Genomic DNA, 57,671 nt, shown 5'->3' with positions numbered 1-57,671 from the left:
TGTGCGGCTTCCACTCCCACCAGCCGCTTGTCCCCTTGCGCGGGTGTTCAAAATCGGCAGAGCGTACAGGACCGTTTTCCTGAATATGCGCGATGAGCTGCTCTATTTCAGCCGCATGTTCCTGCATCCAGGCCTGTCGGTATTTCCAGCCCATCTTTTCCGGCGCAAGCATACGGTGACGCACCAGGGCAAAATCGCTGCGAGGAAGGAAGCAGGCTTCATGCGCCCAGTACTCCATCAACTCCCCCTTGCTGAGCGCCTCATCCAGCCACTGGGAAGGATAACTCCCCAGGCGGCTAAACAGCACCAGGTAAGGGCTGCGGGCCACAATATTAATGGTGTCGATCTGGAGTAGCGACATGCGTTGTACGGTAGAGAGAATATCGGCAGGCTGCGCGCGGCGTCGGGGCTTTTTGAGCAGCCCCTGCGCGGCCAGGTGGAGATTACGTGCGGCTGAAAGCGAGAGTTGCGGTAGAGACATGCGTTTTCCTGTCAGTCAAAGCGTCACCAGAACCGCGTAAGCCTTTAGTGCACCAACGCAATCAGTTCCTTGAGCAAATGTTCCGGCTGCTCACCGCTGAGTTCGGCGTCAACCGGCAGATACCACCAGTTATCTTTCGCAAAGGCGCGGCATTTCACCGCATCTTTTTCGGTCATGATCAGCGACTGCCCGGGTGCGGTCAAGGCGTCTACCTGCCCTTCCACCAGCGCCTGATGGTCGGCCAGCGGAACGCGTTTTTCCAGCCGGGCACCACACTGTTCCAGCGTCGCGAAGAAGCGCGGCGGATGACCAATGCCCGCCATCGCTACCAGTGAAGGCAACTCTGAAACCGACCGGCGTTCCCCCGTCACCAGGTTGATTGCCAGACCCGGCTGCAGGTGCATCGGGATTTCACCCGTTTTCGCCTCACCCCCGTTCACGATCACCGCATCAACGGATTTCAGACGCGAAGCGCGTTCGCGCATGGGGCCGGCAGGTAACCACCAGCCGTTACCAAAACGGCGAACGCCGTCGATGACCACAATCTCTTTATCACGCGCCAGGGCGTAATGCTGCAGACCATCGTCAGTGATGATGATTTGTACCGCGTGTTCGGCAAGCAGTGCCTGTACGGCATCGCTGCGCACCGGGGAAACCGCGACCGGTACGCCGGTACGCTGGAAAATCAATACTGGTTCATCACCCGCTTCAGCCGTCGTGGTTTCCGCCGTCAGCAACAGCGGGTAATGCGCCGCTTGACCACCATATCCGCGCGATACCACACCCGGGCGTATACCGCGTTTTTGTAGCTGCTCCACCAGCCAGATCACCACCGGCGTTTTGCCGTTGCCGCCCGCCGTAAGATTTCCGACAACCACAACCGGCACCGGCGCGCGCCAGGCCCGCTTCACCCCGAGACGATAAAGCAGGCGGATGATGCCGCTCACCAGGCCGTAGAGCCATGAGAGCGGCAAAAGCAGCAGCCACAGCGGGGACTCCCCGGACCAGATGCGTGCAATCATTCGCCGAACTGCATCTTATGAAGCTGAGCGTAAACGCCGCGGTGTTCCAGCAGGTCAGCATGGCTTCCACGCTCAACAATGATACCGTCCTCAACCACGACGATTTCATCAGCCTGCTCGATAGTCGACAGACGGTGCGCAATCACCAGCGAGGTACGGTTCTTTTGCAGCTCATCCAGCGCGGACTGAATCGCGCGTTCAGATTCCGTATCCAGCGCAGAGGTCGCTTCGTCCAGGATCAGGATCGGGCTGTCGCGCAGCAGCGCACGGGCAATGGCGATACGCTGACGCTGCCCACCGGAGAGCAGTACGCCGTTCTCACCGATGATGGTATCCAGACCGTTATCCATCTTGTTGATAAAGTCCATCGCGTAAGCCATACGCGCGGCGTTCTCAATCTGCTCGCGGCTGTACTCTTCAGTACGCGCATAGGCAATATTGTTTGCCACGGTATCGTTGAACAGGTGCACGTTCTGAGAGACCAGCGCTACCTGATTACGCAGCGACTGCAGGGTATACTCCCGCAGGTCGTGGCCGTCTAACAGAATTTCACCTTCGTCAATGTCGTAGAAACGGGTGATCAGACTGGCAATGGTCGATTTACCCGAGCCAGAACGGCCTACCAGCGCAACGGTTTTCCCCGCTGGAATGGTCAGGTTGATATTGCGCAGAGCCGGTGTTTCGCGGCCAGGATAGGTAAAGGTCACATTGCGGAACTCAACGTCGCCGTTCGCGCGCTCAATGACGCGTTTACCTTCATCTTTTTCCTGTTCGGAATCCAGAATGCTGAACAGGGTCTGGCAGGCGGCCATCCCACGCTGGAACTGGGCGTTTACGTTCGTCAGTGACTTTAGCGGACGCATCAGGGCAATCATTGAGGAGAAGACCACGGTAATGGTACCCGCCGTCAGCGTCTCCATGACGCTCGGGAAGCTTGCTGCATACAGGACGAACGCCAGTGCCAGCGAAGCAATCAGCTGAATAATCGGGTCAGAGATGGAAGAGGCCGAGACCATTTTCATCCCCTGCAGACGCATTTTGTTGCTGACTTTATCAAAGCGTTTGGTTTCGACGTCCTGACCACCAAAAATCAGCACTTCTTTATGCCCTTTCAGCATCTGCTCTGCGCTGGTGGTCACCTGCCCCATCGTGTTCTGCATATTCTTACTGATATTGCGGAAGCGCTTTGACACGACGCGGATAGCAATGGAAACCACCGGTGCCAGAACGATAAGGATAAGCGACAGCTGCCAGCTGTAGTAGAACATCATCACGAACAGGCCGATGATCGACGCGCCCTCGCGCACAACGGTGATCAGTGCGCTGGAAGAGGAAGAAGCAACCTGCTCGGAGTCGTAGGTAATACGCGACAGCAGCGTCCCGGTTGACTGCTTATCAAAGAACGCAACCGGCATGCCCATCATGTGACTGAACAGTCGACGGCGCATGGTCATCACCACTTTCCCGGATACCCAGGAAATGCAGTAGCTTGAGATATAGCTGGTGATACCGCGTAAGATCATCAGTCCGATAACCACCAGAGGCATCCATAGCAGCACTGAGCGATCCGTTTTACCAAAACCGTCATCCAGTAACGGTTTAAGAAGCGATAGCATAAAAGTATCGCTGGCTGCGTTGAGGATTAACGCTACACCCGCCACGATCAAGCCTGCTTTAAAAGGGGCAATCATCGGCCAGAGTCGGCGGAACGTTTGCCACGTGGAGAGATCTTTGTCGTTATGCATTCAAAAAACCAGCATTGTTGAAATAGCCGCATATTCTACCCGTTATCGACGGGCGCGCCAAACCACTGATGATACCAACGTGGTAAAATTTGCTCTCGCAAGCGCCGGATTTGCCAGTGATGTTGCGAGAATGTCACCGATATTTGTCCTGAGTGAGGGGTATCGTGCCAGATATACCCCTCTTTTCGATAGCGTCGGACAACTTTTGCTGACGGGAAATGCCATGCGTTATAGCGGGCCGCGGAATCCAGGGCAATCTGTCCTCCCACCCGCTGTACCAGCGGCAATGAAGACGAGGTATTGCTGCCATGATGGGGCACCTGTATCAACGTGGACGTCATATAGCGCCAGTAATGGCTAAGCATAGCCTGTTCCGCTTGCGCTTCAATATCTCCTGTTAACAGAACACTTTGCTCCCCGTCGTCCACCTTTACCACGCAGGAACGGTTATTCCCCTGGGCCGGGTAATTTTCAGGGGGCCAGTGTACGGTGAAGGTTAACCCCTGCCATTCCCATTTCTGCCCACGAAAGCAGGGGCGGTGTCCCGTCCTGCGCAACGGGCTTCTTATCCATATATCCGGCCATGCTTTTTGCAACGAAACGAGGCCTCCTGCATGGTCGAGGTGTTCATGACTGAGAATCACCCCGTCTGGCCGTAGGTGATGCCAGCGAAGCCAGGGAATAATTAACCGCTGCGCGCTGTCTCCGTCCGGCCAGGCGAGCCCGGTATCATAAAGAATGGCTTTTCCCTGCCTTTCAATGACCATGGCCAACCCCTGCCCCACGTCCAGCATATGCAGCGTCCAGCTCTCGCTTTTTGCCGCTCGCCAGAGGGGAAATGTCAGTAAGACACTGCCTGCAAGACAAACGGCAGGAACGGTTTTCCAGGCACGAAAACGCCAGGCAATGATGATCAACCACGGCAGTAATGCCATGGTTTGCCAGCGTTGATCGACACTCTGCCAGCCATCAGGCAGGCGCATCAGTAGCCAGAAGAGTCCCGCAAGCGACTTATCGGCAGCAAACCAGATGGCACTTTCAACCGCCGCCAGCGGTAGCAGATGGAGCAGCATACCGAGCAGGATCAGCGGGACGGAGACAAACGTTACCAGGGGCACGGCAAAGAGATTCGCGACCAGGGATGAGAGGCTGAAGCCATGGAAAATCAGAACCTGTAACGGCATGAGCAGAAGCAACATGCCGACCTGCAAATAAATCAGGTTCACTAGCGGCCGTATACGTCGCGTCCACTGCCAGTCAGGAAGCGGCAGCCACTGAAACCAGAAAATCAGCGCGGCGACGGCAAAGGCTGACAAAGCCAGACTCTGCGAAAGTACGGCTAACGGATCGTTTAACAGTATCGCCGCGATACAGCACCCCCATACCTGCCAGGGAGACCATTGACGGCCAGCGATTCGCAACATAGCAAGCACAGCAAGTGCGATGACCGTCCGCAGCGCAGGCGGTTGCAGGCCGGTAAGCCAGGCGTAGAAAGCAGCAAAGATTAACCCGGCAAGGAGAGGCATTTGCCAGTGGACCCGATGGCTGGGTAATAAAAACTGGAGTCCACGTGCAAGTAACCAGACGAGAGAGGCTGCCAGCGCGATATGCAGACCCGAAATCGCCATCAAATGCAGCGTGCCGGTTTCCCGCATCAGATCTTTTATTTCCCGTGGTACATCCAGGCGTTCCCCCATCCCAAGACCCAGGACAACCGCTCCCCATGGATAAGCAGAAAGTCGGTTTTGCAGCGACAGCAGATATTGGGCTCGCAGGCTGCAGCGCCCGTCGACGAGTTCCGCACGGGTTAAGCGCCCGCTCAACGTTTGATGTCGGGCAAAAGCGCTGCGCTGAGCATCATAACCGCCATCGTTTAGTTCGCCGTGTGCAGGCCTGAGCCTGAGCGTCATGGTCCAGCGCTGACCGGCACAGGCTTTCTGCGGCAGATAATTGCCATACAGCGTTACGCCGGTGGAGGCCCACCAGCGCTTGCCATCGACGCTGCGAATGTTTCCCTGATGCAGAGTGGTGCCGTCGGTCGCGGTGAGCTCTACCTCAGCCTGCACGGCCCCCGTTGTTAAATGCTGCATCGGCCAGACGCTCTCTTGCGCGGCCAGAATGCCCCACGCACAAAATAACAGCGTGATACCAGCATACTTCACTCGACGGTTTTGCCATGCAGCAAGCACTATCCCGCCAGCCACCATGGTCCACACAGTGTAAGGTGACGGCAATTCAGGTAACCAGAGTAACGGAACTATCGCCAGCATGGCGCAGACACTAAGCGCGGGAATTCCCATTGCTACCTCCCTGTTTCAGGGTGGCAGTATGCAAGCAGGTTGAGCGGGTCGTCAGGTGTGAAGGATGCGATTTACAGCAAGCGCAGCAAGGTATTTTACGGGTTGCAGAAAACGAAACGGAAAATGCGGGGCACCTTCAGAAAGAAAGCGACAGGTACAAAAAAAGCACCCGCAGGTGCTTTCTTTCGAACCCAGTTTAACCGGCTGGCTAAACTCAGTTGCCGTAAATATTGGCGCGATCGCGCAGTTCTTTACCCGGCTTAAAGTGTGGAACGTACTTACCTTCCAGCTCGACTTTATCGCCAGTTTTCGGGTTACGCCCGGTACGTGGAGCACGATAGTGCAGAGAAAAACTACCGAAACCGCGGATTTCAATGCGCTCGCCCTGGGCAAGAGTGGAGGCCATATGCTCCAGCATCTCTTTTACGGCATCTTCCACTGCTTTGGCAGGGATATGCGGTTGCTGACTGGCAAGTCTTTCAATCAATTCTGACTTGGTCATGATTCCTCCGGTTCCTTTCAAACCAATTAGCTGAACAGCTCATTAAACAAGGGCGGCCGTAGCCGCCCTTTGTTATTGATTACAGGACGAATCCTGTAATCTGTCAAGTTTGCTCCTCATCCTTCGCGCTGTAAATGCATTACAGCGCACATGATGCTGAGAACCTGATATTACTCGCCTTTAGCTGCTTTGAAAGCTTCAGCCATTGCGTTGTTAGAGAAGTTTGCATCTTCCTGTTTGTTAACAGTTGCGATTGCATCTTTCTCATCAGCTTCGTCTTTAGCACGAACAGACAGGCTGATTGCACGGTTCTTACGGTCAACACCGGTGAACTTAGCTTCAACGTCGTCGCCTACGTTCAGAACCAGAGTGGCATCTTCAACGCGGTCACGGGAAGCTTCAGAAGCGCGCAGGTAACCTTCAACGCCGTCAGCCAGTTCTACGGTTGCGCCTTTAGCGTCAACTGCAGTCACTTTACCGTTTACGATTGCGCCTTTCTTGTTCAGTGCAACCCAGTTGTTGAACGGATCTTCTGCGAGCTGTTTAACACCCAGGGAGATACGCTCACGCTCTGCGTCAACCTGCAGAACAACTGCAGCGATTTCGTCGCCTTTTTTGTATTCACGAACTGCTTCTTCGCCTGCAACGTTCCAGGAGATGTCAGACAGGTGAACCAGGCCATCGATGCCGCCGTCCAGGCCGATGAAGATACCGAAGTCAGTGATAGACTTGATTTTACCTTCAACACGGTCACCCTTGTTGTGGGTTTCCGCGAACTGCTGCCATGGGTTGTTTTTGCACTGCTTCAGGCCCAGGGAGATACGACGACGTTCTTCGTCGATATCCAGAACCATCACTTCCACTACATCACCAACGTTAACAACTTTGGATGGGTGGATGTTTTTGTTGGTCCAGTCCATTTCGGAAACGTGCACCAGACCTTCAACGCCTTCTTCGATTTCAACGAAGCAGCCGTAGTCAGTCAGGTTGGTTACGCGACCAGTCAGTTTAGTACCTTCTGGGTAACGCTTAGCGATAGCTACCCATGGATCTTCGCCCAGCTGTTTCAGGCCGAGGGATACACGAGTACGCTCGCGGTCGAACTTCAGCACTTTAACAGTGATTTCGTCGCCCACGTTCACGATTTCGCTTGGGTGCTTAACGCGTTTCCACGCCATGTCGGTGATGTGCAGCAGGCCATCAACGCCGCCCAGGTCAACGAATGCGCCGTAGTCAGTGAGGTTCTTAACGATACCTTTGACTTCCATGCCTTCCTGCAGGTTTTCCAGCAGCTGATCGCGTTCTGCGCTGTTTTCGGATTCGATAACGGCACGACGGGAAACAACAACGTTGTTACGCTTCTGGTCCAGCTTGATTACTTTGAACTCAAGCTCTTTACCTTCCAGGTGCAGGGTGTCACGAACTGGACGAACGTCTACCAGAGAACCTGGCAGGAACGCACGAATACCATTCAGCTCAACAGTGAAGCCACCTTTAACTTTGCCGTTGATAACACCGACCACAGTTTCAGCTTCTTCGTAAGCTTTTTCCAGCGTGATCCATGCTTCGTGACGTTTCGCTTTCTCACGAGAAAGCAGGGTTTCACCGAAGCCGTCTTCTACTGCGTCCAGAGCAACGTCAACTTCGTCGCCAACCTGGATTTCCAGCTCGCCCTGGGCGTTTTTGAACTGCTCTGCCGGAATGGCGGACTCAGATTTCAGACCGGCGTCAACCAGTACTACGTCTTTGTCGATAGCAACAACAACACCGCGAACGATGGAACCCGGGCGGGTTTCGATTTCTTTTAAGGATTCTTCAAACAGTTGAGCAAAAGATTCAGTCATGTTTAATCTTCAGGTTAATATTAACGTCCACCTGGCTCCGTGCCGGATGGGGTTGTTTCACATACCCGCCGTCAATCCCTTGCAGCGGGGGTACTGCTAAATCGGTCGCGATTACGCGAGTGCCAGTTTTTGGCGCGCATATTGTAGCGCTTTTTCAATCACTTGCTCAATAGTTAAACTGGTTGAATCCAGAACTAATGCATCTTCTGCTGGAACAAGTGGGGCGACGGCGCGGTTACGATCGCGGTCATCGCGCTCTTTTATCTCGGATAAAAGGCGATCAAAGTTAACACTAAACCCCTTTTCCTGCAACTGAAGCATGCGGCGTTGAGCACGTTCTTCCGAAGAGGCGTCAAGGAAAATTTTCACAGGTGCATCAGGGAATACCACGGTTCCCATATCGCGTCCGTCTGCGATCAAGCCCGGGGCTTCACGAAACGCGCGCTGACGACGTAACAGCGCCTCACGAACGCGCGGGAAGGCCGCTACCTGAGAGGCCGCATTCGCCACTTCCTGGGTACGAATTTCCCCGCTCACGTCTTCCCCTTCAAGGATGACTTCTAGGTTGCCATTGGTCGATACGAAACGCACATCAAGATGCGCAGCCAGCGGTACCAGCGCTTCTTCTGACGCCACGTCCACATGATGATGCAGCGCAGCCAGAGCCAGCACGCGATAGATTGCTCCCGAATCTAAAAGATGCCATTGCAACGCTTCCGCCATCGCTTTGCACAGAGTCCCTTTCCCTGCGCCACTCGGCCCATCAATGGTGATTACCGGGGCAATTGCCGTCATCTTTTTCTCCTTAAATAAGGCATACCGTTTACATGAACGCCGCGCATTATACGCGTCAACGTGCGCAACTGTTACCTTTGCGTGCAAATTACGGATTGATTGAAGCAGAGTGTAGAAGAAATGAACGGAAGTGTTCGTCAGGAAGCGTAAGGAAATGCCGCATCGGGTGATGCGGCAGGCGTTATCAGGCCAGCGTGCTAATGCGTGCCAGCTGTTCGAAGTAGTCCGGGAACGTTTTCGCCGTACATTTTGGATCAAGAATGGTGACAGGCGTGTCTGACAATGCCACCAGCGAGAAGCACATCGCCATACGGTGATCGTTGTAGGTTCCGATCTCGGCAACCTGCAGTTTTGCAGGAGGCGTGACGCGAATGTAGTCTTCGCCCTCTTCCACCTCAGCGCCGACCTTACGCAGCTCAGTCGCCATCGCGAACAGTCGGTCGGTTTCTTTTACGCGCCAGTTGTAGATATTACGCAGCGTGGTGGTGCCTTTTGCAAACAGCGCCGCTGTGGCAATGGTCATCGCCGCATCCGGAATATGGTTCATGTCCATGTCGATGGCCTTCAGCTCGCCGCGGGTACAGGAGATGAAATCATCGCCCCAGGTCACAACCGCGCCCATTTTCTCCAGCACGTCCGCAAAACGGATATCGCCCTGCACGCTGTTGCGGCCAATACCGGTCACCTTCACGGTACCGCCTTTGATCGCGCCCGCCGCCAGGAAGTAAGAAGCCGACGAGGCGTCGCCTTCAACAAGATAGCTGCCCGGCGACTGGTACTGCTGCGCCCCACGTACCACAAAGCGCTGATAAGACTGGTTTTCCACCTCGACGCCGAAGGTTTTCATCAGGTGCAGCGTGATATCGATATACGGTTTGGAGACCAGCTCGCCTTTAATCGTAATTACCGTATCCTGCGGTGCCAGCGGCGCGGTCATCAGCAGCGCGGTCAGGAACTGGCTGGAAACGCTGCCGTCAACCTCGACGTGACCGCCGGTAAAGCCCCCGCGCAGACGCAGTGGCGGATAATTTTCCTGCTCCAGATACTCAATCTGCGCGCCGCCCTGACGCAGGGCATCCACCAGATGGCCAATCGGACGCTCTTTCATGCGCGGCTCACCGGTCAGCACAATGTTGTTGCGCCCAAGACACAGAGCCGCCGCCAGCGGACGCATCGCGGTACCCGCGTTGCCCAGAAACAGCTCAAGCTCTTCACCCGTCTGCAGCGCGCCGCCGTTGCCGGTCACTTCGCAGCGGGTGCGATCGTCGGAGAGAGTGTAATGAACGCCCAACGCTTTCAGCGCATTGAGCATATGGCGCACGTCATCGCTGTCCAGCAGGTTTGTAAGGACGGTGGTGCCGTTTGCCAGTGCTGCCAGCAGCAGAGCGCGGTTCGAGACACTTTTTGAACCAGGCAGATTAATGGTGCCATCTACCCGCGCGATAGGTTGTAACGTCAGGGATTCCATGAAAACTTAACTCTCAACTCAACATAATAAAAACCCCGCAGCAGGGCTACGGGGGTGAAAACAGCGCAATTAACCGTGGCGACGTTCGAAGTCGATCATGAAATCGGTCAGAGCCTTAACGCCTTCCAGCGGCATCGCGTTATAGATGGAGGCACGCATGCCGCCCACGACACGGTGACCTTTGAGCGCGTGCAGGCCTGCCGCGAAGGACTCTTCCAGGAACACTTTATCCAGGTTGCTGTCCGCCAGCTGGAACGGCACGTTCATGCGGGAACGGTTAGCTTTCGCCACATCGTTGCGGTAGAAATCGCTCTTGTCGATCACGCCATACAGCAGTTCAGCTTTCTGCTGATTCACTTTGTCCATTTGCGCCACGCCGCCGTTTTGCTTCAGCCATTTGAAGACCAGGCCGGAGAGGTACCAGGCAAACGTCGGTGGGGTGTTGAACATAGAATCGTTGTCGTTCAGCACGGTATAATCAAGAATCGACGGGCAGGATGTATGCGCTTTACCCAGCAGGTCTTCACGCACGATAACAATCGTCAGGCCTGCAGGGCCGATATTTTTCTGTGCGCCCGCGTAGATCACGCCATAACGGCTGACGTCAATTGGCGCAGACAGAATGGTGGAGGAGAAGTCAGCGGCAACCACGACATCGCTGCCGAAGTTTGGCGTCTCGTCGATGGCAATGCCGTCAATGGTTTCATTCGGGCAGTAGTGCAAATACGCGGCGTTATCAGAAAGCTGCCACTCGCTCATTGGCTTCACGGCGCGCAGGCCGTCAACGGTCACTTTGGCGTCGATCACATTCGGCGTGCAGTATTTGTGCGCTTCTTTCACCGCACTGGCCGCCCAGTAGCCTGCGTCAACGTAGTCTGCCGTCGTTTTATCGCCCAGGATGTTCAGCGGTACGCCCGCAAACTGGCCGCGCCCGCCGCCGTGACAGAACAATACTTTGTAGTTCGAGGGAATATTCAGCAGATCGCGAAAATCCTTTTCTGCCTCTTCCGCCACCTGAATAAACTCTTTACCCCGGTGGCTGATTTCCATCACCGACGTTCCCAGACCGTTCCAGTCACAAAGTTCCTGTTGAGCCTGTTTAAGCACGTCTGCCGGTAACATTGCCGGACCTGAACTGAAATTAAAGACTTGAGCCATTTCCCCTCACCACGCTAAAAGCCATAAGTTATAACTGTGGATATCGGTTTTATCATTCAGTGACACGCGCCGCAATGTCTAAAACTTATGACCCGTGAAATGTGCCCCACGTCACACAAAACAATCTGCCGCCTCGCCAGGACAAAACCGACAAAATGGCTGTCAGGTGATGCGTTTAGCCCGGCTAACCTTCGTCCATTCCGGATTTGCACAGCGGGGGCATAATTGACGATCCCCCGGCTGCATCGCGACGACATGGCTACATCTCACGCAGGCATACTCGCCTGACTCAGGTACGGTTCTGAAACGCTCGATCAGCATATCCGGCAGGATGCACAGTCCCGGCCTCACCTCATCGTCAGAATAGTAATAGACGCTAATCTGCCCGTTGGTTTCCATGATCGCCAGACGCACCTGCCCGAGCTGTTCCACGCTGTTGAGGCGTAGCTCCATAAAGAACTCAAACTCGGTCATATTGGCGCTCTGAACGTTTTCCCAGGCCAACTGACCGTCCTCGACGATAACGACCGGCTTCCCTTCAAGCAGATCTTCCAGCTTTTCACTTTTCGACATCAGCCACATGACAAGCCGGTAAAGCAGCGCCAGGGAGACAAAAACGATGAAGACCGGCACCATCGGCACATCATCATAGAAGGCGACATCCCCCGCCGCGGAACCCAGCGTCAGGATAATCAATACTTCAAAGAGCGACATCTGCCTTACGCCACGGCGGCCCGTGATTTTGAGAAACAGGAACACGAGGACGAAGGTATACAGGCTGCGAAGCGCGACTTCGCCTAAAAACTCTGGAGGGACTTTATCAAACGCCATCCGCTGGAGATCAAACGCTTTCATTTTTCTATGCCTTAACAGTAGGTTACTGAGTGTAAGCATAGCTCAGGCATTTATTTTCGCCGAAGATAGCACCCGTCACGCAAAACCCGTATCATTGCGCGCTTTACGTACGATAAAAGTGAACGCCATGACTCAAACGTTTATCCCCGGCAAAGACGCCGCTCTGGAAGATTCCATCGCTCGCTTCCAGCAGAAACTGACCGACCTGGGTTTTAACATCGAAGAAGCCTCCTGGCTCAATCCGGTGCCTCATGTCTGGTCCGTGCATATTCGCGATAAAGACTGTGCCCTGTGCTTTACCAACGGTAAAGGCGCGACGAAAAAAGCGGCACTGGCCTCCGCGCTGGGTGAGTATTTTGAGCGTCTGTCCACCAACTATTTCTTCGCTGACTTCTGGCTGGGCGAAACCATCGCCAACGGCCCGTTCGTTCACTATCCGAACGAAAAATGGTTCCCACTGACGGAAGACGACGAACTGCCGGAAGGTATTCTCGACGCGCGTCTGCGCGCTTTCTACGATCCGGAAAACGAACTGACCGCCAGCATGCTGATCGATCTGCAGTCCGGAAACGACGATCGCGGTATTTGCGCCCTGCCCTTTACCCGTCAGTCTGACGAGCAGACCGTCTATATCCCGATGAACATCGTCGGCAACCTGTATGTGTCTAACGGCATGTCCGCCGGTAACACCCGCAATGAAGCGCGCGTGCAGGGTCTGTCTGAAGTCTTCGAGCGTCACATCAAAAACCGCATTATTGCCGAATCCATCAGCCTGCCTGAAATTCCGGCAGACGTGCTGGCGCGCTACCCGGGCGTGGTGGAATCCATCGCCAAACTGGAAGCAGAAGGTTTCCCAATCTTCGCGTATGACGGCTCGCTGGGCGGCAAGTATCCGGTGATCTGCGTCGTGCTGTTTAACCCGACCAACGGTACCTGCTTCGCCTCCTTCGGCGCGCACCCGGACTTCGGCGTGGCGCTGGAGCGTACCGTCACTGAGCTGCTGCAGGGCCGTAGCCTGAAAGATCTCGACGTGTTTACGCCGCCAACGTTTGACGATGAAGAAGTGGCCGAGCATACCAACCTCGAAACCCACTTCATCGATTCCAGCGGCTTAATTTCCTGGGATATGTTCAAGCAGGACGCGGACTATCCGTTCGTGGACTGGAGCTTCGCCGGTACCACGGAAGAAGAGTTCGCCACGCTGATGGCGATCTTCAACACGGAAGACCAGGAAGTGTACATTGCCGATTACGAGCACCTGGGCGTTTACGCGTGCCGCATCATCGTGCCTGGCATGTCTGATATCTATCCAGCGGAAGACCTGTGGCTGGCAAACAACAGCATGGGCGCCCATCTGCGCGAAACGCTGCTGGCTCTGCCGGGCAGTGAATGGGAGAAAGAAGATTACCTGAACCTGATCGCCCAACTGGACGAAGAAGGCCACGATGACTTCACCCGCGTACGCGAACTCCTGGGTCTGGCGACCGGTAAAGATAACGGCTGGTATACCCTGCGTATCGGTGAACTGAAAGCAATGCTGGCTCTGGCGGGTGGCGATCTGGATCAGGCCCTGGCCTGGACCGAGTGGACCATGGAGTTCAACCAGTCGGTCTTCTCTGCCGAGCGCACCAATTATTACCGTTGCCTGCAAACCCTGCTGCTGCTTGCACAGGAAGAGGATCGCGAACCGCTGCAATACCTGAATGCTTTCGTGCGTATGTACGGCGCTGAGGCCGTTGAAGCAGCCAGCGCGGCCCTGAGCGGCGAAGCGCCGTTCTATGGCCTGCAGACTGTTGATAGCGATCTTAAAGCCTTCCCGGCGCATCAGTCACTGCTGAAGGCCTACGAAAAGCTGCAGAAAGCAAAAGCCGCTTACTGGTCAAAATAAGCGCACATAACATTACCAGCAGTAGGCGTATTCAATCGTCTGGGCTATATTACGGGGCAATTTCATTGCCCCGTTTTTTATTTTATTCGGCAATGATTGTTGATTGTAATAATAAAGTTAAACACGGGTAAATATAATAATATTGATCTGGGCTTTACTGTTACTTTTTATGGTTAATACTCCATATTAATTAACTGATAAAGAGGTGGCTGAACGAAAAAATTCAACTCTTTTCATAACTTTTAAAATTTATTTTTATACGGATAATCAAATACTTACTCCGCATTTGCTGTAAAACCATACACACTGCGGGCCTATAAGCCAGGCGAGATATGATCTATATCAATTTCTCTTCTATAATGCTTTGTTAGTATCTCGTCGCCGACTTAATAAAGAGAGAGTTAGTGTGAAAGCTGACAACCCTTTTGATCTTTTACTCCCTGCTGCGATGGCCAAAGTTGCCGAAGAAGCAGGTGTCTATAAAGCAACGAAACACCCGATGAAGACGTTCTATCTGGCGATCACGGCTGGTGTGTTCATCTCTATCGCTTTCGTCTTCTACATCACCGCCACCACCGGTACTGCCGGAATGCCTTTCGGCATGGCCAAACTGATTGGCGGCATTTGTTTCTCACTGGGTCTGATTCTTTGCGTCATTTGCGGCGCCGACCTCTTCACCTCAACGGTGCTGATTGTCGTGGCAAAGGCCAGCGGAAGAATTACCTGGGGTCAGCTGGCACGTAACTGGCTTAATGTTTACGTGGGTAACCTGGTTGGCTGTCTGCTCTTTGTTTTGTTGATGTGGCTTTCTGGCGAGTACATGACCGCCAACGGTGGCTGGGGCCTTAACGTCCTGCAAACCGCCGACCACAAAATGCACCACACATTTATCGAAGCCGTTGCTCTCGGCATCCTCGCTAACCTGATGGTCTGCCTGGCTGTATGGATGAGCTACTCGGGTCGTAGCCTGATGGACAAAGCCTTAATTATGGTTCTGCCGGTTGCGATGTTCGTTGCCAGCGGCTTTGAGCACAGTATCGCGAATATGTTCATGATCCCAATGGGCATTGTTATCCGCGACTTTGCGAGCCCGGAGTTCTGGACCGCAGTTGGTTCATCCCCGGAAAGTTTCTCTCACCTGACTATTATGAATTTCATTACTGATAACCTGATCCCTGTCACTATCGGGAACATTATCGGTGGGGGTCTGTTAGTTGGGTTGACATACTGGGTCATTTACCTGCGTGGCGACGATCATCATTGATGGTTTTCTCAGGCAGTAAATAAAAAATCCACTTAAGAAGGTAGGTGTTACATGTCCGAGCTTAATGAAAAGTTAGCCACAGCCTGGGAAGGTTTTGCGAAAGGTGACTGGCAGAATGAAGTAAACGTACGTGACTTCATTCAGAAAAACTATACCCCGTATGAAGGTGACGAATCCTTCCTGGCTGGCGCAACTGACGCGACCACCAAGCTGTGGGACAGCGTAATGGAAGGCGTTAAACTGGAAAACCGCACTCACGCGCCAGTTGATTTTGACACCTCCGTTGCTTCCACCATCACTTCTCACGATGCTGGCTATATCAACAAAGCCCTTGAGAAAATCGTTGGTCTGCAGACTGAAGCACCACTGAAACGCGCAATCATCCCGTTCGGTGGTATTAAAATGGTTGAAGGTTCCTGCAAAGCGTATAACCGCGAGCTGGACCCAATGCTGAAAAAAATCTTCACCGAATACCGCAAAACCCACAACCAGGGCGTATTCGATGTTTACACCAAAGACATTCTGAACTGCCGTAAATCTGGCGTTCTGACTGGTCTGCCAGATGCGTATGGCCGTGGCCGTATCATCGGTGACTACCGTCGCGTTGCGCTGTACGGTATCGACTTCCTGATGAAAGACAAGTACGCGCAGTTTGTTTCCCTGCAGTCCGATCTGGAAAACGGCGTAAACCTGGAAGCGACTATCCGTCTGCGTGAAGAGATCGCTGAACAGCACCGCGCGCTGGGTCAGATCAAAGAGATGGCGGCTAAATACGGCTGCGATATCTCTGGTCCGGCTACCAACGCTCAGGAAGCTATCCAGTGGACCTACTTCGGCTACCTGGCCGCAGTTAAGTCTCAGAACGGTGCAGCGATGTCCTTCGGTCGCGTATCCACCTTCCTGGATGCTTACATCGAACGTGACCTGAAAGCAGGCAAAATCACCGAGCAAGACGCTCAGGAAATGATTGACCACCTGGTCATGAAACTGCGTATGGTTCGCTTCCTGCGTACGCCTGAATACGATGAGCTGTTCTCCGGTGACCCAATCTGGGCAACTGAATCCATCGGCGGTATGGGCATTGACGGCCGTACTCTGGTGACCAAAAACAGCTTCCGCTTCCTGAACACCCTGTACACCATGGGTCCTTCTCCGGAGCCGAACATCACCGTTCTGTGGTCTGAAAAACTGCCTCTGAACTTCAAGAAATTCGCCGCTAAAGTGTCCATCGACACCTCTTCTCTGCAGTACGAGAACGATGACCTGATGCGTCCGGACTTCAACAACGACGATTACGCTATCGCTTGCTGCGTAAGCCCAATGGTTGTTGGTAAACAAATGCAGTTCTTCGGTGCGCGTGCAAACCTGGCGAAAACCATGCTGTACGCTATCAACGGCGGCGTTGATGAAAAACTGAAAATGCAGGTTGGTCCTAAGTCTGAGCCGATCAAAGGCGACGTTCTGAACTTCGACGAAGTGATGGACCGCATGGATCACTTCATGGACTGGCTGGCGAAACAGTACGTCACTGCGCTGAACGTTATCCACTACATGCACGACAAGTACAGCTACGAAGCTTCTCTGATGGCGCTGCACGACCGTGACGTTATCCGCACAATGGCGTGTGGTATCGCAGGTCTGTCCGTTGCTGCTGACTCCCTGTCTGCAATCAAATATGCGAAAGTTAAACCAATTCGTGACGAAGACGGTCTGGCTATCGACTTCGAAATCGAAGGCGAATATCCGCAGTTTGGTAACAACGATTCTCGCGTTGATGACATGGCGGTTGACCTGGTAGAACGTTTCATGAAGAAAATTCAGAAACTGACTACCTACCGTAACGCTATCCCGACTCAGTCTGTTCTGACCATCACCTCTAACGTTGTGTATGGTAAGAAAACCGGTAACACCCCAGACGGTCGTCGTGCTGGCGCGCCATTCGGCCCAGGTGCAAACCCAATGCACGGTCGTGACCAGAAAGGTGCGGTTGCCTCTCTGACTTCCGTTGCTAAACTGCCGTTTGCTTACGCGAAAGATGGTATCTCTTACACCTTCTCTATCGTGCCAAACGCGCTGGGTAAAGACGACGAAGTGCGTAAAACTAACCTCGCGGGTCTGATGGATGGTTACTTCCACCACGAAGCGTCCATCGAAGGTGGTCAGCACCTGAACGTGAACGTCATGAACCGTGAAATGCTGCTCGACGCGATGGAACATCCTGAGAAATATCCTCAGTTGACCATCCGCGTATCTGGCTACGCAGTACGTTTTAACTCCCTGACTAAAGAACAGCAGCAGGACGTTATCACCCGTACTTTCACTCAGTCCATGTAAGTGGAATTGACTGAAATCACGCGTTAACAAGCGTACAATAAAGGCTCCACGTCAGTGGGGCCTTTTTAGCACCCTCTCCACCTCAGTCTCTTTTGTCCGCTATCTATACTGAATGGATAACAGCCAAAACAGACTTAACACAGCCGGCTTTGAGCTGTGCATACACAGGCCCGGGACGGGCCGATGATGGAGATATCACCGCAATGTCAACTATTGGTCGTATTCACTCCTTTGAATCCTGTGGCACCGTCGATGGCCCGGGTATCCGCTTTATCACCTTTTTCCAGGGCTGCCTGATGCGCTGCCTGTACTGCCATAACCGCGACACCTGGGACACGCACGGCGGTAAAGAAGTCACCGTCAACGATCTGATGAAAGAGGTGGTGACCTATCGCCACTTTATGAACGCCTCCGGTGGCGGTGTGACCGCATCCGGCGGTGAAGCCATTCTTCAGGCTGAATTTGTCCGCGACTGGTTCCGCGCCTGCCACAAAGAAGGCATTCATACCTGCCTGGATACCAATGGCTTTGTACGTCGCTACGATCCGGTGATTGATGAACTGCTCGAAGTGACCGATCTGGTGATGCTCGATCTCAAACAGATGAACGATGAGATCCACCAGAACCTGGTGGGCGTCTCTAACCACCGCACGCTGGAGTTTGCCAAATACATTGCCGATAAAGGTATCAAAACCTGGATCCGCTACGTGGTGGTACCAGGCTGGTCAGATGACGACGACTCCGCGCACCGCCTGGGGGAATTCACCCGCGACATGGGCAACGTCGAGAAAATCGAGCTTCTGCCCTATCACGAACTGGGTAAACATAAATGGGTGGCCATGGGTGAAGAGTACAAGCTCGATGGCGTGAAGCCGCCGAAAAAAGAGACGATGGAACGCGTCAAAGGTATTCTTGAACAGTACGGTCACAAGGTGATGTATTAAAGAAAAGGCCCGGTAAAAACCGGGCCTTTTTATATTCTATTTAAAGACGCCGTTAATAACGGACGTCACAATGGCAGTACTCAGCGCAATTAAGACCAGGTCGTCACCCACTACGCGCCATTCATAGCCGGGATAGGAAGGAAGCTGGTCCAGCATTGAGGCCGGCACGGCCTTCTTCGCAATACCCGGAGGCAGTGGTTTACCGCGCGCCAGGTTTTTTGCGATCCCCGGAGGCAGAGACTTATAGCCCGTTAAGCCGTAATTCACGGCCAGATGGCGGGCATGATCGAAGCTCACGCGAGCATCAACGTCATTACCGACATCTTTGCTGTTTTTAACGCCCTTATCCGATTTACCAGGGTTATCCTGACCGTTATTTTGTTTATTACCATGGTTACCGGCGTTACCAGAATTCCCGTTACCATGATTGCCGCTGTTACCCTGTCCGCCTCCGTTTCCGTGACCATTGCCATTCCCGTTGCCAGGATTAGCCATGACCGGAGCCGTTGCGAACGTTAAAGACAACACTACGGCCAGTGCGGTAGTGGAAAAACGACGTATAGACATGGTTGCTGCCTTATTGTGGTAGGACTCACCTGAATTATCGTCCGGCGCAATAAACAAACAATAAGTAAAACTCTGAGTTGTGATGGGGACAAAAAAGCCTGTCATCGACAGGCTTTTAATTCATCAGGCATGTGCCACAGGCGTTGGATGTTCGCCGGCTTTACGCAGCAGCATTAACAGATAAATAAACGACACGCTGGCGATCATGATAAACAGTAAATTGTCGGAGTAATTCTGCATCAGCATCGCGGTAAACGTCGGCCCTAACAGGCTGCCGATGGTATAGCTCAGTAACAGCGCCTGGTTCATTGCCACCAGCTGGTGATGCTCAACTTTCTCACAGGCCCAGGCCATCGCGACGGGATAGAGCGTAAAGCCAGCAGCCCCGAGAATGAACAGCGCAGGCGCCATCGCGGCGTTGCTGAGCATAGCAAGACAGCCCATGATCACCACGAAGACCTGAACGCGCAGCACCAGCAGACGGCCAAAGCGGTCCGCCAGGCGGCCAATTGGCCATTGTCCAACAATACCCGCACTCACCATCACCGCCATCCAGAAACCAATCCCGGAGTCGCTGACGCCCTGATGGTTCAGATAGAGCGGCATCAGGCCATAGAGCGAGCCCAGTACAATCCCCGAGATAATGCAGCCGTTAACGCCCAGACGCGCCTGACTCAGTCTCAGCATTGGCCAGACGTGGGTTGCTTCCTGGTGTTCGCTGTTCTGGTTCACAATGCGCGTAAAGAGCAGCGGCAGGATCGCGGCCAGCACCATACCGGTCACCCACGGCAGAACGCTCATCAGGTCGGTTGGCAGCTTGCTCACCATCAGTTGTCCCAGCACGGTGCCGACATAGTAAACCATCATGTAGGCAGCCAGCAGGCGTCCGCGGTTGCGGGAGGTGCCGCTGCACATCAGCGCACTTTCAACGACCACCCAAATCATCGCGCAGCCGACACCGGCGATAAAGCGCCATGCCATCCAGCTCCAGAAGCCGACTATCAGGCCCAGCCCCGCACATCCGGCGGCGAAAATCAGCGAGGCCAGATAATAGCTGCGGTTAAAGCCAAAGCGCTTGATCAGGCTCCCGGTCACCAGCGTACCCAGCAGGTTCCCGGTAAAAAAGGATGAGCTGACCATACCTACCTGCCAGGTTGGTAAGTTTTCATGGGCGAGCCACAGCGGGACGAGCGTATTTAACACTGCGATCGCCAGGGTCAACAGAAGCAGGCCACAGAGCAACAGCAGCACTGGCCGGGTATAGGTGGTCATGGATTAAAAAGCCGTGAGGAAGTTCAGATTTCGTGCGCATCATGCCACTGGCAAAAACAAAGTCAATCCACTGATTTAGCCGCCTCGCACAATATGTTCCCTGTCGATTTAAAAAACTTATCCTGCTAATGCCACGCCTGCTATAGATATTAATTATGTCTCTGTTTTCATTTATTAATGGGCAAAATTAAAACAAAACGACAGTCGAAAAATTTCATGATCGAAAAAAGAAAAAGCCGGGCACTCAGGCCCGGCTTGATATAACCAAATACAACATTAACTGGCGATAGCCATACCTACAGTCATATGCAACCCGTAGAACACGCCGCGACCAATCAGTTCACCCGCCAGTACCAGCACAAAAGCCAGTGACAACAGCGGCAGCGCAGGCTGATAGCCTTTGAGCTGAGGAGCAATCCAGAATACCAGCGCAGCGACCAGCAGGACGATACGCCAGGCCATCAGCGCACCGTAGTCCGGCACCAGGGCAGAGGCCTGCTGGACAGAGCTGTGAATGGTTGCCAGTTCAGAACCCTGCATCAGGGCGACCATCGCACTCACTACCAGCGCCAGAAGCGAAACAGCGGGCAGCAAACGCATAGCCCATCCGTCGACACCCGCCACGCGCAGCAGCAGGTAGCCCAGCAGCGGCCCGCCGATAAACATCGTCAGGAAGAAGCTCATTGGCGTCCAGACGCTGTACCAGGTGGGGACGGTATCAATGGTGTTATATACACGCACCATCATCCACACGAACACCACGCCCAGCACCATGGTCAGGATCAGCCACAGGCTGCGCAGACCCGCAGGCAACTTCTTCATAGCGGCCAGCAGCCAGCCTAGCCCACCGACGGCAAAGAAAATTGCGCCACTGGCAATCTCGTTACTCAGTGATGAGGCCCCCACGCGGTTCAGAGAGTTAAACGCGCGCATCGGCGAGCCCAGGTGCAGCGTTGAGGCGATAAAGCCAATCCCCATTAGCACCCACAGGCCAAACATGCTCAACACTAAACGCTGCTGCTGTTCAGCATTGAGCTGACCTTTCAACAACGCCAGCGCGAGAACAATGAAGCCGCCCGCCACGCACTGACCAAAGACCGTGAAGATCATCAGCGGCCATTCATGCCATCCACTTCCCATCTCACACCTCCTTCGGGTTTGCCAGGTAGCCGGTGGTGTCACCTGTAGGACGGCTGTTGGCGTTAGGTTTAATCACAATACTTGGCTTCGTGAAGTGCGCAGACGGCAGCGGTGCCACGGCGGCGAGCTGACCGTGTTTCTGACGCAGCTCTTCAATCGGGCCGAAGTCCAGCGCGCGCAGCGGACAGGACTCGACGCAAATCGGCTTTTTGCCATCCGCTACGCGGGTATGGCAACCATCGCATTTGGTCATGTGACCTTTAGCGGCATTGTACTGCGGTGCGCCGTACGGACAGGCCATATGGCAGTAGCGACAGCCTATGCAGACATCTTCATCCACCACCACAAAACCGTCTTCGCGCTTGTGCATCGCTCCGCTCGGACAAACCTTCGTGCAGGCAGGATCTTCACAGTGGTTACAGGCAATCGACAGGTAATACGCAAAGACGTTCTGATGCCAGACGCCGTTATCTTCCTGCCAGTCGCCCCCGGCGTATTCGTAGATGCGACGGAAGCTCACGTCCGGCGTCAGGTCTTTGTAATCTTTACAGGCCAGCTCGCAGGTTTTGCACCCGGTACAACGGCTGGAATCAATAAAAAATCCATACTGAGTTGTCATCGGTTACTCCTTAAACCTTTTCAACCTGGACAAGGTTTGTGTGGGATGGGTTACCCTTCGCCAGCGGCGACGGACGCTGTGTGGTCAGTACGTTAATACTGCCTGCCTGGTCGATGCGGTTGGCATCCGGGCTGTACCAGGCCCCTTCCCCTAACGCCACCACGCCGGGCATCATGCGTGGGGTGACTTTGGCTTCAATATGCACCTCGCCGCGACCGTTGAAGATACGCACGCGATCGCCATTGCTGATGCCGCGCGCTTGCGCGTCCATCGGGTTAATCCACATCTCCTGGCGGCAGGCGGCCTTCAGCACGTCGACGTTACCGTAGGTAGAGTGAACACGCGCTTTATAGTGGAAGCCGGTCAGTTGTAGCGGGAATTTCGCCGTCAGCGGATCGTTATAGTTTTCAAAGCCCGGCGTGTAGATCGGCAGCGGATCGATGACGTCCCCTTCCGGCAGCTCCCAGGTTGACGCAATGTTTGCCAGCGCTTCGGAGTAGATTTCGATTTTGCCCGACGGCGTGGTCAGCGGGTTCGCCTGCGGATCTTCACGGAACGCTTTGTACGCCACGTGGTGCCCTTCCGGATCGCGCTGTTTGTACATCCCCTGCTTGCGGAAGGTATCAAAGTCAGGAAGGTCAGGGATCGCCTTGCGGGAGAGTTCATGCAGATGGCGCATCCACCCTTCCTGAGTACGTCCCTCGGTAAACTGCTGCTCAACGCCAAGACGTTTCGCCAGCTCAGAGGTCATCTCATAAATAGTTTTGCACTCAAAGCGCGGTTTAATCGCCTGGTCGGTAAAGATCACGTAGGACATGTTGCCGCAGGAGGCGTCCAGCGCGAAATCCATCTGCTCAGAGGCGGTGCAGTCCGGCAGCAGGATATCGGCATATTTTGCCGAGGAGGTCATGTGGCAGTCGATCACCACAATCATCTCGCACTTCTTGTCGTCCTGCAGGATTTCATGGGTGCGGTTGATTTCAGAGTGCTGGTTGATGAGACAGTTACCGGCATAGTTCCAGATCATCTTGATCGGCACGTCCAGCTTGTCCTTGCCGCGCACGCCGTCGCGCAGAGCGGTCATTTCCGGGCCGCGTTCAATCGCATCGGTCCACATAAACATGGAGATGCTGGTCTGAACCGGGTTATCCAGCGTCGGCATACGTTCGAAGGGCACTTCATATGAACCTTCACGCGCGCCGGTGTTACCGCCGTGAATGCCGACGTTGCCGGTCAGAATGGAGAGCATGGAGATGGCACGGGTCGCGATTTCGCCGTTCGCATGACGCTGCGGACCCCAGCCCTGGCTGATATAGGCCGGTTTGGCTGAGCCAATCTCACGCGCCAGCTGAACGATACGCTCTGCCGGGATGCCGGTGATGGTGGAGGCCCACTCCGGCGTTTTCGCCACGCCGTCGCTGCCCTGTCCGAGAATATACGCCTTGTAGTGACCGTTAGCAGGTGCGCTGGCGGGCAGGGTTTTCTCGTCATAGCCGACGCAGTATTTATCCAGGAAAGACTGATCAACAAGGTTTTCGGTGATCATCACCCACGCGAGCGCGGAGACCAGCGCGGCATCGGTACCCGGACGGATTGGGATCCACTCGTCTTCACGTCCGGCACCGGTGTCGGTATAGCGCGGATCGATGATGATCATGCGGGCATTGGATTTGGCGCGTGCCTGTTCGAGGTAGTAGGTCACCCCGCCACCGCTCATGCGGGTTTCACCCGGGTTGTTACCAAACAGCACGACCAGCTTGCTGTTTTCGATATCGGACGGGCTGTTGCCGTCAGCCCAGCCGCCGTAGGTGTAGTTCAGTCCTGCCGCGATCTGCGCAGAGGAGTAGTCGCCATAGTGATTGAGATAACCGCCGCAGCAGTTCATCAGGCGCGCCACCAGCGTTTTTCCCGGTGGCCAGGAGCGGGTCAGTGTGCCGCCAAGCGTCCCGGTACCGTAGTTCAGGTAGATGGATTCGTTACCGTACTCTTTAATCAAACGCTGCATGTTGGTGGCGATGATATCGTAGGCTTCGTCCCAGCTAATCCGCTCGAATTTCCCTTCCCCACGCTTACCGACGCGCTTCATCGGGTATTTCAGGCGGTCCGGATTATAGACGCGACGACGCATGGAACGACCACGCAGGCAGGCACGGACCTGATGTAACCCTTCGTAGTTATCGTCACCAGTATTGTCGGTTTCGACATATTTAATTTCACCGTCCACCACATGCATACGCAGCGGACAACGGCTACCGCAGTTGACGGTACAGGCACTCCACACCACTTTTTCCGGCGAAGTGGCCGGAGACAGAGCCTCTGCCGCCGACGCCAGTCGGGTAAAGGGGAGCGAGAAGGCACTGCTGGCTACGGCCAGGCCGCCTATGGCCGTGGTTTTCATCAACCCACGGCGAGTGACCTCGGCAGCCATTAATGCTTCAGGCGCGTTGATTTTCATAGAGACTCACTTTGGTTGCTCACAAAGAAAAGAGAGGCGGCGCAAACCGCTATGTAGTTTTATATATAACGAATTTTTTCGTTATCAGCGTTTTATGCTGACTTTCATTCGGAGGAGTATTACTACTTTAGAGGGAGGGGTTATTGCGTCGTATCAAATCAAAGGCATAAAAAAAGCGCCCTGAGGCGCTTTTTTGTTTTAAGGCAAATATTAACCGATGTACTGCTGGCCTTTCATGTATGGACGCAGCACTTCAGGGATCTCGATACGACCGTCTGCCTGCTGGTAGTTTTCCAGCACGGCAACCAGGGTACGGCCCACAGCCAGACCAGAACCGTTCAGGGTATGCACCAGACGGGTTTTCTTGTCAGATTTGCTGCGGCAGCGTGCCTGCATGCGGCGCGCCTGGAAATCCCAGACGTTAGAGCAGGAGGAGATTTCACGGTACGTGTTCTGCGCAGGCACCCACACTTCCAGATCGAAGGTTTTGCAGGCGCCAAAGCCCATATCACCGGTGCACAGCGCCATACGACGGTATGGCAGCCCCAGCAGCTCCAGCACTTTCTCCGCGTGGCCGGTCATCTCTTCCAGCGCGTCCATGGACTCTTCAGGACGAACGATCTGCACCATCTCAACCTTGTCGAACTGGTGCATACGGATCAGACCACGCGTGTCGCGACCGTAAGAACCGGCTTCAGAACGGAAGCACGGAGAGTGCGCCGTCAGTTTGATCGGCAGATCGTCTTCGTCGATGATCTCATCACGCACGAGGTTAGTCAGCGGCACTTCCGCGGTTGGGATCAGCGCGTAGTTGCTGCTGTCTGCTTCTTCGTCCAGCGGACGGGTATGGAACAGATCGCCGGCAAATTTCGGCAGCTGGCCCGTACCGTACAGCGTATCGTGGTTGACCAGATACGGCACGTAGGTTTCGCTATAGCCATGCTGCTCGGTGTGCAGATCCAGCATGAACTGCGCCAGCGCACGGTGCAGATGGGCAATCTGGCCTTTCATCACCACGAAGCGAGAACCGGTCAGCTTAACAGCAGCCGCAAAATCCAGGCCCGCGTGCATTTCGCCCAGCGTCACGTGATCGCGCACCTCGAAGTCAAACTCACGAGGCGTACCCCAGCGTTTCACTTCAACGTTGTCGTTTTCATCTTTGCCGACAGGCACGCTGTCGTCAGGAATATTCGGGATAGCCAGGGCAATATCACGAATTTCGGTCTGAAGAACATCCAGCTCCGCTTTCGCCTGATCCAGTTCTTCACCCAGCTTGTTCACTTCCAGGCGTAATGGCTCAATATCTTCCCCGCGCGCTTTCGCCTGGCCGATGGATTTCGATCGAGAGTTACGCTCTGCCTGCAGATTTTCAGTTTGTACCTGCAGAACTTTACGACGCTCTTCAAGAGCGCGCAGCTTATCTACATCCAGCTTAAAGCCCCGGCGTGCCAGTTTTTCAGCGACTGCGTCTGGCTCATTACGCAGCAGATTGGGATCGAGCATGCTTATCCTGTGCTTATCGAATTAAAATAGGAAATGTGACCACAGCCTGCGGTCACAAGGATACAATTGCCAACATTACCGCAACGACTGAACTAACGGTAGCGTTTTATAGGGCTATTTTGATCCTGTCCGGCGAGCCAGGTGAGCTTTTCACCAATCTTGCCTTCAAGACCTCTGTTTGTGGGGTGATAATAGCGCGTTTGTGCCATCTCCTGCGGGAAATATTCCTCCCCGGCTGCGTAGGCATTGGGTTCATCATGAGCGTAGCGGTACTCCTGCCCATACCCCATCTCTTTCATCAGTTTGGTTGGCGCATTACGCAGATGAACCGGTACATCGTAGTCCGGGCGTTCGCGTGCATCAGACATCGCGGCCTTAAACGCGGTATAGACGGCATTGCTTTTCGGCGCACAGGCCAGATAGACAATCGCCTGCGCAATGGCACGCTCGCCTTCCGCAGGTCCAACCCGGGTGAAACAGTCCCAGGCCGACAGCGCGACCTGCATGGCACGCGGGTCGGCATTGCCGACATCTTCTGACGCAATCGCCAGACAGCGGCGCGCGACGTATAACGGATCGCCGCCCGCAGTGATAATACGCGCGTACCAGTACAGCGCCGCATCCGGCGCGCTGCCGCGCACGGACTTATGCAGGGCCGAAATGAGATCGTAAAAACGGTCACCTTTATTATCGAACCGCGCGCTGCGTTCCCCGGCAATTTCGGTGAGCAGTTCCGGCTTCAGCACCCGCTTGCCGGCATCGTCGACTTCGGCCATATCGGCCATCATCTCCAGCGTGTTCAGCGCCCGACGCGCATCACCGTTAACCAGTTCCGCAATCGCACGACGCGTCTCGTCAGGCAGAACGATATCCTGCCCCCCGTAGCCGCGCGATTTGTCGTCCATCGCCTGAGTAAGAACCTTTTCGATATCCTCGGTCGTCAGCGATTTGAGCAGGTAAACGCGCGCGCGGGAAAGCAGCGCCGAGTTCAGCTCAAACGACGGGTTTTCGGTGGTTGCGCCGATGAAAAAGATCGTGCCGTCTTCAATGTGCGGCAGGAAGGCATCCTGCTGGCTCTTGTTGAAGCGGTGGACTTCGTCCACAAAGAGAATGGTGCGCCGCCCGGCATTGCGGTTCTGCCGCGCACGCTCGATCGCTTCGCGGATCTCTTTCACGCCGGACGTCACCGCCGAGATACGTTCGACGTCTGCGTTGGCATAGCGGGCAATCACTTCAGCGAGGGTCGTTTTACCGGTGCCGGGTGGCCCCCAGAGGATCATGGAGTGCAAATGCCCCGCCTCAATGGCGCGCGGCAAGGGCTTACCGGCAGCCAGCAGGTGCTGCTGGCCGATGTACTGCGCTAAATTTTCTGGCCGCATACGTGCGGCCAGAGGTTGAAACGCGTTATCTGAAAAATCGAGCGACAGATTGCCCACTCACGCCTCTTACTTATTGCGTTGGTCGTCCACCGTTACGCCCTTCGGCGGGGTAAAGGTGAATTTCGATGCATCAACGGCGCCGTTCTGCTGAGACTTGAGCTGATAGCTGCTGCGCTGATCGTCCTGCTCAACCGCGCCGAACTGATTAATGGTACCGTTGGTGCTGACATTGATGGTGAACTGCTTCAGGTTGCCGTTGCTGCCTTTCGGCGTCAGGACAAATTCGTCACCTGTCTGTTTAATATTGTACTGCTGCCAGTCGCTGGCCTGGTTACGGGCAATCAGCATAAACGGCGTATTGCTGGTCGCATCCTTCAGCCAGGTCGCCGTGGCCTGCTCAACGAACGGGTTGAAGAACCATAAGGTTTTACCGTCAGAGACCAGAATGCTCTCATCCGGCTGGGTCATGTGCCAGTTGAACAGATTGGGGCGTTTTACCCACAAATCTCCCTGACCTTCCTGCACCGCGTTGCCGCTGCCGTCCGTCACTTTTTGGGTGAAGCTGGCGTGGAAGCTGCTTACTTTATCCAGTCGGCTTTTAAGGTCGCTGGCTGCATCAGCCCAGACGCTGCTGGCGACAAAACTGGTGAGTAATGCACAGGCGATGGCGATTTTTTTCATTGTTATTCCTTAAAATACGTCTTCCCGATAGGGGGTTTCCGTCTTCTATTCTGGACCTGCCCGAAGGCAGGCGACAGAAGAAAATGCTTAATTTTGGCTGATTTACCCTTCTTTGCAATTGCGGAAGGTTAATCAAACGGTGGCGGTGCCAGCACCTCGCGGTTACCGTTATGCCCCTGCTCGCTCACAATGCCCTGCGCTTCCATCTGCTCGATGATGCGCGCGGCGCGGTTATAGCCGATGCGGAACTGACGCTGTACGCCGGAGATAGACGCTTTACGTTTTTCGGTAACGAAGTTAACCGCCTGATCGAATAACGGATCCAGCTCTTCACCGCCGTCAAAGCCACCGCCGCCACCTTCACTTTCCGTGTCGCTGGTGATGCCATCGACGTATTGCGGACGACCGCGCGCTTTCCAGTCCTGCACAACCGCGTGCACTTCCTGGTCGCGCACGAACGCGCCGTGAACACGCACCGGAGAGGTAGAGTTCGGACCGGAATAGAGCATGTCACCCATACCCAGCAGCGACTCTGCACCGCCCTGGTCAAGAATAGTACGCGAGTCAATTTTGCTCGATACGGTAAAGGCGATACGCGTCGGAATGTTCGCTTTAATCAGACCGGTGATGACGTCCACGGAAGGACGCTGGGTCGCCAGCACAAGGTGAATACCGGCCGCACGCGCTTTCTGCGCCAGGCGGGCAATCAGCTCTTCCACTTTCTTACCGACAGTCATCATCAGGTCAGCGAATTCATCGACCAGCACCACGATATAAGGCAGTTTTTCCAGCACCGGATGCTGGGCATCCATGCTGTCACCCGGCTTCCAGTACGGATCCGGAATCGGACGTCCCATACGTGCCGCTTCGGCGATTTTCTCGTTATAGCCGGCCAGGTTACGTACGCCCAACGCAGACATCAGCTTGTAGCGACGCTCCATCTCATTCACGCTCCAGCGCAGAGCGTTGGCGGCGTCTTTCATGTCGGTGACCACTTCGGTCAGCAGATGAGGAATACCTTCATAGACCGACAGTTCGAGCATTTTCGGGTCGATCATGATGAAACGCACATCTTCCGGCTGCGCTTTATAGAGCATGCTGAGGATCATGGCGTTCACACCGACGGATTTACCGGAACCGGTAGTACCCGCGACCAGCAGGTGAGGCATTTTTGCGAGGTCTGCCACCACCGGATCGCCAGCGATATCTTTACCCAGCACCACAGTCAGCGGAGAGGGGTTATCGCGGAACTTGGTGTTGTCCAGCACTTCACGCAGGTAGACGGTCTGACGTTTTTTGTTCGGCAGCTCAAGACCAACGTAAGGTTTACCCGGTATCACTTCCACCACGCGCACCGCCACGGTCGATAGCGAACGCGCCAGGTCGCGGGAGAGGTTGGAAATACGCGCGGCTTTTACGCCCGGCGCCAGGTTCAGTTCAAAACGGGTGATCACAGGACCCGGTGAGTAGTTCACCACGTCCGCCTTGATACGGAAGTCAGCCAGACGGGCCTCCACCAGACGCGCCATCTGCTCCAGCGCGAAGGTATCAACCGGTTCCACTTCTGACGGCGGCGGCGTTAACAGATCCAGAGACGGCAGCGGCGTGCTTGGACGCTGCAGCGGACGGCTGTCACCGTTACGCATCAGCAGCGGGTGAATCAGGCTCTCCTGAGGCTGAGGCGCAGGCTGCTGGAACTGCGGCGGCTGTGGTGGCTGCTGCGGCTGCGTATACGGCTGCTGAACGGGCTGTTGCGGCTGCGCGTAGGCCTGTGGTGCCGGTGGCTGGCGCACAGGCTCAGTTTCCGGCATCACGCTCGGGGTAAATAAAGGCTCGCTTGGGCCATCATCCACCAGATCTTTCATCGGCGAGAATTCAAAGTCGGACAGCGAGAACGGATTTGCACCAGCCGGTTGTTCACCGGAATAGCGCTGCTGCTGGGTGGCGGCAAACTGACGCGCCAGTTCCGCTTCTGCGGCGTCATCGTCGTCTTCCAGCGCCGGTTCATCGTGCTGATACTCTTCACCGTAGCGCTGATTCTGCTGCGCAGCGAACTGGCGGGCCAGCTCGTCCTGCTGCATTTCATCAGCATCATCGTCGTACTCAGACTCGCGGGCTTTTTCTTCAGCCATACGCTGGGAAGGCAGCTTGATGCCATAAGAGGCAAGCTCACGGCGGGTGGGCACGCGGACGCGGTTAGGGCGAGGCAGCTGCGGACCAATCCCCTCTTTCACCTGAGGACGAGGTGCCCCCCCGGTTGCCAGGCTAAAGACGGGTGCAGCCACGGCCGCCGCCGCGGTAGCCTGCTTCACGCTTTCCGCTACGGGTGCAACAGCAGGCGTCGGGTCGACAGGTGGAACAGAAACAGAAGGCGCTTTCATAACCTGCTCCTGCACTGGTTCAGGCACAGGCTGATACCAGGCGGCCAGCTGTTCGCGTTCACGCGCGCGGCGCTCTTCGACTTCTTCAAAATAGTACAGCGGTGGACGGGCAGGCTTCACCTCTTCCACGATTTCAGGCTCAGGTTCAGGCTGCGGTGCAACATAAGGCTGCACAGGTTCAACCGGTTCAGGCACGTACTCCTGATACGGTTGAGCCACTGGCTGCTGATATTGCTGCGGTTCATACTCAGGCTGCGGCGGCTGATAAGGCTGCTGCCACTGTTCCTGCTGCACGGGGATGTAGCTTTCAGGTTCAGGCGCAATGACGGGCTCTGGCGTGTGAACACCCGGCGCAGTCTGCCACTCAACCTGAGGCTGCTGAATAACGGATTCCGGTGGCGGGACCGGCGCGGATGGCATCACGGCGTCGACAGGCGCGGCATACGCCTGGGCTGCAGTCGTCGCGGCGGCCGCGGCTGCTACCGGTTCGGTGACCGAGTGGCCGTTTAACAGCGGGTCGTATTCGTCAAAGTCCCCAGGCGTGGCCCGGCTGCCGGAGAAGAGCACATCGTCAGGATCGACGGCGACACCCGCAGCGCGATACGCCACCTGCTCGTCTTCATCCATGCGTTTACCGGAGAAGAGCGCCGCATCGGTTTTACGGCCGAGCGGGTTGGCAAATTTCTCGGCCACACGCTGGCGACGCGCCAGCGCGCCGCGCAGAATTCGGGCACGACGAGACTCGCGACGCTGCGCAGGCGCGTCATCGTCCTCTTCATCTTCGTATTCGTCTTCATCCACCCACGTATCGTCACGGCGGGTACGATTGCTGGCAAAAGTCAGAATGGTGAGGATAAAGCTGCCAATTTTCTCGGCAATGCTCACCCAGGACCAGCCGGTAAACAGCGTCAGCCCGGCGGCCCAGATGCACAGCAGCGCCAGCGTGCCGCCGCTGCTGTGCAGCATCGGCTGGAGCGCAGAACTTAATAAGCTGCCGATCACCCCGCCAGAGGCGAAGTACCAGATATCATCGGCGTTAATCGCCGCCAGCCCGCAGGAGGTGAGGATCAGCGCCAGCGCGCCAATCAGGCGCAGCGAGACGGCGAAATAGTCGATGTAATCATCGTTCTGACGATGACGCCACGCAAACCAGCATCCGCCAATAATAATGACGGGAAGGGTATAGGCCATCACACCGAAAATGAAGAACAGCGTGTCCGCAAGCCAGGCACCGGGGACACCGCCTAAATTATGGATAGGCTCATGCCATGCAGTTTGTGACCAGCTGGGATCCGAGGGGTTGAAACTGAGTAAGGCTGCCATCAGCCAGACGGCAAAAAGGGCAATAACAATCAGCAAAGCCTCGAGGAGACGACGTCCGCTGCTTAGCTTCGATAGTGTGACTTCTTTGTCTTCAGTGTATTCCTGGCTCAAGAAAGGCTCTCCAGGTATCAGGCATATCCTGCCTGTTTGCTAAAACGGACAACAGCGCCGGGACTCCCCGGCACTGTTGCTGTATGGATTAACAGGAGTGTAATCAAACTACGCTGATTTTGCACCTGTTCCGTGTTAGCGCGTCTTAATAACCAGACGATTGCTCTGTTTGACCTCTTCCATCACCACGTACGTACGGGTGTCGTTCACGCCCGGCAGACGCAACAGGGTTTCCCCCAGCAGCTTACGGTAGGCGGACATATCAGGCACACGGGTTTTCAACAGGTAGTCGAAATCACCAGACACCAGATGACACTCTTGAATTTCTTCAAGTTTTTGTACAGCGGCGTTAAATTGCTCAAACACATCCGGCGCACCACGATTCAGAGTAATCTCAACAAATACCAGAAGTGAGGCATCCAGATAATGCGGGTTCAGCAGAGCCGTATAGCCCTGAATAAAACCCTGTCTTTCCAGTCGGCGCACACGCTCAAGGCACGGCGTCGGGGAAAGTCCCACACGTTTTGAAAGCTCGACGTTGGAAATACGCCCATCCTTTTGCAATTCATTAAGAATGTTACGATCGATACGGTCGAGATCTTTGCCAGGGCGCTTCTTGCTATCTACCATTATTATTGTCTCTCTGTATTCCTTCCCTACTCCTGCCTGGACCCTGTGCACATCACTGTTCAGAGCCTGTACCCGTTAGTCATCACATCGCCTGATTATGTAATAGACGCGATGCGGATTCGGGTTCTGTTGGTAAGAAGACCGTTGCCCGAAGGCAGTCACCGACATCACGTATGGCGTCTGTCCACGCCATGCGTAGATTTCACTGACCCGGTAAAAATGGCATTTACGTGCATGCCTATGCGGCATACGGTTAACGCGGTTTTTTTTCTTCCTTGAATGTTTTCGCAAAAGCGCAGGGGATTGTCAAAGCAAAACATCGTTTTTTAGTACAACATGCCGGATATTCATTGCGGCAGGGTATTAATCCTCATTTTATTGCCTTACAAACGACCGCTTTTCTGGAGAAAGCGTGATGTTATCGCGCGCAATTCATCGTCCATGGCTATTACACAGATTGATATCAAAATTGCTGCGCTCTTTTTTTACGGCAACAAATTCCCTACAATCCAGCCAAATGTCTGCCAACAACAATGGGGATCTCATGGGCACGGCCAAACACAGTAAGCTGCTAATCCTTGGTTCTGGACCTGCGGGATATACCGCGGCGGTCTATGCTGCACGCGCTAACCTGCACCCGGTATTAATCACCGGCATGGAAAAAGGCGGTCAGCTGACCACCACCACCGAAGTGGAAAACTGGCCAGGCGACCCGAACGACCTGACCGGGCCGCTGCTGATGGAGCGTATGCACGAGCATGCCGCTAAATTCGAAACCGAAATTCTGTTCGATCACATCAATAAGGTCGACCTGCAGAACCGTCCATTCCGCCTGACGGGTGACAGCGGTGAATACACCTGTGACGCGCTGATCATTGCAACCGGTGCCTCTGCCCGCTATCTCGGCCTGCCATCCGAAGAAGCGTTTAAAGGCCGCGGGGTTTCTGCCTGCGCCACCTGCGACGGTTTCTTCTATCGCAATCAGAAGGTCGCGGTCATCGGCGGCGGCAACACTGCCGTGGAAGAAGCGCTGTACCTGGCGAACATTGCCTCTGAAGTGCACCTGATCCACCGCCGCGAGACCTTCCGCGCGGAGAAGATCCTGATCAAACGTCTCATGGACAAAGTGGCAAGCGGCAACATCGTGCTGCACACCAACCGTACGCTGGAAGAGGTGACGGGCGATCAGATGGGCGTTGCCGGTCTGCGTATTCGTGATACTCAGAACACCGATAATGTCGAAACGCTGGAAGTGGCGGGTCTGTTTGTGGCCATCGGTCACAGCCCGAACACCGCAATCTTCGACGGTCAGCTTGAGCTGGAAAACGGCTACATCAAAGTGCAGTCCGGCATTCACGGTAATGCGACTCAAACCAGCATCCCGGGCGTATTCGCGGCTGGCGACGTGATGGACCATATTTATCGTCAGGCGATCACCTCTGCGGGCACCGGCTGTATGGCCGCGCTGGACGCTGAACGCTACCTCGATGGACTGGCTGAACAAGGTAAATAATCTTTACAAGTCAGTAACAAACGTAAATAAAGGCGGCGATAAGTCGCCTTTATTGTCTCCCCGTTGTAACATTGCGCTGCCCAACTTCTAATAACGTCACCTGCAAAGTACGCAATGGAAAAAACCCGTCAACAAGAGTTAACACGCTGGCTGAAACAGCAAAGCGTTCTTTCCCGCCGCTGGCTTACGATTTCCCGTCTTTTGGGTTTCGTCAGCGGTCTGTTGATTGTTGCCCAGGCATGGCTGCTGGCCCGCATTCTTAATCACATGATCATGGAGAACATTCCACGCGAAGCGCTCCTGCTGCCCTTTATTGTCCTGATCCTGATTTTTATCCTGCGCGCCTGGGTGGTGTGGCTGCGTGAGCGTGTCGGTTTTCACGCCGGACAGCACATCCGCTACGAGATCCGCCGTCAGGTGCTCGACAGGCTTCAGGAAGCCGGGCCCGCGTGGATCCAGGGTAAACCGGCCGGTAGCTGGGCGACGCTGATCCTTGAGCAGATTGACGATATGCATGACTACTACGCGCGCTATCTGCCGCAGATGGCCCTTGCCGTCTTCGTTCCGCTGCTGATCGTGATCGCCATCTTCCCGGTGAACTGGATGGCGGCGCTGATTCTGATGGGCACCGCCCCGCTGATCCCGCTGTTTATGGCGCTGGTCGGGATGGGGGCTGCGGATGCTAACCGCCGTAACTTCCTCGCACTGGGTCGCTTAAGCGGTCATTTCCTCGATCGTCTGCGTGGTATGGAGACATTGCGCATTTTTGGCCGCGGTGAAGCGGAAACCGAAAATATTCGCCTGGCGTCACAGGACTTCCGTCAGCGCACCATGGAAGTACTACGCCTCGCCTTCCTGTCTTCAGGCGTTCTGGAATTCTTCACCTCGCTGTCGATTGCCCTTGTGGCGGTCTACTTCGGCTTCTCCTACCTCGGTGCGCTGGATTTCGGCCATTACGGCACGGCGGTGACCCTTTCCGCCGGTTTCCTGGCGCTGATCCTGGCGCCGGAATTTTTCCAGCCGCTTCGCGATCTGGGAACTTTCTATCACGCCAAAGCTCAGGCGGTTGGCGCCGCCGATAGCCTTAAAACGTTCCTGGAAACGCCGCTGGCCCACCCGGAGCGCGGTGACGTGACGCTGAATGCGAAAGATCCGGTGACCATTGAAGCGCAGGACTTTTCCATTCTGTCGCCCGAAGGCAAAGTGCTCGCCGGTCCGCTGAACTTTACCTTACCTGCCGGACAACGCGTGGTCCTTGTCGGCATCAGCGGTTCCGGGAAAAGTTCTCTGCTGAACGCGTTGTCCGGTTTTATGGCCTACACCGGTTCACTGCGGATCAACAAAACCGAACTGCGCAATCTCGACCCTGACGCATGGCGTAAACAGCTCAGCTGGGTAGGCCAAAACCCACAGCTTCCCGCCGCTACGCTGCGCGAAAATGTGCTTCTGGCGCGCCCGGACGCGCGTGAAGATGAACTGCAATCGGTTCTCGACCGCGCCTGGGTTAGCGAGTTTCTGCCGCTGCTGCCGCAAGGGGTGGATACCGTTGTCGGCGACCAGTCCGCCGGGCTGTCGGTCGGGCAGGCGCAGCGTGTGGCCGTTGCCCGCGCGCTGCTCAACCCATGCCAGCTGATGCTGCTGGACGAGCCTGCAGCCAGCCTTGACGCACACAGCGAGCAGCGCGTAATGGAAGCGCTTAATGCCGCCTCCCTGCAGCAAACCACCCTGATGGTTACCCACCAGCTGGAAGGAATTGCCGACTGGGACCAGATCTGGGTCATGGAAAACGGCCGTATTGTTGAGCAAGGCGATTACGCCTCTCTCGTTGCCGCCCAGGGGCCATTTGCTACCCTGCTGGCGAACCGTCAGGAGGATATCTGATGCGCGCTCTGCTGCCTTACCTGGCGCTCTATAAACGCCACAAATGGATGCTGACGCTGGGGATTGTGCTGGCTATTGTCACGCTGCTCGCCAGCATCGGCCTGCTCACGCTTTCCGGCTGGTTCCTGTCGGCCTCGGCCGTCGCGGGGTTCGCCGGATTATACAGCTTCAACTACATGCTTCCGGCTGCCGGGGTTCGAGGTACCGCCATCACCCGTACTGCCGGACGCTATTTCGAACGGCTGGTCAGCCACGACGCCACTTTCCGCGTGCTGCAGCACCTGCGTATCTATACCTTTAGCAAACTGCTGCCCCTCTCCCCTGCCGGGCTGGCGCGTTTTCGTCAGGGAGAATTGCTTAACCGCGTGGTGGCGGATGTCGACACGCTGGATCACCTTTACCTGCGGGTGATTTCCCCGATCGTGGGCGCGTTTGTGGTGATTGTGGTGGTCACGCTGGGGCTGTCTGTTCTGGATGTCCCCGTTGCGCTGACGCTGGGTGGGATCATGCTGCTGACGCTTATCATTCTGCCGCCGCTGTTTTACCGCGCCGGGAAATCCACCGGGGAAAACCTGACGCGCCTGCGCGGGGACTACCGTCAGCAGCTGACCGCCTGGCTTCAGGGGCAGGCGGAGCTGACCATTTTTGGTGCCAGCAAGCGCTACCGCGCGCGGATGGAAAGCACGGAGCTGAACTGGCATGAAGCCCAGCGCCGCCAGTCGGAACTGACGGCCTTCTCTCAGGCGCTGATGATGCTGATCGGCGGCGTGGCGGTGATAGCCATGCTCTGGCTGGCATCCGGCGATATCGGGGGAAATACACAGCCGGGTCCGCTTATTGCCCTTTTCGTCTTCTGTGCGCTGGCCGCGTTTGAAGCGCTGGCCCCGGTGACGGGCGCCTTCCAGCATCTGGGGCAGGTCATCGCTTCTGCCCTGCGCATCACCCAGATTGCCGAGCAGAAACCTGAAGTCACGTTCAGTGCCGGGCAGACCGTGGTACCTGGGCAGGTTGCGCTGACGCTTGAAGATGTCACCTTCAGCTACGACAAACAGGCGCAGAACGCGCTGGAGGGTATTACCCTTTCTGTTAATGCCGGTCAGCGGATTGCGATCCTCGGCCGTACCGGCTGCGGTAAATCGACGCTGCTTCAGCTGCTGACCCGCGCCTGGGATCCGCAGCGCGGCCAGATTCGTTTTAATAACACATCGCTTAATGATTTCAGCGAGCAGGCCCTGCGCAAAACGGTCAGCGTCGTTCCGCAGCGCGTGCATCTGTTCAGCGCCACCCTGCGCGATAACCTGCTGCTGGCAGCCCCAGAGGCCACGGATGATGCGCTTCGCGCCATGCTGGAACAGGTCGGTCTGCATAAGCTGCTTGAGGACGAGGGATTGAACAGCTGGCTGGGCGAAGGCGGTCGTCAACTCTCCGGCGGTGAACTGCGCCGCCTGGCGATTGCGCGCGCGCTGCTGCACGATGCGCCGCTGATGCTGCTTGACGAGCCCACCGAAGGGCTGGATGCCACGACCGAGAGCCAAATCCTTGATTTGCTGGCCAATGTCATGACCGGTAAAACCGTCCTGATGGTCACGCACCGCCTGCGTGGACTGTCGAGTTTTGATCGGATAATTGTGATGGACAACGGACACATTATTGAGCAAGGTAGTCACGCAGAGCTGTTGGCGAAACAGGGTCGCTACTACCAGTTTAAACAGCGTCTGTAGACTATATTTGTAGCGTCCTCACTCGCGTACTGGAGTTTTGCTGTCATGCGCCTGGTCCAGCTTTCTCGTCATAATATCGCGTTCCCTTCTCCGGAAGGGGCGCTGCGTGAGCCCAATGGGCTGCTGGCCCTTGGCGGTGACCTCAGCCCTGCGCGGCTATTGATGGCGTACCAGCGCGGAATCTTCCCCTGGTTTTCTCCCGGCGACCCCATTTTATGGTGGTCTCCCGATCCGCGTGCCGTGCTGTGGCCAGAGCAGTTTCACCTGAGCCGCAGCATGAAGCGTTTCCATGCGAAATCCCCCTACCGCGTCACCCTGAACCACGCCTTTGGACAGGTCATTGAAGGCTGTGCCGAAGACCGCTTTGAGGGAACATGGATTACCCGCGATATCATTACCGCCTACCACCAGCTTCATGAGCTTGGCTACGCTCACTCCATCGAGGTATGGGACGGTGGAGCACTCGTCGGCGGCATGTATGGCGTGGCGCAGGGGACGCTGTTTTGCGGCGAATCGATGTTCTCCCGCGCGGTGAATGCCTCGAAAACGGCGCTGCTGGTCTTCAGCCAGGCGTTTGCCCAGCGCGGTGGACGCCTGATCGATTGTCAGGTGCTTAACGAGCACACGGCTTCTCTCGGCGCCGTTGAGATCCCGAGACGCCAGTACATCGAGCATCTGGATGCCAGTCGTCAGGAGAAGCTCCCCCGCGACTTCTGGATACCGAGAACGCTCTTTATGCCCAATGCCTAAATGTTTTCCGCATATTTTTTGTGAGGGTGTTATAATTATGCCGCAGAGTAGCTTCTGCCTGTTGCCCCGCCGCCGTTTGGGACCCTCGCTTCAGATAACGTCCTGACGTTTATCCTGTTGTCTCCCCTTTACGAATGCGCTTCCTGTTCGGTTGTACCGTGACGCTTGGGCAATGCGCCGAAACTGTTTTGCTGCGTTTTAATCGCGCAATTCTTTACTTAATTGATGAATTTCGGCATTATCTTGCCGGTTCAAAACTTGGTAGTGATACCCCAGAGGATTAGATGGCCAAAGAAGACAATATTGAAATGCAGGGTACCGTACTTGATACGTTGCCTAATACCATGTTTCGCGTAGAGCTGGAAAACGGTCACGTGGTAACTGCGCACATCTCCGGTAAAATGCGCAAAAACTACATCCGCATTTTGACGGGCGACAAAGTGACTGTTGAACTGACCCCGTACGACCTGAGCAAAGGCCGCATTGTCTTCCGTAGTCGCTAATTGTTTTCGCCTGTAATGGCAGATGAATATTTAAAAGGTCGGGTTAATCCCGGCCTTTTTTATTTCTGGCTTTAATGTGGTTCTGCGGAAAGATGTATTTTAGGGCGGACTATTGCCCTCACCCCAACCCTCTCCCACAGGGAGAGGGAGAAAAGCAGGCATAAAAAAACCGGGCATTCGCCCGGTTTTTAACATTAACGTTCAACTCACTCAGTGAGCCGCTTCCGGCTTGTGCTTCGCCGCACTCTGGAAATCGTACGTCAGTTCGTTCTTCGCCTGGTCCAGCGCGACGGTTACCTGGCCGCCGTCCACCAGCGAGCCAAACAGCAGCTCGTTCGCCAGCGGTTTCTTCAGGTTGTCCTGAATCACACGCGCCATCGGACGGGCGCCCATCGCACGGTCGTAGCCTTTCTCGGCCAGCCAGTTGCGGGCCTCCTGGCTTACTTCCAGCGACACGCCTTTCTGATCCAGCTGAACCTGCAGCTCGACGATGAACTTGTCCACGACCTGATGGATCACCTCGGTAGACAGGTGATCGAACCAGATAATGTTGTCCAGACGGTTACGGAACTCCGGCGTGAAGATCTTCTTGATCTCCTCCATCGCATCGGTGCTGTTATCCTGGTGGATCAGGCCGATAGATTTACGCTCGGTTTCACGCACCCCGGCGTTGGTGGTCATTACCAGCACCACGTTGCGGAAGTCCGCCTTGCGCCCGTTGTTGTCGGTCAGCGTCCCGTTGTCCATCACCTGAAGCAGGATGTTGAACACGTCCGGGTGCGCTTTCTCGATTTCATCGAGCAGCAGTACCGCGTGCGGATGCTTGATCACCGCGTCGGTGAGCAGGCCGCCCTGGTCAAAGCCCACGTATCCCGGAGGCGCACCGATCAAACGGCTGACGGTGTGACGCTCCATATACTCGGACATATCAAAGCGCAGCAACTCGATGCCCAGCGCTTTGGAGAGCTGAACCGTCACCTCGGTTTTCCCCACGCCGGTCGGGCCGGCAAACAGGAAGGAACCGACAGGCTTGTGCTCATGCCCCAGCCCGGCACGGGCCATCTTGATCGCTTCGGTTAAGGCCTCAATGGCTTTATCCTGACCAAAGACCAGCATTTTCAGGCGATTGCCGAGGGTGCGCAGCGTGTCGCGGTCGCTCTGAGAGACGCTTTTCTCAGGGATACGTGCGATGCGGGCGACCACGGACTCGATATCCGCCACGTTAACGGTTTTCTTACGCTTGCTGGCCGGCATCAGACGCGCACGCGCCCCTGCCTCATCAATCACGTCAATCGCCTTATCCGGCAGATGACGGTCGTTGATGTATTTCACCGCCAGCTCCACCGCCGCACGTACCGCTTTCGCGGTATAACGCACGTCGTGGTGCGCTTCGTACTTCGGTTTCAGGCCGTTGATGATCTGCACCGTTTCCTCGACGGACGGTTCGGTCACGTCGATTTTCTGGAAGCGGCGCGCCAGCGCACGGTCTTTCTCAAAGATGTTGCTGAACTCCTGGTAGGTGGTGGAGCCAATCACGCGGATCTTGCCGCTGGACAGCAGCGGTTTGATCAGGTTAGCCGCATCCACCTGGCCACCGGAGGCCGCACCCGCGCCGATGATGGTGTGGATCTCATCGATAAACAGGATGCTGTTGGTGTCCTGCTCCAGCTGTTTTAACAGTGCCTTGAAGCGTTTTTCAAAATCACCGCGGTATTTCGTGCCCGCCAGCAGCGAGCCGATATCCAGCGAGTAGATGGTGCAGTCGGCAATCACTTCCGGCACGTCGCCCTGCACAATGCGCCAGGCAAGCCCTTCGGCAATTGCAGTTTTACCCACGCCAGATTCTCCCACCAGCAGCGGGTTGTTCTTGCGGCGACGGCACAGCACCTGGATCGCGCGCTCCAGCTCTTTATCGCGACCAATCAGCGGGTCGATACCGCCAACGCGAGCAAGCTGATTAAGGTTGGTGGTGAAGTTTTCCATACGATCCTCCCCGCCTGCTTGCTCTTCATTGTTATTGACCTGATTGCTGGAATCCGAGGCCTGGTTAGGCTCGTCTTTGCGCGTTCCGTGAGAGATAAAGTTAACCACATCGAGGCGGCTGACTTCGTGTTTGCGCAGCAGATAGGCAGCCTGTGACTCCTGCTCGCTGAAGATGGCGACTAGGACGTTTGCGCCAGTCACTTCGCTACGTCCGGAAGACTGGACGTGGAATACCGCGCGCTGCAGCACACGCTGGAAGCTGAGCGTCGGCTGCGTGTCGCGCTCCTCTTCACTGGCTGGCAGCACCGGTGTGGTTTGTTCGATGAAGGCTTCGAGTTCCTGACGTAGCGCCACCAGATCCACGGAGCAGGCTTCCAGCGCTTCGCGGGCAGATGGGTTGCTAAGCAGTGCGAGCAGTAAATGCTCGACGGTCATAAACTCATGTCGGTGCTCACGCGCTCTGGCGAAAGCCATGTTTAAACTGAGTTCCAGTTCTTGATTGAGCATAGGCACCTCCCCCAATTTTATGCCTTATCAGGCCTTTTCCAGCGTACACAGCAACGGATGCTCGTTCTCCCTCGCATAGTCGTTCACCATCGCCACTTTGGTTTCCGCCACTTCGGCAGTGAAGATGCCGCAGATAGCTTTGCCACGATAATGAACGGTAAGCATCAGTTGCGTTGCACGTTCTACATCATAAGAAAAGAACTTTTGTAGCACGTCAATAACAAATTCCATCGGCGTGTAATCATCGTTCATTAACATAACTTTATACATAGATGGCGGTTTTAGCGCGTCACGCACTTTGTCTTCCGCCAGCTGGTCAAAATCCAGCCAGTCGTTGGTCTTACCCATTTTGCATAACCACTTTGAATCTACCTCAGATGTTAGATAACAATCATCTATTACTGTCATCCGCGATGTCTGTCACAAACTGTTGCAATAGCGTTAACTGCTTCAAACTTTGGTTGATTATTGTCCCATCTCCAGCGCCAAACGCTTGACGACTTCTTTCGTTTCTCTAAATTGTACAAGCGTGAGATGGCGAGGTTTTGAACAGCCCCCACTCCACCACCGGTTCATTCCATCTTAACTTATAAGATTTACGAAGGATGTCGAAGCATGGAAATGGGTACTGTTAAGTGGTTCAACAACGCCAAAGGGTTTGGCTTCATCTGCCCCGAAGGCGGCGGCGAGGATATCTTCGCTCACTATTCCACCATTCAGATGGATGGTTACAGAACGCTCAAAGCCGGGCAGTCCGTCCGGTTCGATGTACACCAGGGACCAAAAGGCAATCATGCAAGCCTTATCGTCCCCATTGAAGCAGAGACGGTTGCATAGCTCTCTGTTTTATTGTGTACATCCCGCAGTCAAAATGCCAGCCCGATCGGCTGGCATTTTTATTTTCGGGTTATTCCCGAGCCAGCGCATCCACCGGATCCAGCCGCGCCGCGTTGCGGGCGGGCAACCAGCCAAACAAAATGCCGGTAAAGGTCGAACACAAGAATGCGGTAATAATGGCCACCGGCGAGAAGCCAATCTCCCAGCCGGGTAAAAAGAGCTGGAGCGCGAAGGCGATCATCATCGAGAGCGCAATCCCCATCGCACCGCCGACCAGACACACCAGCACGGCTTCAATCAAAAACTGTTGCAGCACGTCGCTGGCTCTGGCCCCGACCGCCATGCGGATGCCAATCTCCCGGGTTCGCTCGGTTACCGACACCAGCATGATGTTCATCACCCCGATGCCGCCGACGACCAGCGAAATCACCGCCACCAGCGTGAGGAACAGCTGAAGAGTACGTGTGGTCTTTTCCGCCGTTTTCAAGAGGCCGTCCATATTCCAGGTGAAGAAATCCTTCTTCCCGTGGCGCAGGGTTAACAGCCGCTCAAGCTGCTGTTCGGCCAGCGCGCTGTCGTAGCCCTCCTTCACGCGCACGGTGATGGAGTTGAGCCAGGACTGCCCCATAATCCGCCCGGAGATGGTGGTATAGGGCAGCCAGACGCGCAGGATCTTGCTGCTGCCAAACATCGACTGTTTCTCTTCCGCCACACCGATGACCGTGGCAGGCATGTTGCCGACCAGGATCACTTCGCCCACCACGTTGTCTTTATTGGGGAAGAGCTGTCTGCGCGAATTCGCGTCCAGCACCACCACCTGCGCCCTGCCCGCCAGCTGCTCGGCATTGAAGGTGGCGCCTTCACTGAAGGTCATGCCGTAGACGTTGAAATAATCCCCGCTGACGCCGTTCGCGCTGGCAGCCACGTCAACATTGCCCACCCGCAGGCGCAGATTCTGCGACACCGCAGGCGTGGCGGAGTTGACCCACGGCTGCTTCTGAATGGCCGCCAGATCGTCGTATTTCAGCGCCTGCTGATACTGCGGCTCGTCGTCCCCGAAGTCTTTGCCAGGATAGACGTCAATGGTATTGGTACCGATAGCGCGGATATCGGCCAGCACCAGCTGCTTGGCCGCATCGCCCACCACCACAATCGACACCACCGAGGCAATACCGATGATGATGCCGAGCATGGTCAGCAGGGTACGCATTTTATTGGCCGCCATCGCCAGCCAGGCCATGGTCAATGCTTCACGAAAGCCGCTGGAAAATTGCCCCCATCCGGTTGATGCCGGAAGCACTTCTTTCGGCGCCGCAGCCCTGGACTCACGCGGCGGCGGGTTGCTGACCAGCTCGCCGTCATGGATCTCAATGATTCGCTCCGCCTGCGCCGCCACCTGCGGATCGTGGGTCACGATAATGACCGTATGCCCCTGATCGCGAAGCTGGTGCAGGATCGCCATCACCTCTTCGCCGGAATGGCTGTCGAGTGCGCCGGTTGGCTCATCCGCGAGGATCACCTGCCCGCCGTTCATCAGGGCGCGGGCAATACTCACGCGCTGCTGCTGGCCGCCGGAGAGCTGCGAGGGCTGGTACTCCACCCGCTCCGCCAGCCCCAGACGCGTCAGCAGCATCTGCGCGCGTTCGAGCCGTTTTTTCCGCTCGACGCCCGCATAGACCGCCGGAACTTCCACGTTCTGCGCGGCATTGAGATGAGAAAGCAGATGGTAACGCTGGAAGATAAAACCGAAGTGCTCCCGGCGCAGCTTCGCCAGCGCGTCGCCATCCAGCGTGGAGATATCCGTTCCGGCCACGCGATAGGTCCCGCTGGTCGGCTTATCCAGACAGCCGAGAATGTTCATCAGCGTCGATTTACCGGAACCCGATGCCCCGACAATCGCCACCATCTCGCCCGCTTCTACCCGAAGGGAGATGCCTTTTAGCACCTCCACCGGCCCATCGCCCGACGGATAGCTGCGGCGAATGTCCTTCAGCTCAAGCAATGCCGTCATTTCGCGGCTCCGGGCAGGCTTTCACTGACAACAACCTCCTCGCCCTCTTCCAGCCCTTTCACCACCACCACGTCGGTGTCGTTGCGCGCTCCAATCACCACTTCGCGCTCGCGCGTTTCGCCGTTGCGCAGCACTTTAACTTTATAGCGGCTCTCCCCGGCGGATTCACCCAGCGCAGAGAGCGGAATGGTCAGCACGTTCTTAAGACCGGTCAGCTGAATATGCACCTGCGCGGTCATGTCGAGACGCAGCACGCCCTTCGGGTTCGGCACTTCAAAACGGGCATAGTAGAAGATTGCGTCGTTCACTTTTTCCGGCGTCGGCAGAATGTCCTTCAGCACGCCTTCGTAGCGCGTCTGCGGATCGCCCAGCACCGTAAACCAGGCGTTCTGCCCCGGCTTCAGATGGATCACATCCGCCTCGGAGACCTGGGCTTTGACCAGCATGGTGCTCATGTCCGCCAGCGTCAGAATATTTGGCGCCTGCTGCGCGGCAATCACCGTCTGCCCCTGCAGCGTGGTGATCTGAGTGACTTCACCGGCCATCGGCGCCACGATCTGGGTGTAGTCGAGGTTGGTTTTCGCCGTATCCAGCGAGGCCTGATTGCGTTTGATTTGCGCGTCAATCGTGCCAATCTGCGCCTGCTTCACCGCCAGTTCCGTGGTGGCCGTGTCTAAATCCTGCTTAGAGATCGCCTGGGTTTTGGCCAGCGCCTGCTGACGGGTCAGCGTCACCTGGGCCAGGTTACGTTCTGCATGCGCCTGCGCACGCTGCGCGCGCAGCTCCATCAGCGTGGCTTCCACCTCGCGGATCTGGTTCTCAGCCTGTTCAGGATCGATCACGCCGAGCAGCTGGCCTTTTTTCACCTTATCGCCAATCTCAACCGACAGCGTTTTCAGCTGACCGCTGACCTGCGCGCCGACGTCAACCTTGCGCAGGGCATCAAGCTTGCCCGTCGCGAGGACGTTTTGCTGCAGTTCGCCCGGGCGAACAATCAGCGTCTGATACTGCGGCACCGGCGCATTCAGCACCTGCCATAGCCAGTATCCACCGGCTAACACCACGACCGCCAGCAGCAGAAACAGCGTTCTGCGTTTTCCCTTGAGGTTCATAAATATTCCAAATAAATGTTCTGGCAATGATAAATGCTGATTCTATCTAAACGATTCCTCAACGAAACCCCTGTTCTCCGAAATCGTCACAATTTGTTTACGAGACGTTGAACGTTCGCCTGCTGAAATGGAAATCTTCATCAAGAAGCAGGATCTAACATGTCTTCCATCGTCGATACACCTTTTTCAAACCTGCCACAGCCTGCATCGGGTTGGCAGCTCTTCAGTCATCTGGCTTCCGGTAAGCTCACGCCAGGGCTGGCGTGGCAAAACCCCGCCTATCGACGTAAATTCATGCTTCGTTCGCTGGCGACGCCTGTAAGTACCGCTCGCCTGTTGACGAGCCTTGCAAAACAGCCGAGCCTGATGCAAATGCTGCAGGTACAGCCAGGACTGCCGTGCCGTCTGCATCGCCCCTGGCTGACGGTGAATATGAATCGCCAGCAGGCCCTCGAGTCCCTTAACTGGCACTATCAAACGATGAGCCGCCATATGCCGGCATCGCTGCTCTCGGGCTATCTGTCGAAAAAGGGCTTCACGCTGCTCACCTTAACCGGTAAAGATGAAGAGCAATTTACCGTCCGCCTGTGCGCCGATGCGTTTCTGGATAAAGAAGGGGAAGCCACCCTCGCCTTCTGCGACCATCAGAATACGGTGCTAGCCGAGATGACCTTCACCCTGTGCCAGTTTGAGGGAAAATCGACGCTGTTTATCGGCGGCCTGCAGGGCGCAAAAGCCCACGTTCCCCATGAGCTGATCCAGGGCGCGACGAAGGCCTGCCATGGTCTGTTCCCGAAACGTCTGCTGGTCGAAGCCGCCATGACTCTCGGCACCGCCTTCCCGGTAGAACAGATTGTCGCCGTCAGTAACGACACCCATATTTATCGCAGCTGGCGCTACCGCAAGAAAAAAGAGGGGAAACTGTTGGCCGATTACGACAGTTTCTGGATCTCCATCGGCGGTGAAAAGCAGGATAGCGGCAACTTTATGCTGCCCCTCGTCATGCCGCGCAAACCGATGGAAGAGATCGCGAGTAAAAAGCGTTCCGAATATCGCCGCCGCTACGCGCTGCTGGATAGCCTGATTCAGCAGGTGAACCAGGCGACTCAACGTTAATCCGCTCTCCCGCGTGCCAGCCACAGCACGCGGGAGAACATCTTCCGCAGCAGTGTCGGCACCGCCTCCACGCCCCGTCTCCCCGCTTCCGTTGCCACTTCAATGGCTAAATCCGGTTTTGAAGAACGGTGAATGGCTTTGGCGATCACCCGCCGCATGTTCATCGGGACATCGACCGGCACCATGGCAATTCGGTGGAAGACGTCGTCGAACCCCTGACGATACATAAAATGTTCCATGTCCATCGCGGGAAGCATGGTTAAATGGTCGCGCTCTTCTTCTCGCTCGTTATTCAGCAGGCTGCGTACGGTCGAGGCATATTTTTTGCCCGCCTCATCACCGTCGACCAGAACGTGCCACTCGATCCCCATCCGGCGAGCAAATTTTATCAGCGGCTTTAATCCCGACTGGGCAAATTCAATCACCTTAATGCCTTCCGCATCAAAATGGTGGCCGCACTGGCGCGCCAGTTCGTTGATGACCCAGGTTTCCGTCTCTCCCTCCACCAGCAGCCAGCAGCGGGCAAAGAGCGACGACGCGCGGTTAAAGCGAATATGAAACGCGATGCGCCGCCCGTCTTCCGCGTTCAATCCCCCCGGACCTAAGCGGAAGGCGGAGACGCGGGAAGATTCACGCACCAGACGACAGACGTGCTCTACCGGCGTTAGCGATAATAATTCACCGGAATTGGTGGTCGTAATGCGCTGGAGCGGCAGCAGGTTCAGCAGATGCCATGCCACGGAGAGCATGATGGGATGCAGGCGCGTTTCCGGGTCTTCCACCAGCAGCAGCGGCCGGGCGTCCCGGTCAAGACGAACGGTGCCTTTGGCCTGCAGAAGCGTTGAAAACAGCCCCAGCAAAATCACCCGATGGGTACGACCGCCGGGCCGGTCGATCATCCGGTTAATGATATCGAGGTAGCGCCAGCTGCGCTGCTCGTCATGAGAGCGGCGGCGCATCAGGCGATGGCGCGACTCCGACGTCCCCTGCTCGGAAAAATAGTGCTCCAGAAGCTGTACCATCGCGGACAGCCCCTGACGAATTTGACCATCGGTCAGGTTTTGCGGACGCGACACCAGCTCTCTTGCCAGAAAATCCAGCTCACGGGCGGTGACTTCCACTTCCGGCATATTCGGGACGGTACCGTTACGAATGCGCCGCATAAAACGCGCGTCGCGCAGGCGCAACACCGGCGTCAGGCGGATCAGGTGGCGGGCCAGATCGTCGATATTGTCCAGCGGGATCGGACTGGCTTTCTCATCAAGAAAATCACGCAGGGTCAACACGCCCTCGTTTTCCGCCATTTCACCCTCCAGCCGATAGAAAATCCGGTGGAAGCCGTCATCGCACGGCACCCAGCAGGGTGACAGCGGGCGGAAGCGACGCACCCGATGCCGTCCGGGCTCGGATTCGCGGAACGTCAGGATGATATGCAGGTGCTTCTCGCGCCCCGTCACGTCGCCGGGCGGGAACCAGAAATCGTCGCGAACGAAGTGATACAGATCGTCTTCGGGCGAAAGCAGTAACGTCAGCGCATCCAGCAGGCTGGACTTACCCCACGCGTTCTCGCCGATCAGGACGTTGTTCTGTTCCAGCTGCAGCGACAGGCGGTTAATACCGCGAAACCCGACAATTTCCACACGTTCGAGAAGCATAAATCCCCCGCGCAATGAACACTTTTTCCTTTAAGTTATCAGCAGTATAGCGGGAGGCGCCCTGTCACGACAGCACAACATTCACCGTGGCGAGAATTGGTCTATGCTCTATTTACCGCTGATTTGAACAAGGATTGACATCACATTGCCTTAAATCAAATTAATCGAATTTATTTAAGTGGCGAAGGGGTGTTGTTGGTTTTTAAAATACGGACTCTTTGAGTCGTCATCCCTTTATGGCGATATATCCCGCGCGCGGGAAAGCGTGCGGAAAATTATTTGAGGTGGTTATGTTTAGAAAATTGGCTGCAGAATGCTTTGGTACATTCTGGCTGGTATTTGGTGGCTGCGGTAGCGCCGTTCTGGCAGCAGCATTCCCGGAATTAGGTATCGGTTTTGTCGGCGTCGCGCTGGCATTTGGTTTGACCGTATTAACCATGGCCTTTGCCGTGGGGCATATTTCCGGCGGTCATTTTAACCCGGCAGTAACGTTAGGTTTATGGGCCGGCGGTCGTTTTCCGGCGAAAGAGGTGATTGGTTATATTGTCGCCCAGGTGGTTGGCGGTATTATCGCAGCGGGCGTTCTGTACGTGATTGCCAGCGGTAAAGCCGGGTTCGACGCGGCGGCCAGCGGCTTCGCCTCTAACGGCTTCGGCGAGCATTCTCCGGGCGGTTATTCCATGCTGTCTGCCATCGTGATTGAAATTGTGCTGACCGCAGGCTTCCTGCTGGTGATCCACGGCGCAACCGACAAACACGCGCCAGCAGGCTTCGCCCCTATTGCGATTGGTCTGGCGCTGACCCTTATTCACCTGATTTCGATTCCGGTCACCAATACCTCCGTTAACCCGGCACGCAGTACCGCCGTCGCTATCTTCCAGGGTGGCTGGGCGCTTGAGCAGCTCTGGCTGTTCTGGGTCATGCCGATTATTGGCGGTATCCTGGGTGGCGTGCTGTACCGCACCCTGCTGGAAAAACGCGATTAATTGCGCGCGGTGTCGGGCGGCGCTAACGCTTACCCGACCTACGTGAGAGTGCACTTGTAAGCCGGGTAAGGCGCAGCCGCCACCCGGCTTTTTTATTGCCGCTTTACTGAACAGTCTTTATTGGGTAGTGTCTCTGGCGCTCAACAGATACTCAAAAGGACCGGCTGTTCATGTTTTCAGGACTCCTCATTATTCTGCTGCCCCTGATTGTGGGCTACCTTATTCCGCTGCACAGAGAATCCGCATTACGGCTCATCAACCGTTTTCTCAGCTGGATTGTTTACGTCATTCTTTTCTTTATGGGGATAAGCCTGGCCTTTCTGGATAATCTGGCGACGAATTTGCTTTCCATCCTGCATTATTCGGTGGTCACCGTGGTGGTTATTTTGCTGTGTAATATCGCCGCATTATTCTGGCTTGAGCGCACCGTTCCGTGGAAAAACCATCATCATCAGGAAAAGCTGCCTTCCCGAATTGCGATGGCGCTGGAATCATTAAAACTGTGCGGCGTCGTGGTGCTCGGTTTTCTTCTTGGGCTGACCGGCTGGGCGTTTTTACAGCACGCAACAGAGGCCAGTGAATATACACTGATCTTCCTGCTGTTCCTGATCGGTATCCAGCTGCGAAATAATGGCATGACGCTGAAGCAAATTGTTCTGAACCGTCGGGGAATGATGGTCGCGGTCATTGTTATCGCCAGCTCCATGGTGGCGGGCGTGATTAACGCTTTTATTCTCGACCTGCCGCTGAAAACCGGCCTCGCGATGGCGTCAGGTTTTGGTTGGTATTCCCTCTCCGGTATTTTGCTGACCGAATCATTCGGTCCGGTGATCGGCAGCGCCGCCTTCTTTAACGATCTGGCGCGTGAACTGCTCGCCATTATGCTGATCCCGGGACTGGTTCGCCGCAGCCGCTCTACCGCATTGGGCCTGTGCGGCGCGACGTCGATGGACTTTACCCTGCCAGTGTTACAACGCTCTGGCGGGCTGGAGATGGTGCCCGCCGCCATCGTTCACGGCTTTATTTTAAGCCTGCTGGTTCCGGTTCTGATGGCCGTCTTCTCGGCGTGATACTTCTTTGGCGGTAGGGTTCCTGCCGCCAAAATTGCGCTAAATCAATCTCCCTCTATTTTGTAGTAAAAAGCCCTTTTCACCGTTCTGGCACAGGCATAACCTTAAACATGTATATTAAATATAACTTTAACAGGTGTGATTATGTTTTGTGTGCAATGTGAACAAACCATCCGTACCCCGGCAGGCAATGGCTGCTCTTACGCACAGGGTATGTGCGGCAAAACCGCAGAAACATCTGACCTTCAGGACCTGCTGATTGCGGCCCTGCAAGGCCTTTCCACATGGGCGTTTAAAGCCCGCGAATATGGCATCATCGACCACTACGTCGACAGCTTCGCCCCGCGCGCCTTCTTCTCCACGCTGACCAACGTTAACTTCGACTCTCCGCGCATTGTTGGCTATGCCCGCGAAGCCATTGCCCTGCGTGAAGCGCTGAAGGCGCAGTGTCTGAAGGCGGATGCCAGCGCCCGCGTGGAAAACCCGATGTCAGACCTTCAGCTGGTGAGCGACGATCTGGGCGAGCTGCAGCGTCAGGCGGCAGAATTCACGCCGAATAAAGACAAAGCGGCGATTGGCGAGAACATTCTCGGCCTTCGCCTGCTGTGCCTGTACGGCCTGAAAGGCGCGGCAGCCTATATGGAGCACGCGCACGTGCTCGGTCAATACGACAACGACATTTACGCGCAATACCATAAAATCATGGCGTGGCTGGGCACCTGGCCTGCCGATATGAACGCGCTGCTGGCGTGCTCGATGGAAATCGGGCAGATGAACTTCAGGGTGATGAGTATTCTGGACGCCGGTGAAACCGGCACCTACGGCCATCCGACCCCAACGCAGGTCAACGTCAAAGCGACCGAGGGTAAATGTATTCTGATCTCCGGTCATGACCTGAAAGATCTCTACAACCTGCTGAAGCAGACCGAAGGCACCGGCGTTAACGTCTATACCCACGGTGAAATGCTGCCGGCGCACGGCTATCCGGAGCTGCGTAAGTTTAAGCACCTGATCGGTAACTACGGCAGCGGCTGGCAGAACCAGCAGGTGGAATTTGCCCGCTTCCCTGGCCCTATCGTGATGACCTCTAACTGCATCATCGACCCGACCGTGGGCGCGTATGACGACCGCATCTGGACCCGCAGCATCGTCGGCTGGCCGGGCGTGAGCCATCTTGAAGGTGACGATTTCGGTCCGGTTATCGCCCAGGCGCAGCAGATGGCGGGTTTCCCGTACAGCGAGATCCCGCATCTGATCACCGTCGGCTTCGGTCGTGAAACCCTGCTCGGTGCCGCCGATTCGCTGATTGACCTCGTCAGCCGTGAAAAGCTGCGCCACATCTTCCTCGTCGGCGGCTGCGACGGCGCGCGCGGCGAGCGTAACTACTTCACCGATTTCGCCACCCGCGTGCCGGAAGACTGCCTGATCCTGACCCTGGCGTGCGGAAAATACCGTTTCAACAAGCTGGACTTCGGCGACATCGAAGGTCTGCCGCGCCTGATCGATGCGGGCCAGTGTAACGATGCTTATTCGGCCATCATTCTGGCAGTTACCCTGGCGGAGAAACTGGGCTGCGGCGTGAACGACCTGCCGCTGTCGCTGGTGCTCTCGTGGTTTGAGCAGAAAGCGATTGTCATTCTGCTGACCCTGCTCTCTCTGGGCGTGACTAACATCGTGACTGGCCCGACTGCGCCAGGCTTCCTGACGCCGGACCTGCTGGCGGTGCTCAATGAAAAATTCGGTCTGCGCTCCGTGACCAAAGTTGAAGACGATATGAAGCAACTGCTGAGCGCGTAAGGAGTAACTCATGACCATGCCAACCTCACACTGCCCGTGGCGCATGCAGGTTCATCACATCCATCAGGAGACGCCGGATGTGTGGACGCTGTCGCTGCTGTGCCACGACTACTATCCGTACCGTGCGGGTCAGTATGCGCTGGTTAGCGTTCGCCATTCGGCAGACACCCTGCGCGCCTACACCCTTTCTTCCACGCCGGGCGTGAGCGAGTACATCACGCTTACCGTCCGTCGCATTGAAGGCGGGGCCGGTTCAGAATGGCTGACCCGGGACGTGAAGTGCGGGGATTATATCTGGCTGTCCGATGCGCAGGGTGAGTTCACCTGTGACGACAAAGCGGAAGAGAAATTCCTGTTGCTGGCGGCAGGCTGTGGCGTAACGCCGATTATGTCAATGCGCCGCTGGCTGGCAAAACACCGCCCGCAGGCCGACGTGCAGGTGATCTTCAGCGTGCGATCTCCGGACGATGTCATTTTTGCCGAGGAGTGGCGTGATTACCCGGTGACGCTGGTGGCTGAGCACAACGCGACGCACGGTTTTGTGCCCGGTCGCCTGAGCCGCGAGCTGCTGCAAAGCGTGCCGGACATTGCGAACCGTACGGTGATGACCTGCGGCCCGGCGCCGTACATGGCTATCGTGGAAGAAGACGTGAAAGCGCTCGGCGTGACCCGCTTCTTCAAAGAGCAGTTTTTCACGCCGGTGGCGGAAGCAGCAACCAGCGGGATTACGTTTACCAAACTGCAGCCTGCGCAGACCTTCTTTGGCCGCGTGGGGAGCACGCTGCTGGAGGCGCTGGAAAGCAACCACGTGCCGGTGGCGGCGGCCTGCCGCGCCGGGGTGTGCGGCTGCTGTAAAACGAAGGTGGTTTCCGGGGAGTACACCGTCACCAGCACCATGACGTTGTCCGACGCGGAAATTGCCGAGGGTTACGTGCTGGCATGCTCGTGCCATCCACAGGGTGATCTCGTCCTCGCATAAAGGTTATGCTTTCGATCGTAGGCCCGGTAAGCGTCAGCGCCACCGGGCTTTTTGCCGGGTGGCACTACGTTTACCCGGCCTACAACCGCCCTACCGCCACGCAGGCGCTTTCCCCAGCGCAAACCGCCCTGCGCCTAAAAACGCCACCGCCAGCGAGCCGATAAAGAAGTACACCAGGCTTTCAATCGCCCATGCGCCAACCTTATCAAGGGCGAGCGTTTCCCCCATTCCCACCATCAGCCATGCCACGATCATCGTAAACGCCAGCACCAGCGCGGCCGGGCGCGTAAAGAGCCCGACAATAATCAGGATCGGCGCCACCACTTCGCCAATCAACACGCCGTAGGCAATAAACCCCGGCAGCCCTTTCTCCACCAGCATGCCGCTGATAAAGCCCACCCCACCAAACAGCTTATGCAAACCGTGAAAGAGCATCAGCCCGCCGACGGCAAGTCGTAACAAGAGTTTGCCAAGATCGTCGCACGATAGCTTTTCATTAACAGCAATTAACAATGATTTAACCATTTGAAATGATTCCTGTTTTCACTGAGATATCACCAGATTATGCCGAATAATTGCGCGTGAAAAGCACCTTTTAATTGGGGGGATTTGACGGGCAATACGGAGACTTTCTTCTAAGCTTGTAAGCGTTATCACAAAAAGGAGACGGACAACCATGAAACAAACCGTGGCTGCATATATAGCGAAAACGCTCGAACAGGCTGGCGTAAAACGCATCTGGGGCGTCACCGGCGATTCCCTGAACGGACTCAGCGACAGCCTTAACAAGATGAAGACCATCGAATGGATGCCGACCCGCCATGAAGAGGTTGCCGCGTTCGCCGCAGGTGCTGAAGCGCAGCTTACCGGTGAACTGGCCGTCTGCGCCGGATCCTGCGGGCCGGGTAACCTGCACCTGATCAACGGCCTCTTCGACTGCCACCGCAATCACGTGCCGGTGCTGGCGATTGCCGCCCACATCCCCTCGTCCGAAATCGGCAGCGGCTATTTTCAGGAGACGCATCCGCAGGAGCTGTTCCGTGAATGCAGCCACTATTGCGAACTGGTTTCATCCCCGGAGCAGATCCCGCAGGTTCTGGCGATCGCCATGCGCAAGGCCGTGCTGAATCGCGGCGTTTCGGTGGTCGTTATTCCGGGCGACGTGGCCCTCAAGGCTGCGCCAGAAGGGGCCAGCACCCACTGGTATCACGCCCCGCAGCCGGTGGTAACGCCAGCCGAGGAGGAGCTGAAAAAACTGGCGCAGTTGCTGCGTTACGCCAGCAATATCGCCCTGATGTGCGGCAGCGGCTGCGCGGGCGCGCACAAGGAGCTGCTGGAATTTGCTGGTAAACTGAAAGCGCCGATCGTCCACGCCCTGCGCGGCAAAGAGCACGTCGAATACGATAACCCGTACGATGTGGGCATGACCGGACTGATCGGTTTTTCTTCCGGCTTCCACACCATGATGAACGCCGACACGCTGATCCTGCTCGGCACCCAGTTCCCGTATCGCGCGTTCTACCCGACGGACGCCAAAATCATTCAGATTGATATCAACCCGGCCAGCATCGGCGCGCACAGCAAGGTCGATATGGCGCTGGTGGGCGACATCAAATCCACCCTTGCCGCCCTGCTGCCGCTGCTGGAAGAGAAAACCGATCGCAAGTTCCTCGATAAAGCGCTAAGCGACTATCGCGATGCCCGCAAGGGTCTGGACGATCTCGCCAAACCGAGCGACAAAGCCATTCACCCGCAGTATCTGGCGCAGCAGATCAGCCATTTCGCGGACGACGATGCCATCTTCACCTGCGACGTAGGCACGCCAACCGTCTGGGCGGCACGCTACCTGAAAATGAACGGCAAGCGCCGTCTGCTCGGCTCGTTCAACCACGGCTCGATGGCTAACGCCATGCCGCAGGCGCTGGGCGCAAAAGCGACAGCGCCGGAGCGCCAGGTGGTGGCGATGTGCGGCGACGGCGGGTTCAGCATGCTGATGGGCGATTTCCTGTCGGTAGTGCAGATGAAGCTTCCGCTGAAAATCGTGGTCTTTAACAACAGCGTGCTGGGCTTCGTGGCGATGGAGATGAAGGCTGGAGGCTATCTGACGGACGGCACCGAGCTGCACGACACCAACTTTGCCCGCATCGCCGAGGCCTGCGGCATCACCGGCATCCGCGTGGAGAAAGCCTCCGAGGTGGATGAAGCCCTGCAGCGCGCCTTCTCCATCGACGGCCCGGTGCTGGTGGATGTGGTCGTCGCCAAAGAGGAGCTGGCCATCCCGCCACAGATCAAGCTTGAGCAGGCCAAAGGCTTTAGCCTGTACATGCTGCGCGCCATCATCAGCGGTCGCGGTGACGAGGTGATCGAACTGGCAAAAACCAACTGGCTCAGGTAAAACATCTGGCATCGCCTTTTTAAATATAAGGACATGCCATGATTGATTTACGCAGTGATACCGTTACCCGCCCGAGTCGCGCCATGCTCGAAGAGATGATGGCCGCCCCGGTCGGGGACGACGTCTACGGCGACGACCCGACGGTAAACGAACTGCAGCGCTATGCCGCAGAGCTGAGCGGAAAAGAGGCCGCCCTGTTCCTGCCCACCGGCACGCAGGCCAACCTGGTGGCGCTGCTCAGCCACTGCGAGCGCGGTGAAGAGTACATTGTCGGCCAGGGCGCGCATAACTACCTCTACGAAGCCGGCGGTGCTGCGGTGCTCGGCAGCATTCAGCCGCAGCCGATTGACGCCGCGCCGGACGGCACTCTGCCGCTCGACAAGGTCGCGGCGAAAATCAAAGCCGATGATATTCACTTTGCCCGCACCAGGCTGCTCAGCCTTGAAAACACCCACAACGGCAAAGTGCTGCCGCGCGAATACCTGAAAGCCGCATGGGAGTTTACCCGCGAACGCAGGCTGGGCCTGCACGTGGACGGCGCGCGCATCTTCAACGCCGTGGTGGCGTACGGCTGCGAGCTGAAAGAGATTACGCAATACTGCGACTCGTTCACCATCTGCCTCTCTAAAGGGCTGGGCACCCCAGTGGGTTCCCTGCTCGTCGGCAATGCGGACTACATCAAGCGTGCCAACCGCTGGCGCAAAATGACCGGCGGCGGCATGCGTCAGGCGGGTATTCTGGCAGCTGCGGGGCTGTATGCCCTGAAAAACAATGTGGCGCGCCTGAAGGACGATCACGACAACGCCGCGTGGATGGCGGCGCAGCTGCGTGAAATTGGCGCCGACGTGATGCGCCACGACACTAACATGCTGTTCGTTCGCGTGGGCGATGACCACGCCGCTGCGCTTGGCGAGTTCATGAAAGCACGTGGCGTGCTGATCAACGCCTCGCCTGTCGTGCGTCTGGTCACGCATCTCGACGTCAGCCGCGAGCAGCTAACCGAGGTGGTGAAACACTGGCAGGCGTTTTTACAGCGATAAGGAGCAGCACATGCCGCAACGCATTCTGGTGCTCGGCGCCAGCGGGTATATCGGTCAGCATCTCACCGCGGCGTTAAGCCAGCAGGGGCACCAGGTGCTGGCTGCGGCACGCAACACCGAACGCCTGCAAAAACTCAGTTTAGCGGGCGTTACCTGTCACAACGTTGACCTCAACTGGCCAAAGTCGCTTCCCGCGCTGCTGGACGGGGTCGACACCCTTTACTACCTGGTACACAGCATGGGCGAAGGCGGGGATTTTATCGCCCACGAGCGTCAGGTGGCGATGAATGTCCGCGATGCCCTGCTGCAAACCCCGGTGAAGCAGGTGATTTTTCTCAGTTCACTCCAGGCACCTGAACACGAGCAGTCCGATCACCTGCGCGCCCGCCAGCTGACGGCGGACATCCTGCGGGGGGCAAATATCCCCGTCACCGAACTGCGCGCCGGGATCATCGTCGGCGCAGGCTCTGCCGCCTTCGAAGTGATGCGCGATATGGTCTACAACCTGCCGGTGCTCACGCCGCCGCGCTGGGTCCGTTCGCGCACCACGCCGATTGCGCTGGAGAACCTGCTTCATTATCTGGTGGCCCTGCTGGATCATCCGGCGGAGCAACACCGCGTGCTCGAGGCGGCAGGCCCGGACGTGCTGAGCTATCAGGAGCAGTTCGAACATTTCATGCGCGTCAGCGGACGCCGCCGCTGGCTGATCCCCATTCCCTTCCCGACCCGCTGGATTTCGGTGTGGTTTTTGAATGTGATCACCTCGGTGCCGCCGACAACCGCCAAAGCGCTTATTCAGGGGCTGAAGCATGATTTACTGGCCGACGATCGCGCGCTGCGCGTCTTAATTCCCCAGGACCTGATCCGCTTTGACGATGCCGTGCGCAATACGCTCAAGGAAGAAGAAAAGCTGGTGAACTCCAGCGACTGGGGTTACGACGCCCAGGCCTTTGCCCGCTGGCGGCCGGAGTATGGTTATTACCCGAAACAGGCGGGCTGTACGGTGAAAACCGGCGCCAGCCTGGCCGCGTTGTGGGAGGTGGTGAACCAGATTGGCGGCAAAGAACGGTATTTCTTCGGTAATCTCCTCTGGCAAACGCGCGGGGCAATGGACCTGCTGGTGGGCCACCGGCTGGCTAAAGGCCGCCCGGCAC

At 56.1% G+C, this 57,671-nt stretch carries 44 protein-coding genes (2 of these 44 cut by a window edge); 18 read left to right on the top strand and 26 right to left on the bottom strand.

From position 1 onward, the window contains the following. The 10 genes from F3J31_RS08320 to F3J31_RS08275 all read right to left on the bottom strand — a co-directional run. Positions 1-481: the start of a winged helix-turn-helix domain-containing protein gene (locus F3J31_RS08320; protein WP_167212460.1), read on the bottom strand. The gene continues 749 nt to the left of window position 1, outside the view; 481 of the gene's 1,230 nt are visible here — the first part of the coding sequence; its start codon is at positions 479-481; the stop codon falls past the left edge of the window. Between the two features lie 44 nt (positions 482-525). Next, positions 526-1,503, bottom strand: a complete 978-nt coding sequence (gene lpxK / locus F3J31_RS08315; RefSeq protein ID WP_111966982.1) for a tetraacyldisaccharide 4'-kinase — start codon at positions 1,501-1,503, stop codon at positions 526-528. Next, positions 1,500-3,248 (bottom strand): lipid A ABC transporter ATP-binding protein/permease MsbA, encoded by a 1,749-nt coding sequence (gene msbA / locus F3J31_RS08310; protein WP_045908385.1) that lies wholly within the window; start codon positions 3,246-3,248, stop codon positions 1,500-1,502. The genes lpxK and msbA overlap by 4 nt, the downstream gene beginning before the upstream one ends. Positions 3,249-3,283: 35 nt before the next feature. Continuing rightward, positions 3,284-5,548 carry a ComEC family protein gene (locus F3J31_RS08305; RefSeq protein ID WP_167212457.1) on the bottom strand — a complete coding sequence of 755 codons (2,265 nt, stop codon included), beginning with the start codon at positions 5,546-5,548 and terminating at the stop codon, positions 3,284-3,286. 214 nt (positions 5,549-5,762) lie between these two features. Beyond that, a complete protein-coding gene (gene ihfB, locus F3J31_RS08300) occupies positions 5,763-6,050 on the bottom strand; it encodes an integration host factor subunit beta (protein ID WP_008499965.1) in 288 nt (95 codons plus the stop codon). 170 nt (positions 6,051-6,220) lie between these two features. Further along, a complete protein-coding gene (gene rpsA / locus F3J31_RS08295; protein WP_008499966.1) occupies positions 6,221-7,894 on the bottom strand; it encodes a 30S ribosomal protein S1 in 1,674 nt (557 codons plus the stop codon). 111 nt (positions 7,895-8,005) lie between these two features. Further along, positions 8,006-8,689, bottom strand: coding sequence for a (d)CMP kinase (gene cmk / locus F3J31_RS08290; RefSeq protein ID WP_008499967.1), 684 nt, complete (start codon positions 8,687-8,689; stop codon positions 8,006-8,008). Positions 8,690-8,873: 184 nt separating this feature from the next. Beyond that, the gene (aroA, locus tag F3J31_RS08285; protein ID WP_045908387.1) at positions 8,874-10,157 is read right to left on the bottom strand and encodes a 3-phosphoshikimate 1-carboxyvinyltransferase; all 1,284 of its coding nucleotides are present in this window, start codon (positions 10,155-10,157) and stop codon (positions 8,874-8,876) included. 69 nt (positions 10,158-10,226) lie between these two features. Further along, positions 10,227-11,315 (bottom strand): 3-phosphoserine/phosphohydroxythreonine transaminase, encoded by a 1,089-nt coding sequence (gene serC / locus F3J31_RS08280; RefSeq protein WP_045908388.1) that lies wholly within the window; start codon positions 11,313-11,315, stop codon positions 10,227-10,229. Between the two features lie 162 nt (positions 11,316-11,477). After that, complete coding sequence (locus F3J31_RS08275) at positions 11,478-12,170, bottom strand: DUF421 domain-containing protein (RefSeq protein WP_045908389.1); 693 nt, start codon at positions 12,168-12,170, stop codon at positions 11,478-11,480. A gap of 127 nt (positions 12,171-12,297) precedes the next feature. On the opposite strand from F3J31_RS08275, the gene ycaO reads away from it, so the two are divergent. The 4 genes from ycaO (at position 12,298) to pflA (ending at position 18,600) form a co-directional block, all read left to right on the top strand. Beyond that, complete coding sequence (gene ycaO, locus F3J31_RS08270) at positions 12,298-14,058, top strand: 30S ribosomal protein S12 methylthiotransferase accessory factor YcaO (protein ID WP_167212454.1); 1,761 nt, start codon at positions 12,298-12,300, stop codon at positions 14,056-14,058. Positions 14,059-14,464: 406 nt separating this feature from the next. Next, a complete protein-coding gene (gene focA, locus F3J31_RS08265) occupies positions 14,465-15,322 on the top strand; it encodes a formate transporter FocA (protein WP_008499974.1) in 858 nt (285 codons plus the stop codon). A gap of 51 nt (positions 15,323-15,373) precedes the next feature. Then, on the top strand, positions 15,374-17,656 hold the full coding sequence (gene pflB / locus F3J31_RS08260; RefSeq protein WP_167212451.1) for a formate C-acetyltransferase: 2,283 nt from the start codon (positions 15,374-15,376) through the stop codon (positions 17,654-17,656). A 203-nt stretch (positions 17,657-17,859) separates the two neighbouring features. Further along, positions 17,860-18,600: a pyruvate formate lyase 1-activating protein gene (gene pflA / locus F3J31_RS08255; protein WP_167212448.1), complete on the top strand. Its 741-nt coding sequence runs from the start codon at positions 17,860-17,862 to the stop codon at positions 18,598-18,600. Between the two features lie 36 nt (positions 18,601-18,636). Here the strand turns inward: pflA and F3J31_RS08250 are convergent, their stop codons facing one another. The 10 genes from F3J31_RS08250 to lrp form a co-directional block, all read right to left on the bottom strand. Then, the gene (locus F3J31_RS08250; protein ID WP_024907800.1) at positions 18,637-19,167 is read right to left on the bottom strand and encodes an anti-virulence regulator CigR family protein; all 531 of its coding nucleotides are present in this window, start codon (positions 19,165-19,167) and stop codon (positions 18,637-18,639) included. 123 nt (positions 19,168-19,290) lie between these two features. After that, entirely contained in the window at positions 19,291-20,439 is a 1,149-nt protein-coding gene (locus tag F3J31_RS08245) for an MFS transporter (protein ID WP_167212445.1), read from the bottom strand. Positions 20,440-20,715: 276 nt separating this feature from the next. Then, on the bottom strand, positions 20,716-21,579 hold the full coding sequence (locus F3J31_RS08240; protein WP_048222304.1) for a dimethyl sulfoxide reductase anchor subunit family protein: 864 nt from the start codon (positions 21,577-21,579) through the stop codon (positions 20,716-20,718). Position 21,580: 1 nt separating this feature from the next. Beyond that, positions 21,581-22,198, bottom strand: coding sequence for a DMSO/selenate family reductase complex B subunit (locus F3J31_RS08235; protein WP_021240882.1), 618 nt, complete (start codon positions 22,196-22,198; stop codon positions 21,581-21,583). 10 nt (positions 22,199-22,208) lie between these two features. Then, positions 22,209-24,653: a dimethylsulfoxide reductase subunit A gene (gene dmsA / locus F3J31_RS08230; RefSeq protein WP_167212442.1), complete on the bottom strand. Its 2,445-nt coding sequence runs from the start codon at positions 24,651-24,653 to the stop codon at positions 22,209-22,211. A 210-nt stretch (positions 24,654-24,863) separates the two neighbouring features. After that, entirely contained in the window at positions 24,864-26,156 is a 1,293-nt protein-coding gene (serS, locus tag F3J31_RS08225; protein ID WP_047071876.1) for a serine--tRNA ligase, read from the bottom strand. Positions 26,157-26,248: 92 nt separating this feature from the next. Beyond that, complete coding sequence (gene rarA / locus F3J31_RS08220) at positions 26,249-27,592, bottom strand: replication-associated recombination protein RarA (protein WP_008499984.1); 1,344 nt, start codon at positions 27,590-27,592, stop codon at positions 26,249-26,251. 9 nt (positions 27,593-27,601) lie between these two features. Then, positions 27,602-28,216: an outer membrane lipoprotein chaperone LolA gene (gene lolA, locus F3J31_RS08215; protein WP_024907806.1), complete on the bottom strand. Its 615-nt coding sequence runs from the start codon at positions 28,214-28,216 to the stop codon at positions 27,602-27,604. 128 nt (positions 28,217-28,344) lie between these two features. Continuing rightward, on the bottom strand, positions 28,345-32,031 hold the full coding sequence (locus F3J31_RS08210; protein WP_167212439.1) for a DNA translocase FtsK 4TM domain-containing protein: 3,687 nt from the start codon (positions 32,029-32,031) through the stop codon (positions 28,345-28,347). A 135-nt stretch (positions 32,032-32,166) separates the two neighbouring features. Then, positions 32,167-32,661 (bottom strand): leucine-responsive transcriptional regulator Lrp, encoded by a 495-nt coding sequence (lrp, locus tag F3J31_RS08205; protein WP_000228469.1) that lies wholly within the window; start codon positions 32,659-32,661, stop codon positions 32,167-32,169. A gap of 544 nt (positions 32,662-33,205) precedes the next feature. Here lrp and trxB point away from each other — a divergent pair. From trxB to infA, 5 genes are all read left to right on the top strand, one after another. Then, positions 33,206-34,174 carry a thioredoxin-disulfide reductase gene (trxB, locus tag F3J31_RS08200; protein ID WP_032638969.1) on the top strand — a complete coding sequence of 323 codons (969 nt, stop codon included), beginning with the start codon at positions 33,206-33,208 and terminating at the stop codon, positions 34,172-34,174. A 114-nt stretch (positions 34,175-34,288) separates the two neighbouring features. Beyond that, positions 34,289-36,055 carry a cysteine/glutathione ABC transporter permease/ATP-binding protein CydD gene (gene cydD, locus F3J31_RS08195; RefSeq protein ID WP_048027181.1) on the top strand — a complete coding sequence of 589 codons (1,767 nt, stop codon included), beginning with the start codon at positions 34,289-34,291 and terminating at the stop codon, positions 36,053-36,055. Next, entirely contained in the window at positions 36,055-37,776 is a 1,722-nt protein-coding gene (gene cydC, locus F3J31_RS08190; protein ID WP_167212436.1) for a cysteine/glutathione ABC transporter ATP-binding protein/permease CydC, read from the top strand. Before cydD ends, cydC begins: the two co-directional genes overlap by 1 nt. Before the next feature lie 45 nt (positions 37,777-37,821). Next, the gene (gene aat / locus F3J31_RS08185) at positions 37,822-38,526 is read left to right on the top strand and encodes a leucyl/phenylalanyl-tRNA--protein transferase (protein WP_045908398.1); all 705 of its coding nucleotides are present in this window, start codon (positions 37,822-37,824) and stop codon (positions 38,524-38,526) included. 284 nt (positions 38,527-38,810) lie between these two features. Beyond that, entirely contained in the window at positions 38,811-39,029 is a 219-nt protein-coding gene (gene infA / locus F3J31_RS08180) for a translation initiation factor IF-1 (RefSeq protein WP_002211347.1), read from the top strand. Positions 39,030-39,239: 210 nt separating this feature from the next. Here infA and clpA read toward each other — a convergent pair whose 3' ends face one another. Continuing rightward, positions 39,240-41,519, bottom strand: coding sequence for an ATP-dependent Clp protease ATP-binding subunit ClpA (gene clpA / locus F3J31_RS08175; RefSeq protein ID WP_014831269.1), 2,280 nt, complete (start codon positions 41,517-41,519; stop codon positions 39,240-39,242). Between the two features lie 27 nt (positions 41,520-41,546). Continuing rightward, complete coding sequence (gene clpS, locus F3J31_RS08170; protein ID WP_006174393.1) at positions 41,547-41,867, bottom strand: ATP-dependent Clp protease adapter ClpS; 321 nt, start codon at positions 41,865-41,867, stop codon at positions 41,547-41,549. Positions 41,868-42,134: 267 nt separating this feature from the next. Between clpS and cspD the strand changes: the two genes are divergently transcribed. Next, positions 42,135-42,356, top strand: coding sequence for a cold shock-like protein CspD (gene cspD / locus F3J31_RS08165; RefSeq protein ID WP_008499993.1), 222 nt, complete (start codon positions 42,135-42,137; stop codon positions 42,354-42,356). Between the two features lie 70 nt (positions 42,357-42,426). On the opposite strand, the gene macB is transcribed toward cspD, so the two are convergent. Together macB and macA are read right to left on the bottom strand one after the other, a co-directional pair. Continuing rightward, the gene (macB, locus tag F3J31_RS08160) at positions 42,427-44,367 is read right to left on the bottom strand and encodes a macrolide ABC transporter ATP-binding protein/permease MacB (protein WP_167212434.1); all 1,941 of its coding nucleotides are present in this window, start codon (positions 44,365-44,367) and stop codon (positions 42,427-42,429) included. Then, on the bottom strand, positions 44,364-45,479 hold the full coding sequence (macA, locus tag F3J31_RS08155; RefSeq protein WP_167212431.1) for a macrolide transporter subunit MacA: 1,116 nt from the start codon (positions 45,477-45,479) through the stop codon (positions 44,364-44,366). The genes macB and macA overlap by 4 nt, the downstream gene beginning before the upstream one ends. Positions 45,480-45,638: 159 nt before the next feature. On the opposite strand from macA, the gene F3J31_RS08150 reads away from it, so the two are divergent. Beyond that, positions 45,639-46,595 (top strand): VirK/YbjX family protein, encoded by a 957-nt coding sequence (locus F3J31_RS08150; RefSeq protein WP_048027158.1) that lies wholly within the window; start codon positions 45,639-45,641, stop codon positions 46,593-46,595. Here F3J31_RS08150 and F3J31_RS08145 read toward each other — a convergent pair. Next, entirely contained in the window at positions 46,592-48,250 is a 1,659-nt protein-coding gene (locus tag F3J31_RS08145) for an ATP-dependent endonuclease (protein WP_048222285.1), read from the bottom strand. The genes F3J31_RS08150 and F3J31_RS08145 overlap by 4 nt on opposite strands. A 290-nt stretch (positions 48,251-48,540) precedes the next feature. Here F3J31_RS08145 and aqpZ point away from each other — a divergent pair, with 290 nt between their 5' ends. The 4 genes from aqpZ to hcr all read left to right on the top strand — a co-directional run bounded on the left by aqpZ (position 48,541) and on the right by hcr (position 53,082). After that, entirely contained in the window at positions 48,541-49,236 is a 696-nt protein-coding gene (aqpZ, locus tag F3J31_RS08140; protein ID WP_008499998.1) for an aquaporin Z, read from the top strand. Positions 49,237-49,406: 170 nt separating this feature from the next. Next, entirely contained in the window at positions 49,407-50,306 is a 900-nt protein-coding gene (locus F3J31_RS08135; protein WP_045908403.1) for a lysine exporter LysO family protein, read from the top strand. A gap of 144 nt (positions 50,307-50,450) precedes the next feature. Continuing rightward, complete coding sequence (gene hcp / locus F3J31_RS08130) at positions 50,451-52,103, top strand: hydroxylamine reductase (protein ID WP_167212428.1); 1,653 nt, start codon at positions 50,451-50,453, stop codon at positions 52,101-52,103. Positions 52,104-52,113: 10 nt separating this feature from the next. Further along, entirely contained in the window at positions 52,114-53,082 is a 969-nt protein-coding gene (gene hcr / locus F3J31_RS08125) for an NADH oxidoreductase (protein ID WP_167212425.1), read from the top strand. A gap of 90 nt (positions 53,083-53,172) precedes the next feature. On the opposite strand, the gene F3J31_RS08120 is transcribed toward hcr, so the two are convergent. After that, on the bottom strand, positions 53,173-53,607 hold the full coding sequence (locus F3J31_RS08120; protein WP_045908406.1) for a DoxX family protein: 435 nt from the start codon (positions 53,605-53,607) through the stop codon (positions 53,173-53,175). A gap of 151 nt (positions 53,608-53,758) precedes the next feature. On the opposite strand from F3J31_RS08120, the gene poxB reads away from it, so the two are divergent. The 3 genes in view from poxB to F3J31_RS08105 are tightly spaced (at most 38 nt apart) and all read left to right on the top strand, a layout consistent with a single transcriptional unit that may run on beyond the window. After that, positions 53,759-55,477 carry a ubiquinone-dependent pyruvate dehydrogenase gene (poxB, locus tag F3J31_RS08115; RefSeq protein ID WP_023343670.1) on the top strand — a complete coding sequence of 573 codons (1,719 nt, stop codon included), beginning with the start codon at positions 53,759-53,761 and terminating at the stop codon, positions 55,475-55,477. Positions 55,478-55,515: 38 nt separating this feature from the next. Then, complete coding sequence (ltaE, locus tag F3J31_RS08110) at positions 55,516-56,517, top strand: low-specificity L-threonine aldolase (protein ID WP_167212422.1); 1,002 nt, start codon at positions 55,516-55,518, stop codon at positions 56,515-56,517. A 10-nt stretch (positions 56,518-56,527) separates the two neighbouring features. Beyond that, a protein-coding gene (locus tag F3J31_RS08105) for an SDR family oxidoreductase (protein WP_167212419.1) crosses the window boundary here: on the top strand, positions 56,528-57,671 show its 5' portion. 293 nt of this gene lie beyond the right edge of the window; 1,144 of the gene's 1,437 nt are visible here — the first part of the coding sequence; its start codon is at positions 56,528-56,530; its stop codon lies off the right edge, out of view.

Origin of the sequence: Enterobacter sp. Acro-832, from assembly GCF_011752745.1 — a bacterium.
Lineage (GTDB): Bacteria > Pseudomonadota > Gammaproteobacteria > Enterobacterales > Enterobacteriaceae > Enterobacter > Enterobacter quasiroggenkampii.
The sequence above is the reverse complement of the archived record's forward strand: the minus strand, read 5'-3'. Positions and strand labels throughout refer to the sequence as shown.

Coding starts and splice junctions, on each gene's coding strand:
- aroA (WP_045908387.1), bottom strand. CDS start 10,157: ATGGAATCCCTGACGTTACAACCTATCGCGCGGGTAGATGGCACCATT.
- cydD (WP_048027181.1), top strand. CDS start 34,289: ATGGAAAAAACCCGTCAACAAGAGTTAACACGCTGGCTGAAACAGCAA.
- ycaO (WP_167212454.1), top strand. CDS start 12,298: ATGACTCAAACGTTTATCCCCGGCAAAGACGCCGCTCTGGAAGATTCC.
- macA (WP_167212431.1), bottom strand. CDS start 45,479: ATGAACCTCAAGGGAAAACGCAGAACGCTGTTTCTGCTGCTGGCGGTC.
- F3J31_RS08135 (WP_045908403.1), top strand. CDS start 49,407: ATGTTTTCAGGACTCCTCATTATTCTGCTGCCCCTGATTGTGGGCTAC.
- F3J31_RS08235 (WP_021240882.1), bottom strand. CDS start 22,198: ATGACAACTCAGTATGGATTTTTTATTGATTCCAGCCGTTGTACCGGG.
- F3J31_RS08120 (WP_045908406.1), bottom strand. CDS start 53,607: ATGGTTAAATCATTGTTAATTGCTGTTAATGAAAAGCTATCGTGCGAC.
- F3J31_RS08275 (WP_045908389.1), bottom strand. CDS start 12,170: ATGAAAGCGTTTGATCTCCAGCGGATGGCGTTTGATAAAGTCCCTCCA.
- serS (WP_047071876.1), bottom strand. CDS start 26,156: ATGCTCGATCCCAATCTGCTGCGTAATGAGCCAGACGCAGTCGCTGAA.
- F3J31_RS08150 (WP_048027158.1), top strand. CDS start 45,639: ATGTCTTCCATCGTCGATACACCTTTTTCAAACCTGCCACAGCCTGCA.
- hcr (WP_167212425.1), top strand. CDS start 52,114: ATGACCATGCCAACCTCACACTGCCCGTGGCGCATGCAGGTTCATCAC.
- aat (WP_045908398.1), top strand. CDS start 37,822: ATGCGCCTGGTCCAGCTTTCTCGTCATAATATCGCGTTCCCTTCTCCG.
- macB (WP_167212434.1), bottom strand. CDS start 44,367: ATGACGGCATTGCTTGAGCTGAAGGACATTCGCCGCAGCTATCCGTCG.
- pflA (WP_167212448.1), top strand. CDS start 17,860: ATGTCAACTATTGGTCGTATTCACTCCTTTGAATCCTGTGGCACCGTC.
- trxB (WP_032638969.1), top strand. CDS start 33,206: ATGGGCACGGCCAAACACAGTAAGCTGCTAATCCTTGGTTCTGGACCT.
- infA (WP_002211347.1), top strand. CDS start 38,811: ATGGCCAAAGAAGACAATATTGAAATGCAGGGTACCGTACTTGATACG.
- cydC (WP_167212436.1), top strand. CDS start 36,055: ATGCGCGCTCTGCTGCCTTACCTGGCGCTCTATAAACGCCACAAATGG.
- ltaE (WP_167212422.1), top strand. CDS start 55,516: ATGATTGATTTACGCAGTGATACCGTTACCCGCCCGAGTCGCGCCATG.
- hcp (WP_167212428.1), top strand. CDS start 50,451: ATGTTTTGTGTGCAATGTGAACAAACCATCCGTACCCCGGCAGGCAAT.
- F3J31_RS08250 (WP_024907800.1), bottom strand. CDS start 19,167: ATGTCTATACGTCGTTTTTCCACTACCGCACTGGCCGTAGTGTTGTCT.
- poxB (WP_023343670.1), top strand. CDS start 53,759: ATGAAACAAACCGTGGCTGCATATATAGCGAAAACGCTCGAACAGGCT.
- ihfB (WP_008499965.1), bottom strand. CDS start 6,050: ATGACCAAGTCAGAATTGATTGAAAGACTTGCCAGTCAGCAACCGCAT.
- F3J31_RS08305 (WP_167212457.1), bottom strand. CDS start 5,548: ATGGGAATTCCCGCGCTTAGTGTCTGCGCCATGCTGGCGATAGTTCCG.
- aqpZ (WP_008499998.1), top strand. CDS start 48,541: ATGTTTAGAAAATTGGCTGCAGAATGCTTTGGTACATTCTGGCTGGTA.
- msbA (WP_045908385.1), bottom strand. CDS start 3,248: ATGCATAACGACAAAGATCTCTCCACGTGGCAAACGTTCCGCCGACTC.
- clpS (WP_006174393.1), bottom strand. CDS start 41,867: ATGGGTAAGACCAACGACTGGCTGGATTTTGACCAGCTGGCGGAAGAC.
- F3J31_RS08145 (WP_048222285.1), bottom strand. CDS start 48,250: ATGCTTCTCGAACGTGTGGAAATTGTCGGGTTTCGCGGTATTAACCGC.
- clpA (WP_014831269.1), bottom strand. CDS start 41,519: ATGCTCAATCAAGAACTGGAACTCAGTTTAAACATGGCTTTCGCCAGA.
- dmsA (WP_167212442.1), bottom strand. CDS start 24,653: ATGAAAATCAACGCGCCTGAAGCATTAATGGCTGCCGAGGTCACTCGC.
- rpsA (WP_008499966.1), bottom strand. CDS start 7,894: ATGACTGAATCTTTTGCTCAACTGTTTGAAGAATCCTTAAAAGAAATC.
- pflB (WP_167212451.1), top strand. CDS start 15,374: ATGTCCGAGCTTAATGAAAAGTTAGCCACAGCCTGGGAAGGTTTTGCG.
- serC (WP_045908388.1), bottom strand. CDS start 11,315: ATGGCTCAAGTCTTTAATTTCAGTTCAGGTCCGGCAATGTTACCGGCA.
- F3J31_RS08245 (WP_167212445.1), bottom strand. CDS start 20,439: ATGACCACCTATACCCGGCCAGTGCTGCTGTTGCTCTGTGGCCTGCTT.
- lrp (WP_000228469.1), bottom strand. CDS start 32,661: ATGGTAGATAGCAAGAAGCGCCCTGGCAAAGATCTCGACCGTATCGAT.
- lpxK (WP_111966982.1), bottom strand. CDS start 1,503: ATGATTGCACGCATCTGGTCCGGGGAGTCCCCGCTGTGGCTGCTGCTT.
- F3J31_RS08240 (WP_048222304.1), bottom strand. CDS start 21,579: ATGGGAAGTGGATGGCATGAATGGCCGCTGATGATCTTCACGGTCTTT.
- lolA (WP_024907806.1), bottom strand. CDS start 28,216: ATGAAAAAAATCGCCATCGCCTGTGCATTACTCACCAGTTTTGTCGCC.
- cspD (WP_008499993.1), top strand. CDS start 42,135: ATGGAAATGGGTACTGTTAAGTGGTTCAACAACGCCAAAGGGTTTGGC.
- cmk (WP_008499967.1), bottom strand. CDS start 8,689: ATGACGGCAATTGCCCCGGTAATCACCATTGATGGGCCGAGTGGCGCA.